Here is a 56,540-nt window from a genome sequence, read left to right as displayed (position 1 = left end):
CGATTTCGACGATGCACTCTTCGACGAAGTCATGCACATCAACGCACGTTCCGTGCTGGCGTTCTGCCGCGAGGTCGTGCCGCTGATGCGCGCGCAGGGGCGCGGCGGCAGCATCATCAATGTGTCGTCGATCGCGGCGCGCAACGGCGGCGGCCCGGGCGCGTACCTGTACGCGGGCGCGAAGGGTTTCGTCAGCACCGCAACGCACGGCCTGGCCAAGGAGTTGGCGCCCGACAACATCCGCGTCAACGCCGTGGCGCCCGGCGTGATCCAGACGCCCTTCCACGACCGCTTCTCCACGCCGCAACTGCTCGAATCGTTCAAGGCTGCCATCCCGATGGCGCGCATCGGCGAGCCGGACGATTGCGTGGGCGCCTTCCTCTATCTCGCTTCGGCACAGCTCTCGGGTTATGTGACGGGACAGATCATCGAAGTGAACGGCGGGCAGTACATGCCCTGAGTTCCGACGGGCCGCGACCCAACGACAAGAAGCGCGGCATCCACCTTTCAACGGAGACAACCATGCAACGCCGCACGCTCATCCATACCGCGCTCGCCTCGCTCGCCGGCGGCCTCTCGGCCCTGCCCGCTTTCGCACAGGACCAATGGCCCACGGGCAAGGCCATCACCTACCTCGTCCCCTTTCCAGCCGGCGGCACCACCGACGTGCTGGGTCGGCTGATCGGCCAGAAGCTCGGCCCGGCGCTGAGCACCACGGTCGTCATCGACAACAAGGGCGGTGCCGGCGGCAGCGTCGGCTCCGAGATCGCCTCGCGCGCGGCACCCGATGGCTACACGATGCTGGGCGGCACGATCAGCTCGCACGCAATCAACGTCAGCCTTTATCCCAAGATCGGCTACGACCCACAGAAGTCCTTCGCGCCGGTCACGCTGATCGGGACCAATCCTGTCGTGCTCGTGGTCAATCAGGCAAGCCCCTACAAGACCCTCAAGGACGTGCTGGAGGCCAGCAAGGCCAAGTCGGGCGGCCTCTCTTCGGCCTCCGCCGGAACGGGCACGTCGCAGCACCTGGCGCTGGAACTGCTGGCCTACAAGTCGGGCGTCAAGTTCACCCACATTCCCTACAAAGGCAGCGGCCCGGCGATCCAGGACGTGATCGGCGGCCAGGTCGACATGATGTTCGACACCACCGTGGTGGCAGGTCCGCACATCCAGAGCGGCAAGCTGCGCGCGATCGCCGTCACGTCCAGCAAGCGGCTGGCATCGATGCCGGATGTGCCGACAGTCGCCGAATCGGGCGTTCCAGGCCTCAAGGATTTCGAGGTGGTGTCATGGCAGGCGATCTTCGTGCCGGCCGGCACGCCAGCGCCCATCGTCGACCGCCTGCACAAGGAAATCCGCACGATCCTGGCCCAGCCGGATATGCAGGAAAAGCTCAAGGGCTTCGGCATGGAGCCCGCCGACATGACCACTGCCCAGATCGCAGCCTTCCAGAAGGCCGAAGTCGACAAGTGGGCGCAGGTGATCAAGGCCGCCAACATCAAGGCGGAGTAGGCCTCGTCCTGCGGAATGCGCGGAAGGCGGTCGATAGAATCGCCCACCGCTTTTCTGGGAAGACCCCTTGTCCGATCGCTTGCCCGTCCTGCCGCAGTACCTGTTTCCCAAGCAGGCGCTGACCTCTTTTGCCGGCTGGGTTGCGGGCAAGGAACGCGGCGCTGTCACGACCTGGATCATCAAGCGCTTCGTCGCGAAGTACGACGTCAACATGGACGAGGCGCTGGACAGCGACATCGCGAGCTACCCGAGCTTCAACGAGTTCTTCACGCGCGCGCTGAAGCCCGGCGCGCGTCCGCTGGCACGGGCCGATCTGGTGTCGCCGGTCGACGGCGCGATCAGCCAGTTCGGTCCCGTCGAAGGCGACCAGATCTTCCAGGCCAAAAACCACCGCTACTCGACCACCGCGCTGGTCGGCGGCGACGCGACGCTCGCCGCGCAGTTCGAGCATGGCAGCTTCGCCACGCTTTACCTGAGCCCGAAGGATTACCACCGCATCCACATGCCCTGCAACGGTCGGCTGCTGCGGATGATCTACGTGCCGGGCGATCTCTTTTCCGTCAACCCGACCACCGCCCGAGGCGTGCCCGGACTCTTCGCGCGCAACGAGCGGGTGGTGTGCGTGTTCGAATCGGCGGCGGGTCCGTTCGTCCTGGTGCTCGTCGGCGCGACCATCGTCGGCAGCATGGCGACGGTGTGGCACGGCGTGGTGAATCCCCCGCGCGGCAGCGAAGTGCGCGAATGGCGCTACGACGACCAGCAGATCGTGCTCCGGAAAGGCGACGAGATGGGCCGCTTCCTGCTCGGGTCGACGGTCGTGATGCTCTTTCCCGCCCCGCAGCTGGACTTCAATCCCGCATGGGCACCGGCCCGCCCGATACGCCTCGGCGAAGCCATGGCCAACTTCCCGGCGCACTGAAGTGCGCGGCTGCAGCCCACGGCCGGCTTGCCTTCGCAGCTATAAAACTTGTAGCAGCAATTCTTCTGGGCTATAGTCGCCGGCCGTTTCGAGTGGTCATGAGCCAGTCACAAAAAACAAGCCGCGGCGTCCCGAGGAGATGAAGTCGATGAGTAGCAAGGAAAACGCAGCCATCAGCCAATTGCTTGCGCTGCTGGAAGCCCGCTACGCGCTGCGCGTCCTCTGGGCCCTGCGGGACGGACATGCCCAGACCTTTCGCCTGCTGCAGGACAGCGTCGGCAACATCACGCCCAACACGCTCAACACCCGCATCAAGGAGCTTCGCGAGGCGGGCCTCGTGAATCACGGTACCGACGGCTACAGCCTGACGCTCAGCGGGCAGGACCTGCTCAAGCGGCTTTCCGACCTGCAGGCCTTCGCCGGCAAATGGCAGCAGAGCCAGGTCAAGAAGACGCCGCCTCCGGTCGCGCCAAGCTGAAGCGGGGGCGCCTCGCGCCAGGGCCGGTCACGCGGCCTCGTTAAACTGCGCGGTTTCCTTCCCCATTCCCAAAGGAGCGCTCCATGCCCACCACTCCCTCCGGCCTGCAATACGAAGACACCACGGTCGGCGACGGCGCCGAGGCCAAGCCCGGCCATCACGTGCACGTGCACTACACCGGCTGGCTCTACAACGACGGGGTGCAAGGCGCCAAGTTCGATTCGAGCCACGACCGCAACGATCCCTTCGCCTTCTCGCTCGGCGCTGGCCAGGTCATCAAGGGTTGGGATGAAGGCGTTGCCGGCATGAAGATCGGCGGCAAGCGCACGCTGATCATCCCGGCGTCCCTCGGCTACGGCGCGCGCGGCGCTGGCGGCGTGATTCCCCCGAACGCCACCCTGAAGTTCGACGTCGAGCTCCTGGACGCGCACTGACGAGACCGGGATTCCCCGTCCCCCCGAAATGCGCCCTCACAGGCGCATTTTTTTGCTTGAAAACACCCAGGCAGGCCTCAAATGGCTGCCTATTGTCCGTTTTCACCTGTTTTCCGGCGTGGCGCCGGCTTTTTGAGCATGACTGACCCGAAAAACCTTCAAGAGAATCCACAGAACCTGCAGGGCGAGCCCAGCCCGGAAGAGTTGGAGGCCGCACAGGCCGCGAACGAAGCCGACGCGCTGGCCGCGGCCCAGGGCGAAATCGCCGCGCTGCAGGCCAAGAACGCCGAAATGGCCGACCAGATCCTCCGTGCGCAGGCCGACGTGCAGAACGCCCGCCGCCGCGCGGACGAGGAAGTCTCCAAGGGCCGCAAGTTCGCAATCGAAGGTTTCGCCGAGAGCCTGCTGCCGGTGCTGGACAGCCTGGAGGCCGGCCTGGCGATTCAGGATGCCACGTCGGAGCATCTGCGCGAAGGCACCGAAGCCACCTTGCGTCAACTCAAGAGTGCACTGGAGCGCAACAAGGTCATCGAAATCGCTCCGCCGGCCGGCAGCAAGTTCGATCCGCACCTGCACCAGGCGATCTCCGTGGTGCCGGTGCCCGGCCAGGAGCCCAACACCATCGCCAGCGTGCTGCAAAAGGGCTACACCATCGCCGACCGGATCCTGCGCCCTGCGCTCGTCACCGTCAGCAGCCCGAGCTGACAACCAACAAGAAACCCACAGGAAATCCCCGCTTCATCCCTTGAATCGAACCGGGTTATCCACAAGTTCACAACAACCTCATTTCAGATCCCAGGAGAAAAAACATGGCCAGAATCATCGGCATCGACCTCGGCACCACCAATTCGTGCGTGTCGATCATGGAAGGCAACACCACGCGTGTGATCGAGAACTCGGAAGGCGCCCGCACGACGCCTTCCATCGTGGCCTACCAGGAAGACGGCGAAGTGCTGGTCGGCGCCTCGGCCAAGCGCCAGGCGGTGACCAATCCCAAGAACACGATCTACGCGGTCAAGCGCCTGATCGGCCGCAAGTTCGAGGAAAAGGAAGTGCAGAAGGACATCGACTTGATGCCCTACACCATCACCAAGGCCGACAACGGCGACGCATGGGTCGAAGTGCGCGGCAAAAAGCTCGCTCCCCAGCAGATCAGCGCCGAAATCCTGCGCAAGATGAAGAAGACCGCCGAAGACTATCTCGGCGAAGCCGTGACCGAAGCGGTGATCACCGTGCCGGCTTACTTCAACGACAGCCAGCGCCAAGCCACGAAGGACGCCGGCCGAATCGCGGGCCTCGACGTCAAGCGCATCATCAACGAGCCCACCGCGGCTGCGCTTGCCTTCGGCCTCGACAAGCACGACAAGGCCGATCGCAAGATCGCCGTATATGACCTCGGCGGAGGCACCTTCGACATCTCGATCATTGAGATCGCGGACGTGGACGGCGAGAAGCAGTTCGAGGTGCTGTCGACCAACGGCGACACCTTCCTCGGCGGCGAAGACTTCGACCAGCGCATCATCGACTACATCATTTCCGAGTTCAAGAAGGACCAGGGCGTCGACCTGAGCAAAGACGTGCTCGCGCTGCAGCGCCTGAAGGAAGCGGCCGAAAAGGCCAAGATCGAGCTGTCGAACGGCGCCGCCACCGACATCAACCTGCCGTACATCACGGCCGACGCATCGGGCCCGAAGCACCTGAATATCAAGCTGTCGCGCGCCAAGCTCGAAAGCCTGGTGGACGAGTTGATCGAACGCACCATCGCGCCCTGCCGCACCGCCATCAAGGATGCCGGTGTCAGCGTGACCGACATCAGCGACGTGATCCTGGTCGGCGGCATGACCCGCATGCCCAAGGTGCAGGACAAGGTCAAGGAGTTCTTCGGCAAGGAACCGCGCAAGGACGTCAACCCCGATGAAGCCGTGGCCGTCGGCGCCGCCATTCAAGGCCAGGTGCTCTCCGGCGATCGCAAGGACGTGCTGCTGCTCGACGTGACCCCGCTGTCGCTCGGCATCGAGACGATGGGTGGCGTGATGACCAAGATGATCACGAAGAACACCACGATCCCGACCAAGTTCGCGCAGACCTTCTCGACCGCCGAAGACAACCAGCCGGCCGTGACGATCAAGGTGTTCCAGGGCGAACGCGAGATCGCCTCGGGCAACAAGCTGCTCGGCGAGTTCAACCTCGAAGGCATCCCGCCGGCTTCGCGCGGCACGCCGCAGATCGAGGTGAGCTTCGACATCGACGCCAACGGCATCCTGCACGTCGGCGCCAAGGACAAGGGCACCGGCAAGGAAAACAAGATCACCATCAAGGCGAACTCGGGCCTGTCGGAAGACGAGATCCAGAAGATGGTGAAGGACGCCGAACTCAACGCGGCCGAGGACAAGAAGAAGGTCGAACTGGCCCAGGCCCGCAACCAGGGCGAAGCCATGGTCCACAGCGTGAAGAAGTCGCTCGGCGAACACGGCGCCAGCCTGGATGCCGGCGAGAAGGAAAAGATCGAAGCCGCGATCAAGGACGTCGAGGAAGCCCTGAAGGGTGAAGACAAGTCCGCGATCGAGGAAAAGACCAACACGCTGATGAGCGCCAGCCAGAAGCTCGGCGAGAAGATGTACGCCGACGCGCAAGCCGCCGCCGGTGCGGCGGGCGGCGCGGCAGGCGCTGGCCCGGAAGCTGCAAGTGCTCCGGCGGACGACAACGTGGTCGACGCCGAAGTGAAGGAAGTCAAGAAGGGCTGATCCTCACGCCCTGATACGAGGCTGGACCCGCTGCAAGGTGGTCCAGCCTTTTCCGCTTCCTGACCCGGCATTCTGACGACGACTCCGCCCGACCCGACCATGGCCACCAAACACGACTACTACGAAACCCTCGGCGTTCCCAAGAACGCAAGCGAGGAGGAAATCAAGAAGGCTTATCGCAAGCTTGCGATGAAGCACCATCCTGACCGCAACCATGGGGACTCCAAGGACGCCGAGACCAAATTCAAGGAGGTCAAGGAAGCCTACGAAATGCTGTCGGACCCGCAGAAGCGCGCCGCCTACGACCAATACGGCCACGCGGGCGTCGACCCCAACATGCGCGGCGGCCCGGGCGCGGAGGGCTTTGGCGGCTTCGCGGAAGCCTTCGGTGACATCTTCGGCGACGTGTTCGGCCAGCGCGGCGGCCGCCAGGGCGGCGGACGCCAGGTGTTCCGCGGCAGCGACCTGAGCTACGCGATGGAGGTCACCCTCGAGGAAGCCGCCGAGGGCAAGGATGCGCAGATCCGCATCCCGAGCTGGGACGACTGCGGCACCTGCAAAGGCACGGGCGCCAAACCCGGCACCAAGCCCATCACCTGCACCACCTGCCACGGCCAAGGCGCCGTGCAAATGCGCCAGGGCTTCTTCAGCGTGCAGCAGACCTGCCCGACCTGCCATGGAACAGGCAAGATCATTCCGGAACCGTGCGCGACCTGCCACGGCCAGGGAAAGATCAAGAACAACAAGACGCTTGAAGTGAAGATCCCCGCCGGCATCGACGACGGCATGCGCATCCGCAGCACGGGCAACGGCGAGCCCGGCACCAACGGTGGCCCGCCCGGCGATCTCTATATAGAGATCCGCTTGAAGAAGCACGACTTGTTCGAGCGCGACGGCGACGACCTGCACTGCGTGGTGCCGGTCAGCATCACGACCGCCGCGCTGGGCGGCGAGATCAAGGTGCCGACGCTCAAGGGCGCGGCGGCGATCGACATTCCCGACGGCACCCAGAGCGGCAAGCAGTTCCGGCTGCGCGGCAAGGGGATCAAGGGCGTTCGCTCGACCTACCCCGGAGACCTGTACTGCCATGTGCGCGTGGAAACGCCGGTCAAGTTGACAGAGCACCAGCGCAAGCTGCTGAAGGAACTCGACGAATCGCTCAAGAAGGGCGGAGAGAAGCACAGCCCCACCGACAAGGGCTGGTTCGACAAGGCCAAAGAGTTTTTCAGCTAGACAGGGCTCGCCCCCAGGCTACGCGCACTTCGTGTCGCTTCGCCTACCCCCTGCCGGGGGCAACACCGGCGGCCCGGCGGAGCCGGTTCCGCGGTGTTTCACGAATGGGCCTGGCTTCGCCGGCCCTTGGGTCTCAATGACGAAACCACAGGGTTCGCCGCCCACGTGTGTCTCGTCCTTGCCTCGAGGTAATGGTCGCCGTGACCGTGCGTCACGAGGATCAAGTCGACCTTGCCCAGCGCCGAGCGTCGAATCAGCCAGGAAGGCGTCCGCCCGATGGCATGGACGCGGTGAATTCGAAGCCGCCCTGCTCGCGAAGGCAGCGTGATCGAGGACCCGCGATCAGTTCCACAAAGCGCCGGGCAAGGTCCGGTTGGCGGGTCGCGGCGCTGACCGCGGCTGCATAGACCGTGGCCAGTTCAAACGCCTCGGGCAACGCCCCCACCAGCGCCACACCCGGCGTGTACCTGATCTCGGTGACCTGCGTGCAACCGATCGCGCCGGGATGGCGGTCGGCGGCGAGTTCGCGCATGGCGGTAGCGCCGTTCGGAAAGGTGCGCAGGCGCGAAGAGACTGCCTCGGCGATCCCGAGCTCCACCAGCACGGCGGAGCAGTGGATGCCGGCGGTCGAGCGCTGCATGTCCGGGAGATAGATCGAGCTCGCTGCGAGCAGTGCGGCCTTCAAGTCGTCGGGCGAGGCCATGGCGGGCACCGCATCGCCGGCGCGGACCGCGATGCCGGTGCGCACGCGGCCGAGCGCGGCTTCCGAGCCCGGCGCCAGCCGTCCGTCGGCCTGCAACGAGGAGATCATGGCCTCGGTGACGATCATCACGTCGCAGGGCTCTCCCGCGAGCAGTGCCTCCTTCATCGCGCCAACGGCGCCGAAGCGTCCTTCGACCTTGGCACCTGTCAACTCCAGGAACACACCCTGCAAAGCCTTGACCAGGCCCTGAGCGGCGCCGGCGCAAAGAATGTTCATTGGTCCGCCTTGGCGCCGGAGATCTTCACGATGCGCGACCACTTGTCGATGTCTTCGTTCATGTAGCGCGTGAAATCGGCCACGTTCATGGTCAGCGGCGTCGCGCCCTGCGCTTTCCAGGCGCGGACCACCTCGGGGTTGGACACGATCTTGACGACTTCGGCGTTCAGCCGATCGACGATCGCGGCGGGCGTGCCCTTGGGTGCCATCAAACCGAGCCAGATCGTGGCTTCGTACTTGGGTACGCCGGCTTCGTTGACGGTCGGCACGTCCGGCATCACGGCGGAACGCGACAGGCCAGTGGTCGCCACGGCCTTGACCTTGCCGCTGCGGACGTGCTCCGTCATGGTCGGCACGGCGTCGAACATCATGTCCACTTGACCACCCAGGACGTCGGTGCGTGCACCGGCGCTGCCCCGATAGGGAATGTGCAGGATCGAGACGCCTGCCATCGCCTTGAAGAGTTCGCCGGCCATGTGGTACGGCGTCCCGGGACCGGAGGATGCATAGGACAGCGCGCCGGGCTTCGACTTGGCGAGCGCGATTAGTTGCCCCAGGTTGTCGACTGGCAGCCCGCTTCGCGTGACGAGCACCAGGTCCGAGTAGTTGATGGCGGCGACCGGCACGAAGTCGCGCATCAGCTGGAACGGCTTGTTGGGGATCAGTGACTCATTGACCGTGTGCGCATTTGACATCAGCAGCAGCGTGTAGCCGTCGGGCGGGCTCTTTGCCACGGCGTCGGTGCCGATCACCGAGCCGGCACCGGGCCGGTTGTCGACCACGAATCCCTGGCCGAGCGCCTCCTGCAGGCGCGTGGCGATGAAGCGCGCATACACGTCGGCGGGTCCGCCAGCGGCGAAGGGCACGACGACGCGCACGGGCCGCGAGGGATAGTCCTGCGCGGCGACCCATGGCGCCACCGCCAGCAAGGCAGCGGCCCACCAGCGATGGTTCGGACGCAGACTTCGAGCCGACGGTGTCTTCACGGTTGTCTCCAGGCGGTGGGATGCGGGTCGCCGTCCGATATCGCAACGATTGGTATGAATTGGTATCCACATATGCCAATCGAGAACCAATATAGCGAGCGACGCCGCCAGGGTCAATGCGGGGCCGGGTTTGTCCGCAAGGGGCCAGTGCCGGGTCAGTACCCAAGCAGATTGCGCCGCACGTGTGTCAGGTGGCCAATGCATAGTTCATTGGCGCGGGCGCCGTCGCGGTCCTTCAAGGCGGCAACGAGTTCGCGATGTTCGCGCTGGTAGTCCAGACGGCGCTCGGGTGTGGCGCTCCTGCGCTTGAGCATGCCCCACTCGCTTTGCGCCCGCGCTTCGTTCATCCGCTGGAAGACGGCCGAGATGAAGGCGTTGTGCGCGGCATCGGCGATGGCCTCGTGCAGTTTGCCATCCCACAACTCGAACTCCTCGATGGTGTCCGCCGCCTCGCCCCTTTCGCAGCAGTTCTCCATTCGGTCGAAGTCGGCATGGGTGGCATTGCCGACCACCATCGCGATGATCGCGGGCTCCAGCACGAGACGCGCACTCATCAGTTCCGCAGGGCTGGTCGCGAGCGGCGCGCCCCCACGGGTGATGTTCGCCAACGCCTGCACCACTTCTTCGCTGACGTAGGTGCCACTGCCCACCGTCTGCGTGATGAGCCCCCTTCCCTTCAGGTCCGCGAGGACGCGGCGAACGGCCGACCGGCTGAGTCCGAACTGCCCGCTCAACTCGCGCTCGGTCGGCAGGCGGTGGCCCGCTCGCCATGCGCGCGATTGGAGGTTCTCGAGAATGGCTTCCCGGAGGGTCAGGGCACTTTGCACGATCGCAAGAACGGATGGGTTGAGTGGGGTGCACCGATCGTATCAATCCGATCCCGGCGCAACTTCTATTGTGCACTTGGTATCGGATTGGTAGCATTTGGTCGACATTCAGGAGATCATTTTGCGCATCGCTACATATCAGTACCAAGGCCGCCGGCACGTGGGCCTTGTTTCGCCGGATGGCGCGACGGTCAGGGCGTTCCGGTTCGACCCACCCCGAACTCGCCGCGGCGCACTCTCGCTCGTCGAGGAACGCGCCTCCGGCGCCACGCAACTCCCGCCGACCGGCGAGCCCGTCCCGCTGAGCGACGTCAGGCTGGAAGCGCCGCTGCCCATGCCGCGCCGCAACATCTTCTGCGTGGGCCGCAACTACCACGCACACGCGAAAGAACTCTCGGCTTCGGTTTTCAAGAACAACGCAGCCAAGGTCGATACCTGGCCCATCGTGTTCACCAAGGTGCCCGAGTGCGTGATCGGGCCGAACGATGAGGTCCGGCTGCCGGGCGAGTCCATCTCGGCGCAGATCGACTACGAGGCCGAGCTGGCCGTGGTCATCGGCAAGGGCGGCCGCAACATCTCGCGCGAGGATGCGCTGTCGCACGTGTTCGGCTACACCATCGTCAACGACGTGACGGCGCGCGACGTGCAGATGCGCCACCAGCAGTGGGACCTGGGCAAGTCCTTCGACACCTTCTGCCCGATGGGTCCATGGATCGTGACCGCCGACGAGATGGACGGGACGCGCACCCGGGTGCGTTGCTGGGTCAACGGCGAACTGCGGCAGGACGGACAGACCACCGACTTCATCTTCGACATTCCGACGCTGATCGAAACCTGCTCGCGCGGCATCACGCTCCATCCGGGCGACGTGATCGCGACCGGCACGCCGGCCGGCGTCGGCATGGGGCTGACGCCGCCGAAGTACCTGAAGGCGGGCGACGTGGTCCGCATCGAGATCGACGGGCTCGGCACCCTGGAAAACCGGTTCGTCTGACCCACCCCACGAAACACAACGGAGACAAACACATGCATCAACCCCGACGCGCGCTGCTGCGCGCCGCGCTCCTGGCGGCCGCGTGCTGCGCCGCCACTGCGGCACTTGCCCAGGGGGGCTGGCCCGAGAAGCCGATCACGATGATCGTGCCCTTCCCTCCCGGTGGCGTTGCCGACACGGTGGCACGGCCGGTGGCCGAATCCTTGTCGCGCGAACTGAAACAGACCGTGATCGTGGAAAACAAGGCCGGCGCCGGCGGCGCGGTCGGCATTGGCTTCGTGGCCCGCGCGCCGGCGGACGGCTACACGGTGCTGCTGAGCCTGTCATCGATCTCGATCCTTCCCGAGGCCGATGCGATCCTCGAACGCAAGCCCGCCTATCAGATGAACCAGTTCAAGCCGATCGCCCGCTTCACCGCGGATCCGACCGTGCTGGTCGTGCGCGCTGATGCGCCCTGGAAGACCTTGTCGCAGTTCATCGCCGATGCGCGGGTCAAGCCCGGCACTTACAACTACGGAAGTTCCGGCAACTACGGCACCATGCACGTGCCGATGGAGATGCTGAAGAACTCCGCCGGATTCCGGATGACGCACATCCCTTACACCGGCGCAGGACCCGCCATCGTCGCGTTGCTCGCGGGGCAGGTCGATGCGGTGGCAAGCGGGCCGTCGACCGTGGTGCAGCAGATCAAGGCCGGCAAGCTTCGCGCGCTGGCGCATTGGGGCGACAAGCCGCTGGCCGCGCTGCCGGACGTGCCGAGCCTTGAACAAGCCGGCTACAAGGTGAAGTTCGCACAGTGGTCGGGCCTCTTCGTGCCCGCCGGTACGCCGGACGAGATCGTGCGCAAGCTGCGCGCCGCCTCTGCGAAGGTCGCCGCAGACCCTGCCGTGGTGCAGGTGATCGAGCGCGCCGGCAGCCCCCTGGCCTACCTCGACGCACCCGAGTTCCAGACGTACTGGCATGCCGACGCGAACACGATGACCGACGCGGTCCGCAAGATCGGCAAGGTCGAGTAGCGATGCCAGACAGGCGCGAAAACCAATGCGCAAAAACGCGGCCGCGACGGCCGCTTTTTTTTGCGCGTCCGCCGGCTTGGAAATAGTTCACGAAGATTGTCGCGCTTTGTGCGTTTGTCCGTACGCCGACGGCCAAGCATGGGCGTTGGATCGGAAATAGACCTTGATGTCATATGGAAAGAACGGACACGTGCAGATGACGAAATCCGACAGCTTCGCCCACCACGCGCACAGCAAGATTCCCGTCGACCAGTCCGGCGCGCACGCCAGGACTTCGTGATTGTTTCGACGACAGGCTCGGCCTTTCCTATGAACTTTTTCACCTTCTTGTTGTTCTTAACGGAAAAGCAAGAAAAGCAATTTGCTGGAGGCGTTCTTTGTTCTATGCTTTAACCAAGTTCCTGCTTGAGGAGTCGATCCAAAGCGTGCACACATCACCTGGCACCATTCCTGCGAACGATGCAACGTGTGCAGCACGGAGACTCCGGGCAGCGCCCCGCTGACTCGATGGAGGTGTCTATGGATGTCATCAGCAACTTCGCCGCTCGTTACGAGCGTACGCGCGAAGAGGTCCTGTCCCTGCAGGAATACCTTGAGATCTGCAAACGGGAGCCCATGGCGTACGCCACCGCGGCTGAACGTATGCTCGAAGCCATCGGTGAACCCGAACTGGTGGATACGCGCAACGACTCCAGGCTGTCGCGCATCTTCGCCAACAAGGTCATCAAGATCTACCCGGCCTTCCGCGAGTTCTACGGCATGGAGGATGCCATCGAGCAGGTGGTGTCGTACTTCCGGCACGGCGCGCAAGGGCTGGAAGAGAAGAAGCAGATCCTCTATCTGCTCGGCCCGGTGGGCGGCGGCAAGAGCTCGATCGCCGAGCGCCTGAAGCAGTTGATGGAGCACGTTCCCTTCTATTCGATCAAGGGTTCGCCGGTCAACGAAACGCCGCTCGGTCTCTTCGACGCGACGGAAGACGGCGAGATCCTCGAGAAGGAATACGGCATCCCTCGCCGTTACCTGCAGCGCATTCTCTCGCCCTGGGCCGTGAAGCGCCTCGAAGAGTTCGGCGGCGACATCCGCAAGTTCCAGGTCGTGAAACGCTACCCCTCGGTACTGCGCCAGATCGCCGTTGCCAAGACCGAGCCGGGCGACGAAAACAACCAGGACATCTCCTCGCTGGTCGGCAAGATCGACATCCGCAAGCTCGAGGACTACGCTCAGGACGATCCCGATGCGTACGCCTACTCTGGAGGCCTCTGCCTGGCCAACCAGGGACTGCTGGAGTTCGTCGAAATGTTCAAGGCACCCATCAAGGTGCTGCATCCGCTGCTGACGGCCACCCAGGAAGGCAACTTCAAGGGCACCGAAGGTTTTGGCGCCATCCCCTTCGACGGCATCGTGCTCGCGCACAGCAACGAGAGCGAATGGAAAGCCTTCCGCAACAACAAGAACAACGAAGCCTTCCTTGACCGCATCTACATCGTTAAGGTGCCGTACTGCCTGCGCGTGTCCGAGGAGATCAAGATCTACGAGAAGCTCGTGCGTAACTCGTCGCTCGCGGCTGCGCCGTGCGCGCCTGGCACGCTGCGCATGATGGCGCAGTTCTCGGTGCTCACACGTCTCAAGGAGCCCGAGAACTCCAGCATCTTCAGCAAGATGCAAGTCTACGACGGCGACAACCTGAAGGACACCGACCCCAAGGCCAAGTCCATCCAGGAGTACCGCGATTACGCGGGCGTCGACGAGGGCATGAGCGGCACCTCGACGCGCTTCGCGTTCAAGATCATCTCCAAGGTCTTCAACTTCGACAGCAGCGAGGTGGCTGCCAATCCCGTGCACCTCATGTATGTGCTCGAACAGCAGATCGAACGCGAGCAGTTCGCGCCGGAAACGGAGCAGAAGTACCTGTCCTACATCAAGGAGCTGATGGCGCCGCGTTATGCGGAGTTCATCGGCAAGGAGATCCAGACGGCGTACCTCGAAAGCTACTCGGAGTACGGACAGAACATCTTCGATCGTTACGTCACCTACGCCGACTACTGGATCCAGGACCAGGAGTACCGCGACCAGGACACCGGCGAAGTCTTCGACCGCGGATCGCTCAACGCCGAGCTCGAGAAGATCGAGAAGCCCGCGGGCATCAGCAACCCCAAGGACTTCCGCAACGAGATCGTGAACTTCGTGCTGCGCGCACGCGCCGGTAACGCGGGCAAGAACCCCCTGTGGACCAGCTACGAAAAGCTGCGCACGGTGATCGAGAAGAAGATGTTCTCCAACACCGAGGAGTTGCTGCCCGTCATCAGCTTCAATGCCAAGAGCAGCGCCGACGAGCTCAAGAAGCACGAGGACTTCGTCAATCGCATGGTGCAGAAGGGCTACACCGCCAAACAGGTGCGTCTGCTGTGCGAGTGGTATTTACGCGTTCGCAAGAGCTCATGATGAGCTGAAGGAGTTCCGGCCGTGGCCATGCTGCAGCAGATCATCGACCGCCGGTTGTCGGGCAAGAACAAGTCCATTGGCAACCGCGAGCGTTTCCTGCGGCGCTACCGCGAGCAGATCGGTGAAGCCGTGCGCCGTGCCGTCAGCGGTCGCGGCATCCGCGATCTCGAACAGGGCGAGGACATCACGCTGCCCAAGCGCGATGTGTCCGAGCCGGTATTCGGCCATGGCCAGGGCGGCGACCGCGAGTACGTGCATCCGGGCAACAAGGAGTACGTCAAGGGCGACCGCATCGAGCGGCCGCAAGGCGGCGGCGGATCGGGCAGCGGCTCGCAGGCTGGAGACGGCGAAGGCGGTGAGGACGACTTCGTCTTCCGCCTGACCAAGGAAGAGTTCATGCGGGTCTTCTTCGAGGACCTCGCCCTGCCCCACCTGATCCGCACCCAGCTGGCCGAGGTGCCGGAATGGAAGAGCCACCGCGCCGGCTTCGTCAGCGATGGCAATCCGAGCAACCTGCACGTGGTGCGCTCGATGCGAGGCGCACTGGCGCGGCGCATCGCGCTGGGCGGTGACTCGCGGCGCGAGATTCGCGAACTCGAGGCGCACTTGCTGCATCTGCAGCGCAGTCCACGCGCGTCCGACGCGCTGGTGCAACGCGAGATCCGCGAAACCGAAGCCAAGCTCGAAGAGCTGCGCGCCAAGGCCCGGCGCGTGCCCTACCTCGACCCGATCGACCTGCGCTATCGCAACCGCGTGAAGGTGCCGGTGCCTTCCGCCAAGGCGGTGATGTTCTGCCTGATGGACGTCTCGGGTTCCATGGACGAAGCGCGCAAGGACATGTCCAAGCGCTTCTTCATGCTTCTGTACATGTTCCTGACGCGGCACTACGAGAAGATCGACCTCGTCTTCATCCGCCACCACACGCAGGCCGCCGAAGTCACCGAGGAAGAATTCTTCCATGCCACCGAGACCGGCGGCACCGTGGTCTCCAGCGCCTTGACCTTGATGAACGACATCATCCGCGCGCGCTACCCCAGCGGCGAATGGAACATCTACGGCGCACAGGCCAGCGACGGTGACAACTGGCACCAGGACAGCGGCCGCTGCCGCGAACTCCTGAGCGAGCACCTGCTGCCGGTGGTGCGCTACTACGCCTATGTACAGGTAGCCGAGGCCGAGCAGAACATGTGGGAGGAATACACCCAGCTGGTCGGCTCGCACAAAAACTTCGCGATGCGCAAGGTGGCCGACGTGCAGGACATCTACCCCGTATTTCGAGATCTGTTCAAGAAAGAGAGAGGACCGGCGTGAACGCGAAGACCCGTACTCCGTTGCCCAGCCCGTCGGACTGGACCTTCGAGCTGATCGAGCAATACCACAGCGAAATCGCCCGCGTGGCAAGCGGCTACAAGCTTGACACGTACGCCAACCAGCTCGAGATCATCACGGCCGAGCAGATGATGGACGCCTATGCGTCGGTCGGCATGCCGGTCATCTACCGTCACTGGTCCTACGGCAAGCAGTTCATATCCACTGAAAAGAACTACCGCCGCGGCCATATGGGCTTGGCCTACGAGATTGTCATCAATTCCGATCCGTGCATCGCCTACCTCATGGAAGAGAACACTATGGCGATGCAGGCCCTGGTGATCGCCCATGCGGCCTACGGCCACAACAGCTTCTTCAAGGGCAACTACCTCTTCAAGATGTGGACGGACGCCTCGTCCATCATCGACTACCTGGTCTACGCGCGGAAATACATCGCCGAGTGCGAAGAACGCCACGGCGTATCCGCCGTCGAGGACCTGTTGGACTCGTGCCATGCGCTGATGAACCACGGCGTCGATCGCTATCGCCGCCCTCAAAGGCTGTCGCTCAGCCAGGAACAGGCGCGCCGCGAGGAGCGCGAGCATCACCTCCAGCAGCAGGTCAATGACCTGTGGCGCACCCTTCCCCGCCGCAGTGGCCGCAGCGCCGAGGAGGAAGAGGCCTCCAAGCGCTTCCCCGCGGAGCCGCAGGAGAACTTGCTGTACTTCATCGAGAAAAATGCACCATTGTTGGACCCGTGGCAACGCGAAGTGGTGCGTATCGTGCGCAAAATCGGGCAGTACTTCTATCCGCAGCGCCAGACGCAGGTAATGAACGAGGGTTGGGCCACCTTCTGGCACTACACCCTGCTCAACACGCTCTACGACGAAGGCCTCCTGGCGGACGGCTTCATGATGGAGTGGCTGCAGTCGCACACCAACGTGGTCTTCCAGCCACCCATCGGCCACCGCGCGTACAGCGGCATCAATCCCTATGCCCTGGGATTCGCGATGTACACCGACCTCCGGCGCATTTGCGAGAAGCCGACCGAGGAAGACAAGCGCTGGTTCCCCGATCTGGCGGGCACCCCTTGGCTGACCTCGTTTGACTATGCAATGCGCAATTTCAAGGACGAGAGTTTCATCGGCCAATTCCTCTCGCCCAAGCTGATGCGCGATTTCCGCTTTTTTGCTGTGCGCGACCAGGAAAGCGAGCCCGAACTCGAGGTGTCGGCCATTCACGACGATAGCGGCTACCGCCAACTGCGCGAATCGCTGTCTCGCCAGTACGACCTCAACCACCGCGAGCCCAACATCCAGGTGTGGAGCGTCAACCTGCGCGGCGATCGCTCGCTCACGCTGCGCCACACGCAGCACAACAACCGCCCGCTGCACGACGATTCACAGGAAGTGCTCAAGCATGTGGCGCGGCTGTGGGGCTTCGATGTCCATCTGGAGAGCGTCGACAGCCAGGGCCGCGTGAATCATCGCAAGGTTCCGGGGCCGCAGGCTGCATAGCAGCCTGGGCGATCAGCGTGGCAGTTCGAGCGTGGCGCGCGCTTTCAGCGCCTGCTCGCGGGCGTGGCAACCCTCGACGTGATCGTTGACCAGCCCCATGGCCTGCATGAAGGCATAGACGGTCGTCGGGCCGACAAAGCTCCAGCCACGCTTCTTCAAGTCCTTGGACATCGCCGCCGATTCGGCTGAAGTCGTCATCGCTCGCAAGGCCTCGTGCGTGATGCGCTTCGGACGAGAGGCGGCTTCGGGTTCGAATCGCCACGCATAGGCAGCCAGCGAGCCGAACTCCCCGCGCAGTTCAAGCACGCGCTGCGCGTTGTTGATGGTCGACTCGATCTTGCCGCGATGCCGCACGATACCGGTATCAGCGAGCAGCCGGGCCACATCATCGGCGCCGAAGCGCGACACCCGCTCGGCCTCGAACTGCGCAAATCCGCGGCGGAAGGCCTCCCGCTTGTTGAGGATGGTCAGCCAGCTCAGGCCGGCCTGGAAGCCTTCAAGGCACAGCTTCTCGAAAAGGCGCCGGTCGTCCGTGACCGGAAAGCCCCATTCGCTGTCGTGGTAGTCCCTATAGATCTGCGTCGATTCGCACCATCGACAGCGCAACGCGCCGTCCGCGCCTTCGAACAAGCCTGCCCGTTCGCTCATCATGCGGTGGCCTGGCGGTACTTCTGCCATGCATCGGAGGTCGGGGTGGTTCCGGCGCCGGGCTCTTGCGGCAGCACGAAATGGCCGTCCACCACTTCAGCAGGATCGGTGAAGCAGGCCTTGATCCAGGGGATGTACTCCAGCACCTCGCAGGCTGGGTGTGCATAGCTCAGATGTACATGGACCTGGCTCATATCGCCCGCATGCGGCGCAACGGGCAGCCGGAACGCATGTGCAGCCTCGCACACCTGGAGAACTTCAGTGATGCCGCCCATGCGCGTCACGTCGGGCTGCACCCAATGGATCGCCTGCTGCGCGAAGAACTCCGAAAACGCGTCGGCCGTGTAGAGCTGTTCGCCGAGCGCGACCGGAATTTGCGTGGCGCGCGCCAGTTGCGCATGGCCCTTGACGTCGTCGTACCACAGCGGCTCTTCGAACCAGAACACATCGGACGCCTCTGCGCTGCGGCAGAAGCGCAGGCAATCCGCCAGGCTCCACTTGCCGTTGCCGTCGACCGCCAGCGTGACTTCCGGCCCGATCGCCTGTCGCACCGCCTCGAGCCGGCGCAGGTCACGGTCCACGGTCGAACCGACCTTGATCTTGATGCCGGTGAAGCCGTCCTCCACCGCACGCCGTGCGCCTTCGACCAGCTTGTCGTCCGCGATGCTGAGCCAGCCGATGTCGGTGTTGTAGGCCCGGACCTTCTGTCGAACCTGGCCACCGAGGAGCTTCCAGAGCGGCACGCCGGCGGCCTTGGCCTTCAGGTCCCACAGCGCGATGTCGATCGCCGCGAGCGACAGCGTGGTGATGCCGGCGCGGCCGATCCATTGCAGCGCGGGGTTGCGCGCGAGCTTGAGCCACAGCCGGTGCACGTCGTTCGCGTCCTCCCCGACCAGCAGCGGCGCATGGCAGGTCTCGATGCAGCGCGTGATGAGCTGGTCGCCGGGCAGATGCGCGTGCGTGCCGGTGAAGCCGTAGCCCTTCAGGCCGTCTTCGGTTTCGATCTGCGCGCCGACCACGCCCCAATGCGTGATGCTGTGCGTGCTGTCGGCGATCTGGCTGCCGGTGACCGGCACGTGCAGGATGAAGGGCTGGACGGACTTGATCTTCACTTCGGCTCGCTCACGCGCACCAGCGCCTCGATCGCGAGCGGATAGCCCTTCACGCCGAAGCCGACGATGATCCCGCGCGCGGCGGGCGAAATGTACGAGTGATGCCGGAACTCCTCGCGCGCATGCACGTTGGAAATGTGCAGCTCGATCAGTGGCACATTCGCGCCCTTGATCGCATCGTGCAACGCGATCGACGTGTGCGTGTAGGCGCCGGGATTCATGACCACGCCGAGCATGCGACTCGCCGCCACCTCGCGGCCCGCCTCATGAATCCAGTCGATCAGTTGGCCTTCGTGGTTGGACTGCCGGCACTCGATTTCGACGCCAAGCCTGGCGCCCGTTTCGGCGCACATGCGCTCGACGTCGGCCAGTGTTTCGTAGCCGTACTGCGCGGGCTCGCGCGTGCCGAGCAGGTTGAGATTCGGGCCGTTGAGGACAAGGATTTTCTTCATGACGTGACGCTCCTGTGCCGGGCATCTTATAGTGCCCGGTTCCCGAATCGAACCCCCCAAGGACCCATGAAAACCAAAGCCGCCGTCGCCTGGAAATCCGCCGCGCCCCTGACCATCGAGACCGTCGACCTCGAAGGCCCCCGGTTCGGCGAGGTGCTGGTCGAGATCAAGGCGACCGGCATCTGCCACACCGACTACTACACACTGTCGGGCGCCGATCCCGAGGGCATCTTCCCGGCGATCCTCGGCCATGAAGGCGCAGGCATCGTGGTCGACGTCGGCCCCGGCGTGACCACGCTCAAGAAGGGCGACCACGTCATCCCGCTCTACACACCCGAATGCCGTCAGTGCAAGTTCTGCCTCTCGCGCAAGACCAACCTGTGCCAGCTGATCCGCGGCACCCAGGGCAAGGGCCTGATGCCCGACGGCAGCAGCCGCTTCAGCCTGGACGGCAAGCCCATCTTCCACTACATGGGCACGAGCACCTTCAGCAACTACACGGTCGCGCCCGAGATCTCGCTGGCCAAGATCCGCGAGGACGCGCCCTTCGACAAGGTCTGCTACATCGGCTGCGGCGTGACCACCGGCATCGGTGCGGTGATCTTCACGGCCAAGGTGGAAGCCGGCGCGAACGTGGTCGTGTTCGGCCTCGGGGGTATCGGCCTGAACGTGATCCAGGGCGCGAAGATGGTGGGCGCAGACAAGATCATCGGTGTCGACCTGAACCCCGCGCGCGAGGCGATGGCCCGCAAGTTCGGCATGACGCACTTCATCAACCCGAAGGACACGCCCAACGTGGTGGACGCCATCGTCCAGCTCACCGATGGCGGCGCGGACTACAGCTTCGAGTGCATCGGCAACACGCAGGTGATGCGCCAGGCGCTGGAATGCACGCACAAGGGCTGGGGCCGCAGCATCATCATCGGCGTGGCCGAGGCGGGTGCGGAGATCAGCACGCGCCCCTTCCAGCTCGTGACCGGCCGCAAGTGGGAAGGCTCGGCCTTCGGCGGCGCGCGCGGACGCACCGACGTGCCCAAGATCGTCGACTGGTACATGGAAAACAAGATCAACATCGACGACCTGATCACCCACACCATGCCGCTGGAAGACATCAACAAGGGCTTCGACCTCATGAAGCGCGGCGAGTCGATCCGCGGCGTGGTCCTGTACTAGCACTGCCATGACCCGTATGGACGCACTGCGCACCATCCGAGCCGGCGTGCTGGACGTCTCGTACTTCGAGGCTGGTCCGCCAGATGGGCCGCCGGTGCTGCTCATGCATGGCTTCCCCTACGACGTCCACAGCTACGTCGAAGTCGCCCCCATGCTGGCCGATGCGGGATGCCGGGTGATCGTGCCGTACCTGCGAGGCTACGGCGCCACGCGCTTTCTGAGCGCCGCGACGCCGCGCTCCGGCGAACAGGCCGCGCTGGGCGCAGACCTGCTCGCGCTGCTGGATGCGCTAGCGATCCCGCGCGCGGTGCTGGCCGGCTACGACTGGGGCGGTCGCGCCGCATGCGTGGTAGCGGCGCTCTGGCCCGAGCGCTGCGCGGGGCTGGTGTCCTTCAACAGCTACAACATCCAGAACATCGCCAGGGCGATGGAGCCGGAGGTCGCGGAGAACGAACACCGGCTCTGGTACCAGTACTACTTCCACAGCGAGCGCGGACGTGCCGGGCTCGCGGCCGATCGCCGCGGCATCGCCCGTCTGCTCTGGCGACTCTGGTCGCCGACCTGGAAGTTCGACGATGCGACCTTCGAGCGCAGTGCAGCAGCCTTCGACCATCCGGATTTCGTCGAGATCGTGATCCACTCGTACCGTCACCGCTTCGGTCTCGTGCCGGGCGACCCGGCCTATGCCGCCATCGAGGCTCGGCTGGCCGCGCAACCGTCCATCACCGTGCCGACCATCACCTTCGATGGCGCCGACGATGGCGTTCGGCCGGTGGCCGATGCCTCCGCGCATGCGCACCGCTTCACCGGACCCCGTTCGCACCGCGTCGTGCCCGGCGTCGGCCACAACATGCCGCAGGAGGTACCGGGCGTGTTCGCCGATGCGGTACTCGAACTCGTACCCGCACTCAAGACATGACAGACAACCTGAAGACTCTTTCGGAACACCGCTGCTTCGGCGGCGTGCAGCGATTCCACGAACACGCCTCGCGAGAGATCGGCCTGCCGATGCGCTTCTCGGTGTACCTGCCGCCGCAAGCGGAGCATGGACCCGTGCCCGCCGTGATGTACCTCGCAGGTCTGACATGCAACGAGGAGACCTTCATGGTGAAGGCCGGCGCGCAGCGCGTCGCGGCCGATCTGGGTCTTGCATTGATCGCGCCGGACACCAGCCCCCGCGGGCAGTCGGTCGAGGGCATCGAGGGCGCGACGTCGAGCTGGGACTTCGGCATCGGCGCCGGCTTCTATCTGGACGCGACCGCCGAACCCTGGGCCGAGCACTGGCGCATGGAGAGCTGGCTGATCCATGAGCTGCTCCCGCTCGCCACGCAAGCCTTTCCGATCGATGCGAAGCGCATCGGCATTTTCGGCCACTCGATGGGCGGCCATGGGGCGCTGACGCTCGCACTGCGGCATCCGGGGCGGTTCAAGTCGCTGTCGGCCTTCGCGCCGATCTGCGCACCTTCTCAGTGCCCGTGGGGCGAGAAGGCGTTCAGCGGCTACCTCGGCAATGACCGCAGCGCGTGGCTGGCGCACGACGCCTCGGCGCTGATGCAATCGCAAGTGGTCGCGCCCTATCCGGAAGGCATCCTGGTCGACCAGGGCCTGGCCGACAAATTCCTGGCCGAGCAATTGCATCCGCACTTGTTCGAGGCTGCATGCTTCGCAGCCGGCCAAGCGCTGACCATGCGGCGGCACGAGGGCTACGACCACGGCTATTACTTCATCCAGAGCTTCATCGCTGATCACCTCGCCCATCACGGCAAGCTCCTGCGAGCCGGTTCGGCCACCGCCGCCTCATGAATAGAGACCTTCCTCCGCTGCCCGGACGCGAGCAAATCGCGCTGCTCGAACCATTCGAAGGCCTCGGACTGCAGGACATCCGGGTGGTCACCACGCTTCGGGAAGCCCAAGACGCGACGAAGGCGCTGCTCGCGAGCGGCGTGGTGGGCTTCGACACCGAATCGAAACCGACCTTCGCGAAGTTCGAGGTGTCCGGTGGCCCGCATGTGATCCAGTTCGCGACGCTCCACGAGGCTTGGCTGTTCCAGTTGCATCGCACGGAGTTCCACGGCGAGCTGGGTGCCTTGCTCGCGTCGACCGAACTTACGAAAGTGGGATTCGGCCTGTCGAGCGATCTGGGCCTGATCCGCCAGCGCTTCGGCGTCGAGCCCCAAGCCGTATTCGATATCGACAGTGAATTCCGCCACCGCGGTTATCGCAAGTCCGTGGGCGTGAAGACCGCCGTGGCACTGGTGTTCAACCGCCGATTCATCAAGTCGCGCAAGGCCACGACGTCGAACTGGGCCAACCGGCAGCTCACCGACGCGCAGCTGCGCTACGCAGCCAACGACTCGTACGCGGCGATCCGGGTGTTCGACGCGCTCGGGCTCCGCGTCGGCGCCTAGCTCAGCGGGGCGGGTCCAGCGAGCCAGGCGCGCGTCTGCGCGACGAGTTCCGCCCTCGGCGCCGTCGCATCGACTTCCAGCACACCCGACTCACCCACGGGTGACTCCAGCGTCGCGAATTGGTTGGCGACCAGGCTGGCCGGGAACATGTGGGCACCGGCCCGCGACGCGACCCGCCGCTCGGACTCTTCGCGCGTCAACGCCAGGAACACGAAGCGCAGCCCTGGCACGGCGGCGCGGAGCCGGTCGCGGTAATCGCGCTTGAGCGCCGAGCAAGTGAGCACCGCGCCCTCCGGATGGCTGGCCAGCTCCCGGCCCAAGGTGGCGAGCCAGCCAGCACGGTCAGCATCGGTCAGAGCAATGCCGGCGCGCATCTTGCTCACGCTTTCCCGCGAGTGGAAGTCGTCACCTTCGATCAGCGGCAGCGCCAGTTCGCGCGCCAGTTCTGCACCCAGGCTGGACTTGCCGCAGCCCGAAACGCCCATCACCACCAGCCAGTGAAAGCTGTCGCCGCCGGGAACGTAAAGCTGCTGCATAGGCTCCATTGTGTTGCCATCTCTCCTTATGATGGCGGCCTCGTTGTCGATAAGTAACAAGTCGTTTCCATGGTTCAGCTGGCTCTGCGTCGCCCGTACACCTTCATCGTGATGGCGATGCTCATCGTGCTGGCCACGCCTTTCGTGTTGCTTCGAATGGCGACCGACATCTTTCCGGAAATCAATATTCCGGTCATCAGCATCATCTGGAACTACGGCGGACTGCCGGCCCAGGAGATGGGCCAGCGCATCGCCGGTCAAACCGAGCGCAGCCTGACCACGACGGTCAGCGACATCGAGCACATCGAGTCGCAGTCGCTGGCGGGCGTGACCGTCATCAAGGTCTTCTTTCAGCCGACGGCGAACATCGAGACGGCCATCGCTCAGGTGGTGGCCTCGATGCAAACGCAGGTCCGCCAGTTGCCGCCGGGCATCACGCCGCCGCTGGTCATCAAGTATTCGGCATCGAGCATTCCGGTCATCCAGCTCGCGCTGTCGAGTCCCACGCGCCCGGAGAATGCGCTGTTCGACGCGGCGATCAATCAGCTGCGGCCGCAACTCATCACCGTGCCCGGCGTGGCGGTGCCCTTCCCCTACGGCGGCAAGAACCGGCTCATCTCGGTCGACCTCGACACCCAGGCCATGCAGGCGCGCGGCCTGTCGCCCACCGACGTGGTCAACGCGGTCAATGCGCAGAACCTGATCCTGCCGTCGGGCACGGCCAAGTTCGGCGCCACCGAATACAGCGTGCGCATGAACGGCTCGCCCGAAGCCATCGCCGGTCTCAACGACTTGCCGGTTCGCACTTCCGCCGGCGCGACCACCTACCTGCGCGACGTGGCGAACGTGCGCGACGGGTTTTCGCCGCAGACCAACGTGGTGCGGCAGGACGGCGTGCGCGGCGTCCTGTTGTCGGTGCTGAAGAACGGTGGCGCATCGACGCTGGACATCGTCTCCAACCTGCGCGCACTGCTGCCCGTCGCGGCGCAGGGCATGCCGGCGGACATCAAGATCACGCCGCTCTTCGACCAGTCGGTCTTCGTCAAGGCCGCCGTGCAGGGCGTGGTGGCCGAAGCCATCATCGCCGCGGCGCTCACGGCGGCGATGGTGCTGCTCTTCCTGGGCAACTGGCGCAGCACGCTGATCATCGCGCTGACGATTCCGCTGTCGATCCTGGCGTCCATCCTCGTGCTCTATGCGCTGGGCCAGACGCTCAACCTCATGACGCTGGGCGGCCTTGCGCTCTCGGTCGGCATCCTGGTCGACCAGGCGATCGTGACGATCGAGAACATCGAGCGCCATCTGCACATGGGCACCGAGCTCAACGAGGCCATCCTGGTCGGCGCCGGCGAGATCGGCCCCGCGGCTTTCGTGTCGACGCTGTGCATCTGCATCGTGTTCGTGCCGATGTTCTTCCTGTCGGGCGTGGCGCGCTTCCTCTTCGTGCCGCTGGCGGAAGCGGTGGTGTTCGCGATGCTCGCCTCATACATCCTTTCGCGCACGCTGGTGCCGACGCTGGTGATGCTGCTGATGGGGGGCGTGCACGCCAAGGCCGCAGCCGAAACCAGGCCGAGCCTGCTGCAGCGCGTGTACCGCAGCTTCGACCGCCGCTTCGAGCGCGTACGGCGCGCCTACACGCTCGTGCTGTCGGCCCTGCTGGCGAAGCGCGGCCAGTTCATCGCGCTCTTCCTGGGTTTCTGCGTTCTGTCGTGCCTGCTGTATCCGGTGCTCGGGCGTGACTTCTTCCCCGGCGTGGACGCGGGGCAGATCCGCCTCCACATGCGCGCCCCCACCGGTACCCGCATCGAGGAAACGGCGCGACTGGCCGACGAAGTCGAAGCGGCCATCCGGCAGCTGATTCCCAAGGACCAGCTCGAGACCATCCTCGACAACCTCGGCGTGCCCAACAGCGGCATCAACCTCTCCTACAGCAATGCCGGCACCATCGGCACGCTGGACGGCGAAATCCTCCTCTCGCTGCGCGACGGGCACAGGCCGACCGAAGAGTTCGTGTCGCTGCTGCGTGCGGAGTTGCCCAAGCGTTTTCCGGGCACGGAGTTCTTCTTCCAGCCGGCGGACATCGTCACGCAGATTCTCAATTTCGGCCTGCCCGCCGCGATCGACGTGCAGTTCAGCGGCAACGACGTCAACGCCAACGCTGCCCTCGCGGCGGAACTGGTCAAGGCCATCCGGCAGATTCCCGGCGCGGTCGATGCGCACGTGCACCAACGGCTTGACGGCCCCGGCCTGAACCTGCAGATGGACCGCACGCGGCTGCAGCAGTTCGGGCTGACGGCGGCGAACGTCGGGCAGAACGTGCTGATCGCGCTGTCCGGCAGTTCGCAGACGGCGCCGGCCTTCTGGCTCAACCCGCAGAACGGCGTGGTCTACAACATCGCGGTGCAGTCGCCGCAGTACAACGTGGACTCGCTTGATTCGCTGCTCAACATCCCGGTCGGCGCAGGCGGCGGAGCCGCGGGTTCCGGCAACGCGCCGCAGTTGCTGGGCAACCTGGTCGACGCCCAGCCCGGCAGGCAGCCGGCGGTGGTCTCTCGCTACAACATCAGCCCGGTGGTCGATGTGTACGTCAGTGTCCAGGGGACCGACCTCGCGAGCGTGGCGTCCAAGGTGCAGGCGCTGGTCGACGAGATGAGGCCCAAGCTCTCGCGCGGCAGCCAGGTCACCGTCCGCGGCCAAGTGCAGACCATGCAGTCGTCCTTCATCGGACTTGGCGTCGGGCTGGCGATGGCGATCGTGCTGGTCTATTTGTTGATCGTGGTCACCTTCCAGTCGTGGATCGATGCTGCCATCATCATCACCGCGCTGCCGGCGGCATTGGCCGGCATCGCGTGGATGCTATTCATCACCGGCACGACGCTCAGCGTGCCGGCATTGACGGGGGCGATCATGACCATGGGCGTCGCGACGGCGAACAGCATCCTGCTTGTGGCCTTCGCGCGCGAGCGGCTTTCGGCAGGCACGCCGCCATTGTCGGCCGCGCTCGAAGCCGGCGCCACGCGCATCCGGCCGGTGCTGATGACGGCGCTGGCGATGATCATCGGCATGATCCCGATGGCGCTGGGGCTCGGCGAAGGTGCCGAGCAGAACGCGCCGCTCGGCCGCGCCGTGATCGGCGGCCTGCTGTTCGCGACGGTGTCGACGCTGTTCTTCGTGCCGGCCGTCTTCGCTGAAATCCACAGCCGCCGTGCGCACCGCCAGGCGGCGCGCAACGCCGCCTCATCTGCACCACCCTCGCTCGGGGCCGAGCCCCAGGAGACCTGAAAACATGTCGGAGCAACGCCACGCGGCATTGGCCATCCACCCGATCGCCGTCGATGAGGACGGCGATCACCACGAGCTGCCGAAGCGCCGGCAGATCGTGCGCCGCACCCGGATCGTGGTGCTCATCGTGCTCGCTCTGCTGGCCGTCGGCGCCGCGCGCACCGTGTTCGTCCGCATGAGCAATGCGCGCGCACTGGAGGCCGGCACCGCCGAGCGCGCCGCGCAGTACGTCAAGACCGCCCTGCCCCAGACGGCTGCCGCCGGCCAGACGCTGGCGCTGCCAGGCACGCTGCAGGGCTTCGTGCAGTCGCCGATTTCGGCGCGCGCCAGCGGCTACCTGCGGCGCTGGACCAAGGACATTGGCAGCCGCGTCGAAAAGGGCGAACTCCTGGCCGAAATCGAGACGCCGGAAATCGACCAGCAGCTCTCCCAGGCCATCGCGGCGCGACAGCAGGCAGCCTCCGGTCTGGAACTGGCGAAGAGCACGGTCGCGCGCTGGGAAAACCTGCGCAAGAAGGATGTGGTCTCGCAGCAGGACCTGGACGAACGCCGCAGCGCGCTCGCGCAATCCACCGCGAACCTGGCCGCCGCCGATGCCAACATGCAGCGGCTGCGGCAGACCGAGGGATTCAAGCGCGTGCTGGCGCCCTTCGCCGGCGTGATCACGCGGCGCAACGTCGACGTGGGCGACCTGATCGATGCCGGCGGCGGTGGCGGCGGGCGGGCCCTGTTCATGCTCGCGCAGACCGATCCGCTGCGGGTGTACATCAACGTCCCGCAGGCCTATGCCCAACTCATCAAGGCGGGGCAGCCGGTCGTGGTCACCCAGGCAGAACTGCGCGGCCAGAGTTTTAAGGGCGAAGTGGCGCGCACCTCGGGCGCGATCGACACGACCACGCGGATGATGCAGGTCGAGGTGTCGCTGCCCAACAAGGACGGCACCCTGCTCCCCGGCGCTTACGTCCAGGTTTCGCTGCCGCTCGCGGCCAGCCAGTCGCTCACCATTCCGGCCAACGCGCTGATCTTCCGGGCCGAAGGTACGCGCGTGGCAGTGGTCGATGCGCAGGGGCGCGTCCACCTGCGCACCGTGCAGCTCGGCCGCAACTATGGAGAAACGGTCGAAGTGCTCGATGGCCTCGGCGCCACTGACCGGCTGGTGCTGAATCCGTCCGATTCGCTGGCCGAGGGCGATGTCGTCGTGGTTGCCAAGGAACCGGCGTGAGCTTGCCGCGGATCTCGATTCTGGCGGTCGCGCTGCTGGCGGGCTGCGTTGCAGGGCCAGACTACCGGAAGCCGCCCGTCGACGTGCCGGTGACCTGGCGGCTCGAAGAGCCGTGGCGCCAGGGAACGCCCAGCGACGCCGAGGACAAGGGCCCGTGGTGGCAGCGTTTCGGCGATGCGCAGCTCGATGCGCTGCAGCAGAAGGCACTGGCCAACAACCCGACGCTGGACCTCGCCGCCGCGCGGCTGGCGCAGGCGCGTGCATCCCTCGCTGGCAGCGAGGCCGCCCGCTATCCGCAAGTCGGGCTCGGCGCGCGCGCGGCGCGTTTCCAGATCTCCGAGAACCGTCCGCTCACCAACTACAACGCCCCGAATTTCTCGACGGTGCAGAACGACTTCGCCCTGTCGCTCACGGCGAGCTACGAGCTCGACCTCGCAGGGCGCGTACAGCGATCCGTCGAAGGCGCAACAGCGTCGGCTGCCCAGTCGACTGCCGACCTCGAGAACACGCGCCTGCTGCTCACGACCGACCTGGCGTCGAGCTACTTCAACCTGCGGTCGACCGACGTGGAACTGGACGTGCTGGCGCGCTCCATCGCGCTGCAGCGCCGAGCGCTGGAGTTCGTGACCGACCGCCACGAATTGGGCGCCGTGTCCGGCCTGGACGTGGCGCAGCAGCAAGCACTGCTCGACAACACCCTGACACAAGTGGACGTGCTGAAGAAGCAGCGCTCCCAGTACGAACACGCGATCGCCACGCTGAGCGGAACGCCCGCGCCCGTGTTCTCGATCGCGCCCGATCTCAAGCCGCTCGAGCCGCCAGCGATTCCCATCGGCGTACCGTCCGATGCGTTGGAGCGTCGGCCCGACGTCGCGTCCGCCGAGCGCGCGATGGCGGCTGCCAATGCGCAGATCGGCGTCGCCACCGCAGCCTTCTATCCGAGCGTGATGCTGTTGCCGACCGGCGGCCTCGACAGCCGCACGATCTCGACCTTGCTCGACGCCAACAGCCTTCTGTGGTCGATCGGCGTTTCTGCCACGCAGACGATCTTCGATGGCGGCCGCATTCGCGCCAACGTCGATTTCACGCGTGCCGGCTATGACGCCGCCGTGGCCAACTACCGCCGGGTCGTCCTGACTGCAATGCAGGAGGCCGAGGACGGCATTACCGGCCTGGCCTCGCTGGACCGCGCATCGACGCAGGCACTCGCGGCCGTCGCGAGTTCGCGCCGCGTGCTGGAAATGGCGGCCAGCCGCTACGAGGGCGGCGCGTCGATCTATCTCGATGTGATCACCGCCCAGCAGGCCCTGCTCAACACCGAACGCCAAGCCGCGCAGATCAACGGCCAGCGCATGCTGACCTCGGTCTTTCTGGTGAAGGCGCTCGGCGGCGACTGGTGCGGCGTCGAGCCCCGCGGCGCGACCGAAGCTAGAACAGGCTGCCCTGCCCCGCTGCGCCAGGTGGTCGGAACGCGCTGAGATCGAACGTGGTGCGATCCCGGCCAAAGCCGATGCGCTGCGTCGCCTTCTCAAAGCGCTGACGGATCAGGTCGGCCCACAACCCGCTGCCCTTCATGCGGGTCGCGAAGTCGGCGTCGTAATCCTTGCCCCCGCGCATCTCGCGGATGCGCGCCATGATGCGGCCCGCACGCTGCGGGTAATGCAGCTCGAGCCATTGCTTGAAGAGCGGCGCGACTTCCCAAGGCAGACGGATTACCGTGTAGAACGCGCTGCGCGCGCCTGCCTCCCAGGCCGCTTCGAGCACCTGCTCCATGTCCTCGTTGACGAAGGGAATCTGCGGACCCACGCTCACGCCCACGGGCACACCCGCTTCGGCCAGCGTGCGCACGGTGCGCAGCCGGCGGTGCGGCGCGGCCGCGCGCGGTTCGAGCTTGCGCGCGAGTTCGCCGTCCAGCGTGGTGATGGTGACGTACACGGCCGCCAGGTGCTCGGCCGCCATCGGCGCGATCAGGTCGAGGTCGTGCTCCACCGCGCTGGACTTGGTAACGAGGCCGAAGGGGTGGCGCGTTTCCTTCAGCAGTTCGATCACCGATCGCGTGAGCCGCAGTTCGCGCTCGATCGGCTGATAGCAATCCGTTGCGGTGCCGATCACGATGGGGCTGGGCACGTAGCTCTTGCGGCCCAGTTCGGCGCGCAGCACCTCGGCGATGTTGCGCTTGGCGATCAGCTTGGTTTCGAAATCGAGCCCCGGCGACAGATTGAGGTAGCTGTGGGTCGGACGGGCGAAGCAGTAGATGCATCCGTGCTCGCACCCTCGATAGGGATTGAGCGAACTGTCGAAGGGCACGTCGGGCGAATCGTTGTGGGTGAGCACCGACCTGACGTTTTCGAAGCGCACCTCTGTGGCGAGCGGCGGCAAGCCCTCGGCGTCGGCCGCGCCTTCCTCGAGCGTGCCCCAGCCGTCGTCGAAGGCGTTGCGCGTGTCGCGCTCGAAGCGATGTGGCAGGCGCGTGGCCGCGCCCCGGCCCTTCAGGGCATGCAGCGGGATAAAAACATCGGCCATGATCGTCACCCAAAATACTGTATGAAACAACAGTATTCCATCTTTCCGTCGCCGATGCAGCAAGCGCTTGTTACCGATGAGCGGACGGAGGCGTAAGCTTCATCCTCCCCGGAGTTCACCATGCCTCGCCGCCCCGAAAACCTCTACCCGCAGTACCACGCTCATATCTATTTCGGTCCGGACACCGTCGCCCAGGCGCGACAGGTGGCCGAGGAAGCCGGGCGAAATCTGCTGGTGGTGGTCGGTCGGGTGCATGAAAAGCTGGTCGGCCCGCATCCACACTGGAGCTGCCAGATCGCCTTCGATGCCGCGGAATTCGACGAAGTCATCGGCTGGCTGGACACCCATCGCAACGGGCTCGACATCTTCGTGCACGGCCTGACCGGTGACGACTACCTCGACCACACGGCGCACGCGATGTGGCTGGGCAACGAGGCGACGCTCGACCTGCGCATGTTCCGCAAGCCAGCGGCCTGAAACGGGACGCCTGCCGGCAGGCGTTCAGAACTCGGCGTCGAGTTCGTCGATTTCGTCCGGCTCCTGCTTGGCGGCCTTGATCCACTCCTGCATCGCAGGCAGTTCGATGATTCGCTTGCAATAGGCGGTGCAGACCCGATCGAGCGCCACGTCGTAGGTCATGAAGCGCGTGACGACGGGCGCGTACATCGCGTCCGCCATGCACGGCTGCTCACCAAACAGGAAGGGTCCGCCGTATGCGCCCAGGCATTCGCGCCAGATCGCGACCACCCGGTCGATGTCGGACTGGGCACGCGACCAGATCTTGAAGGCGGGGAATTTCGCCTTGACGTTCATCGGCAGCGAGCCGCGCATCGAGCTGAAACCCGAATGCATCTCGCCGCAGATCGCCCGGCAGTGGGCGCGGGCCTTGGCGTCGGCAGGCAGCAGCCCGGCCTTGGGCTTGATTTCGTTGAGGTACTCGCCGATCGCGAGCGTGTCCCAGACCTTGATGCTGCCGTGCTGCAGCGAGGGCACCAGCATCGATGCCGAAAGCAGCAGCATCTCGGCCTTCATCGCCGGATCGTCGGGCGGGATGATCTTTTCGGTGAACTCCAGGCCCGCGAGCCGGCACATCAGCCATCCGCGGAGCGACCATGCGCCGTAGTTCTTGCTGCTGATGGTGAGTACGGGTTTGGCCATGCTGACGCTCCTCGGCTGCCGGATCGGCCTGAAGGCTGTGCAAGGCCTGTGCCAGAACGGTGCGCCCCGCCGACCGCGCCGCCGGGCTTGGCCCGCAACTTGCCTACAGCCCATGCATGCTGTACCGGGCCTACCAAACCAACGCCGACCTGCTTTCGCCATCTCGGCTTGCGGCCCAATACCTCGGCACTGCGCTCTGGCAGTCGAAGGCCGACCGCAGCCTGACCCGCCGGATCGCCGCGGCCATGGAGGTCTACTCGCGCATGCGGCTCACGCACGCGCGTCCGCCCTACGACATCGAGAGCGTGATGGTCGACGGCGAGGAAGTCGCGGTGCACGAGGAACCCGCGCTGGTCGCGCCCTTCGGCACGCTGCTGCACTTTCGCAAGGACACCAGCGCGGTGCATCCCCCGGTGCTGCTGGCCGCACCACTGTCGGGCCATTTCGCGACGCTGCTGCGCGAAACGGTGCGCACCCTGCTGCGCGACCATGACGTCTACATCACCGACTGGCACAACGCGCGCGACGTGCCGCTCTGGCATGGCGGATTCGGCCTCGACGACTACACGCTGCAGATCATCAGCTTTCTGGAGGCGATCGGCCCCGGCGCGCACATGGTCGCGGTGTGCCAGCCCTGCGTCGCGGCGCTGGCGGCGACCGCGCTGATGTCGGAAGACGACAACCCGTCCACGCCCCACAGCCTGACGCTGATGGCCGGTCCGGTCGATTGCCGCATCAACCCCACTGCGGTGAACAAGCTTGCCAACGAGCGCTCAATCGGCTGGTTCGAGCGCAACCTGATCAGCCGCGTGCCATGGCCGCATGCCGGCATGATGCGGCGCGTCTATCCCGGCTTCCTGCAACTCTCAGCGTTCATGAGCATGAACCCGGACCGCCACAAGCAGCAGTTCGCCAAGCTCTTTCAGCATCTGGTCGATGGCGAGCTCGACCAGGCCACCACCATCCGCAACTTTTACGACGAGTATCTGGCGGTGAACGACCTGCCGGCCGAGTTCTATCTGGAGACGGTGGAACGGGTGTTCCAGACCTACGACCTACCGCGCGGCGAACTCACGGTGGGCGACCGCAAGGTCGACCCCTCGGCCATCCGCAAGACTGCCTTGCTGACTGTGGAAGGCGAGCGTGACGACATCTGTGCCGTCGGGCAGACCGTGGCTGCGCAGGACCTGTGCACCAGCGTGCGCCCCTACCTCAAGACCCACCACCTGCAAGCGGGTGTCGGCCACTACGGTGTGTTCAGCGGCAGCAAGTGGAATACGCAGATCTATCCACGTGTGCGCGAGACGATCCACACAGCGGCCGAACTCCATTGAGTTGGCGAAGCGAGACGAAGTGCGCGCAGCCTGGGGGCGAGCCTAGGAAGATTCGTCTTCCGCGGGCCAGTCGCGGATGTACGCCTTCAACATCTTGTTCTCGAAGTTCTGGCTGTCGACCACTGCCTTCGCGACGTCGTAGAAGCTGATCACGCCCATCAGCATGCGCTTGTCCATCACCGGCATGTAGCGTGCGTGGCGGTCCAGCATGATGCGGCGGATTTCGTCGAGGTCGGTTTCGAGGGTGCAGGTCACGGGATGGTCGTCCATCGCCTTGCGCACCAGCGTGCCACCGACCTGGCCGCCGTTGGCGACGATGGCAACGATCACCTCGCGGAACGTGAGCATGCCGACGAGATCGCCATGTTCCATCACAACCAGCGAACCGATGTCCTTGTCGGCCATGGTGTTGACCGCGTCAGCCAGGGGTTGATCGGGCGTGGAAGTGAAGAGCGTGTTGCCCTTGACGCGCAGGATGTCGCTGACTTTCATCGTGTTGCTCCTCTCTTACTCGGCGGCGTGCCAATTTGAATATAGCCCACAATGGCCGCCCATCCACTCGCCCACGTCGACGTCGCAGTATTTGCACGCGTAACGGGGCATTGCAGCAACGTCATTGAAAGGCGCTCATGTCCGGCTATTCCGACCCCGGCTTCGACACGCTGGCACTGCATGCCGGCGCGGCACCCGACCCCGCCACCGGCGCGCGGGCGGTGCCGATCCACCTGACCACTTCCTTCGTCTTCGAATCGAGCGACCACGCGGCGGCGCTCTTCAATCTCGAGCGGGCGGGCCACGTCTATTCGCGCATCAGCAACCCGACGAATGCCGTGCTCGAGCAGCGCGTGGCGGCACTCGAAGGCGGCATCGGCGCGATCGCGACCGCGAGCGGCCAGGCGGCGCTGCATCTGTCGATCGCGACGCTGATGGGCGCGGGCTCGCATATCGTCGCGAGCACCGCCCTCTACGGCGGCTCACAGAACCTTTTGCATTACACGATGCGCCGCTTCGGCATCGACACCACCTTCGTGAAGCCGGGCGACCTCGACGGCTGGCGCGCGGCGATCCGGCCGGAGACCAAGCTGCTGTTCGGCGAGACGGTGGGCAACCCGGGCCTCGATGTGCTGGACATTCCCGCCGTCAGCGAGATCGCGCACGCCGCCAAAGTGCCGCTGCTGGTCGATTCGACGCTGACCTCGCCCTACCTGATCAAGCCCTTCGACTGGGGCGCGGACCTGGTCTATCACTCGGCCACCAAGTTCCTGTCGGGCCATGGCACGGTGATCGGCGGCGTGGTGGTCGACGGCGGCAGCTTCGACTGGGAACGTTCGGGCAAGTTTGCCGAGCTCACGCAGGCGTACGACGGCTTCCACAACATGGTCTTCAGCGAGGAGAGCACGGTCGGCGCCTTCCTGTTGCGCGCGCGGCGCGAAGGGCTGCGCGACTTCGGCGCCTCGATGAGCCCGCATACCGCGTGGCTGATCCTGCAGGGCATCGAGACGCTGCCGCTGCGCATGGAGCGCCACATCGACAACACGCAGAAGGTGGTCGAGTTCCTCGCCTCTCATCCCTTCGTGGCGCACGTGGGGCATCCGCTGCTGGAGACGCATCCGAGCCATGCGCTGGCGAACAAGCTGCTGCGGCATGGCGCGAAGGGCGCAGGTGCAGTCTTCAGTTTCGATCTCAAGGGCAACCGTGAGCAAGGCAAGAAGTTCATCGAGACGCTCAAGCTGTTCAGCCATTTGGCGAACGTGGGCGACTGCCGCAGCCTCGTGATTCACCCGGCGAGCACCACGCATTTCCGCATGACGGACGACGCGTTGGCCGGCGCGGGCATTACGCAAGGCACCATCCGGTTGTCGATCGGGCTCGAAGACCCGGCCGACCTGATCGACGACCTGAAGCGCGCCCTCAAGGCCGCAGAAAAGGCAGGTGCCTGATGGACTTCATCGTCAACGGCCACCGCGCTTACTGCTACACCGGAGGCAAATCGATCGACATCGCCAAGCCGACCGTGGTCTTCATCCATGGCGTACTCAATGACCACAGCGTGTGGATCCTCCAGAGCCGCTGGTTCGCGAACCACGGCTGGAACGTGCTGGCGGTGGATCTGCCGGGCCATTGCAAGAGCGAAGGCCCACCGCCCGCGTCGGTCGAGGAAGCGGCGGCGTTCATCGTCGCGCTGCTCGATGCGGCCGGCATCGCCAAGGCCGCGCTGGTGGGCCACAGCTTTGGCTCGCTGATTGCGCTCGAGACCACGACGCGATCGCCGGAGCGTGTCACGCATCTGGCGCTCGTGGGCACGGCGTACCCCATGACCGTGTCGCCGGCCCTGCTCGACGGCGCGCTCAACGATCCGCAACGCGCGATCACCATGGTCAACAACTTCTCGCACTCGCTGCTGGCGCCGCCGCCCTCCTCGCTGGGCCCGGGCACGTGGCTCTATGGCGGTTCGCGTGCCCTCATGCGCCGCGTGCTGGCGAGCAATCCGAACGCCAACGTGTTCCACATCGGCTTCAAGGCTTGCAACGACTATGCGAACGGCGAACAGGCGATGGCATCGGTGCAGTGCCCGACGCTGTTCCTCCTAGGCGAATCCGACCAGATGACGCCGCCGCGCGCCGCCCGCACGCTGGCCTCGAAGGCGCGCGACGCCAAGGTCGTGACCGTCAAGGCCGGCCATGCGCTGATGACTGAAGCGCCCGACGACGTGCTGTTCGCGCTGGGCGCGTTCCTGACGAGTTGAGGGCGCGCGCCGGCTTCAACGCAGCGCGTTGATGTCGGGCACCTCGACCAGCGGCGCGGGGGCGCCGCGCTTGGCAGCCACGAGCATCGCGCGGCCCACCTGCACGCTGGTCGTCACGCGGTTGGGCGCCCATCGGCGCAGCAGGCCGAATACCGGCTTCGCGATCACGTAGGCTGCCTGGTAGAGAGCCGTCTTGGAGCGCACGCCGTGCATCGGCTCGATGAAGCCGGGCCGGAACATGTACGCGGCCCTGAAGGGCAGACGCATCAGCGCGTTTTCCGTCGCGCCCTTGACGCGCGCCCACATCGTGGGGCCGCGCTCGGTGCTGTCCGTTCCGGCACCCGACACGTAGATGAAGGTCATCTGCGGGTTGAGACGGGCCAGCGGCTGCGCCGCCGCCAGCGTCAGGTCGTAGGTGATGCGACGGTAGTCTGCCTCGCTCATGCCGACGGAGGAGACGCCCAGGCAGAAGAAACAGGCATCGAAACCCGAGAGCTTGTCTTCGACGGCCGAGAAGTCGCTCATGTCCGGGACGACGAGTTCGCTGAGCTTCGGATGCTGCTGGCCGGTCGGCTTGCGGCCGACGCAGAGCACCCGCGTCACGTCGCCATCGACCAGGCATTCGCGCAACACTCCCTGCCCCACCATGCCCGTCGCGCCAAAGAGCATGATTTTCATGAGGGCTCCAGAGGGGTCAGGCGACCGTGAAGGTTTCGGGATCGCGCGCCAGGGCGTCGAGCAGCGTGGTCACTTCGGGCGCCGAAGCCTGCTCCGGCTGCAGTGCGGCCAGCAGGCGTGCGAGCGTTTCCGCGTGCGGCAGCAAGGGACCGAGAAAACGCGTGCCGGCCGTGCTGCCGACCAGCATCGTCGGAAAGGTCTCGACGTCGAAATCGTCGGCGATGTCCGCGTGGTCCTCCACGTCGACCCAGGCGAAGCGGAATTCGGGATGCGCACGAGCCACTTGTTCGAACAGCGGCCGGTACTCGCGGCAGGCGCCGCACCACTCGGCACACAGGCAAACGACCCACAGCGGGTCGCCGGTCGGTTGGGGGTCTGCGGCAGCGGAGAAGTCGGTCAAGGCCAAGATGGGGAAAGTTGAGAAAGGAATGAAACGTGCCGCGCCATTATCGATTCGGCAGCAGATCCTGCAGAAGGAGCGCATCCAAAGGGCCTTTGCGCCACAAGCTCTCGAGCGGCGGCACCTGCGGCATGAGCAGTTCCTTCAGCAGCGGTTCGAGCGCCGTCGTGGCCGGGTCGGCGAGAAGGACGTAGCGCGGGTCTTCGTTGTCCGGCTCCTCGGCGAGCGGGGCGATCCAGTCGATGGCGACGAGGGTTTCGAGCACCGGCGCGAGCTGCAGCGCATCGATCCGCATCCGGGCCACCAGTTCCGCCGCGCCCAGGCCCTTGCCGGCCCCGCTCTTCGCGCGATGCAGGTGCTGCAGGACCTCGACCGCGAGCTGCAGCGGCCAGCCCGGCATGCCGCCCCGCCGCGCCACGCCCATCAGCAAGCTGGGCAGGTAGGCGGCAATCACCGCGCCGAACAGCACGATGACCCACGCCACATAGATCCAGATCAGAAGAATCGGCACTGTCGCGAAGGCACCGTACAGCACTGAATACGTCGGCACGAGGCTGAGGTAGTAGCCCAGCACCCGCTTGGAAATCTCGATCGCCGCCGCGACGAAAAACCCGCCGGCCCACGCATGCGACCACTTGACGTGGGTATTGGGCACGTAGTGATACAGCGCAGCCATGCCGCCCGCCAGCAACACGAACTCGAAGGTATCGAACAGGAGCTTGACGACGCTGACGCCGACCACATCGCGCGAAGCCGAGAAGAAGGAAGCGGTGGTGCTCAGGCTCAGGGCCAGCACCAGCGGGCCCAGCGTGATCGCGGCCCAATAGATCAGCACCCTTTGCGCGAGAGGCCGCGGGCTGCGCACGCGCCAGATGTTGTTGAGCGTCTTGTCCATGGTGAGGATCAAGGCGACCGCCGTCACCAACAGCACCACGAGCCCGGCCACCCCCAGGCCGCTGGCCTTGCTCGCGAACTGGTTGAGGTAACCCAGCACCTGCCGCGCGATGTTGTCCGGGATCAGACTCTCGATCAGCCAACGCTGCAGCCGGCCCTGCATCTTGGAAAAGATCGGGAACACCGTGAACAGCGCCGCCGCCACGGTGAAGAAAGGCACCATCGCGATGGTGGTGGTGAAGGTCAGGCTGCTCGCGGTGAGGCCGAGACGGTCTTCGCGGAAACGCTCGCCCAGCACTGCGGCGGTGTTGCCCCAGGGAAAGTGCGAAAGGTCCCTCCACAGCTGCCGGCGATTCATGGCCGGTATCATGCCGGATGATTGGCTCACCCCCAGGCTGCGCGCGCTGCGTGTCGCTTCGCCTAGCCCTGCGAGGGCGCGATACCTGCAGCCTGGCGAAGCCAGTTCTGCGGTATCCCTGGAAGGCGCGATGTACGTGCCGCGGTGTGCACTGACGGCGAACGACTTTTTCTCTTGACTACATCCGCTCTTCCTCCCGCGTCTGTATCCGCCTCGCGCTGGCTGGCTGTGGGCAGCCTCGTCGGGCTGATCCTGCTTGGACTCGCCTGGGAGTTGTGGCTGGCGCCGCTGCGGCCCGGCGGTTCGTGGCTGGCGCTCAAGGTGCTGCCGCTCGTGGTGCCGCTGGCGGGCTTGCTCAAGAACCGGATGTACACCTACCGCTGGGTCAGCCTGATGATCTGGCTCTATTTCACCGAAGGCGTGGTGCGCGCCTGGAGCGACAAGAACCACGTCAGCCAGGTGCTGGCGCTGGTGCAGGTCGTGTTGTGCCTTGCGCTTTTCATTGCCTGCGCATGGCATGTCCGGCTGCGCCTGCGGCACGCCGCGCCGGCAAAAAGTCTTGAAGGAGCGACGCAATGAGCGTCCTGGTCGAAAAATTGCGCGCCATTGTGGGCGTACCGAACGTCCTGATCGAGGGCGACCTCACCGCATGGGAGCAAGACTGGCGCAAGCGCTCGCGCGGCAAGGCGCTGGCCGTCGTGCGGCCGGCCGACGCGCGGCAGGTTGCGGACGTGGTCAAGGCGTGCGCCGCCGCCGGAACGTCCATCGTTCCGCAGGGCGGCAACACCGGCCTCGCAGTCGGCTCAATCCCGGACGACACCGGCACCCAGGTGCTGCTGAGCCTGCAACGCATGAATGCAATCCGCAGCATCGACGCAGCGAACCTCACCATGACCGTCGAAGCCGGCTGCGTGCTGCAGACCTTGCAGGAAGCGGCCAGGAATGCCGGCTTCCTCTTTCCGCTCAGCCTCGCCGCCGAAGGCAGCTGCACCATTGGCGGCAATCTCGCGACCAACGCCGGCGGCACGCAGGTCGTGCGCTACGGCAACACGCGAGACCTGTGCCTCGGCCTCGAAGTCGTCACGCCGCAGGGCGACATCTGGGAAGGCACCAGCGGCCTGCGCAAGGACAATACCGGCTACGACTTGCGCGACCTGATGATTGGCAGCGAAGGCACACTCGGCATCATCACCGCCGCGACCATGAAGCTCTACCCGCTGCCGGCCGCGCAGCTCACCGCATGGGCGGCAGTGCCTTCGCTGCAACACGCGGTCACGCTGCTCGGCCTGGCGCACAAGCGACTGGGCGCGGGCCTGACGGGCTTCGAGGTCATGGGCAAGTTCGCCTTGAGCCTGGTGGCCAAGCACTTCCCCGCGATGCGAGTTCCGTTCATCGAGGACGAGGCGGTGCCCTATTGCGTGCTGCTGGAGAACTCCGACAACGAGTCGGAGGACCACGCCCGCGCCCGCTTCGAGGCGCTGCTCGAAACCGCCTTCGAGGCGGGTTGCGTGAGCGACGCCGTGGTCGCCGAAAACCTCACGCAGGCGCATCAGCTCTGGCATGTCCGCGAGAGCATTCCGCTGGCGCAGGCCGAAGAAGGGCTGAACATCAAGCACGACATCTCGATCGCGGTGTCGCGCATCCCCGATTTCGTGGCCGATACCGACGCACTCCTCGAGCGCGAGATCCCCGGCGTCCGGCTCGTGAACTTCGGCCATCTGGGCGACGGCAACTTGCACTACAACGTGCAGGCGCCGGCCGGTGGCGACAACTCGGCCTTCCTGCGCGACCATGAAGATCGCATCAACACGCTGGTGTACGACGCGGTCGAGAAGTTCGACGGATCGTTCTCCGCCGAGCACGGCGTCGGGTCGCTGAAGGTCGACAAACTCGAAAAGCACAAGTCGCCCGTGGCCCTTGGCATGATGCGCGCCATCAAGCGCGGGCTCGACCCGCAGAACATCCTGAATCCGGGTCGCGTGATCCGGACGGAGACTTTTCAATGAACCGCCCCACCCGTTCCCAATACGAAGATTTCATGCGACACGTCGACACGACGGGCGTGCAAAAAGGCGACCGCACCGGCACCGGCACGAAAAGCGTTTTCGGCTACCAGATGCGCTTCGACCTCACCGAAGGCTTTCCGCTCATCACCACAAAGAAGGTGCACCTCCGCTCCATCATCCAGGAACTGCTCTGGTTCCTGACCGGGTCGAGCAACAACAACTGGCTGAAGGAACGCGGCGTCACGATCTGGGACGAGTGGGCACGCGAAGACGGCGATCTCGGACCGGTGTACGGCGTGCAGTGGCGCAGTTGGCCGACGCCGGATGGCGGCCACATCGACCAGATCCAGCAGGTGATCGACACGCTCAAGACCAACCCCGATTCGCGCCGCATCATCGTGAGCGCATGGAACGTGGCCGAGCTGTCGAAGATGGCCCTGATGCCCTGCCACGCGTTCTTCCAGTTCTACGTGGCGCCGCCGCAAGCGGCCGGCGAACGCGGCAAGCTCAGCTGCCAGCTCTACCAGCGCAGCGCGGACATCTTCCTGGGCGTGCCATTCAACATCGCGAGCTACGCGCTGCTCACGCACATGATCGCCCAGCAATGTGATCTCGACGTGGGCGACTTCATCTGGACCGGCGGCGATTGCCACATCTACAGCAATCACGCGGAACAGGTGGCGCTCCAACTCAGTCGTGAGCCCCGGCCGTACCCGACGCTGGTCATCAAGCGCAAGCCTGCATCGATTTTCGACTACGAATACGAGGACTTCGAGGTGATCGGCTACGACCCTCATCCCGGCATCAAGGCGCCCGTCGCTGTCTGACCATGGGCACCCGCATCAACCTGATTCTCGCGCGCGCAGCCAACGGCGTGATCGGCCTCAACGGCGTGATGCCCTGGCATCTGCCCGAGGACCTGGCGCATTTCAAGAAGCAGACGGCGGGTGCGCCGGTGATCATGGGACGCAAGACCTGGGATTCACTACCTCCAAGATTCCGGCCCCTGCCCGGGCGGCGCAACATCGTCATCACGCGCCAGGCTGACTGGCGGAGCGACGGTGCGGAGCATGTGCCGAGCCTGCAGGCTGCCCTGTCGCTCTGCGAGAGCGACAACGCGCCCGAGGCCTGGGTGATCGGCGGCGCGCAGATCTATGCGGAGGCCGAACCTCTGGCCCAGCGCGTCGTCGTGACCGAGATCGAGCGCGACTACGAAGGCGACACCTGGGCGCCCCGATTTGGCCCCGGCTGGCACGAGATTGAGCGCGAGTCTCACACTGCCGCCAACGGTCTTCCGTTCAGCTTCGTCACGCTCGAACGGCGCTGACTACTGCTGAGAACTTCGTTACAGAGACGTCACGCTCTGGAGCCTGCAACCCATGAAAATCGCCACCTGGAACGTCAACTCCCTCACCGCACGGCTGCAGCATGTGCTCGACTGGCTCATCGCCAACCCTGTCGACGTGCTGTGCCTGCAGGAACTCAAGATGAGCGACGACAAGTTTCCGCTCGAAGTGCTGAAGTCGGCCGGCTATGACGCCGCCGTGTTCGGCCAGAAGACCTACAACGGCGTTGCGATCCTGAGTCTGGCACCGGTGCGCGACGTCGTGAAGAACATCGGCGGCTTCACCGACGAGCACTCCCGCGTCATCAGCGCGACCATCGACACGCCGGCCGGCGAGCTGCGCGTGGTCAACGGCTACTTCGTCAACGGCCAGGCGCCGGGAACCGAGAAATTCGAATACAAGTTGCGCTGGCTGAGCGCATTGCGCGACTGGCTGCGCAAGGAGCTTGTCGCCCATCCGAACCTGGTTCTGCTCGGTGACTTCAACGTCGCGCCGCAAGACCGCGACAGCTTCGATCCCGTCGGACTCGCAGAGACGATTCACCACACCACCGCGGAGCGCGAGCACTTCATGGACTTGCTGAAGCTGGGCATGACGGACAGCTTCCGTCTCTTCGATCAGCCCGAGAAGAGCTACTCGTGGTGGGACTACCGCATGCTGGGCTATCAGAAGAATCGCGGATTACGCATCGACCACATCCTGGTGAGCCAACCGCTGGTCCCGCGCGTCAAGGGCTGCGTGATCGATCGTGTGCCGCGCAAATGGGAAAAGCCAAGCGATCACGCCCCTGTGATACTGGATCTGGCACCATGAAACACACTCCCATCCTGGCGGTTCTTGTCGTCTCCCTCGGCCTTGCAGGCTGCGAGGCACTGAAAAAGGATGGGACGAGCGAGGCGCCTGCCCAGGCCGCGAAGGATGACGGCCCCTCCGCAAAGGTACCGCCCGAGAGGCTCATCACCTCACAGACCCCCGCAGTGAAGGCCTATCGCAAGGTCGGCGCGACCTACATCTACAAGACCTATCCCAAGCGCATCTACAAGGGCAAGATTCCGCCGTTGGTGTATGCAGTGGTCGTGACCGAGACCGACGTCGACAGCACGGGCAAGGTCACGGGGGTGTACTTCAGTCGCACGCCGAGCCATGCGCCGGAGGTGGCCCCGATGATCGAGAAGCTGATCAAGGATGCATCACCCCTGCCGAACCCCGGCAAGGTGGGCAGCCACACCTACGTCGACACGTGGCTCTGGGACAAGAGCGGGCAATTCCAGCTCGACACGCTGACGCTGGGTCAGCGCAACCGCTGACCCAGCGTCAGTCATCGGATCATTCCAGGCCCAGTTCCTGGATCTTGCGCGTGATGGTGTTGCGCCCGATGCCGAGTTTCTGCGCGGCCTCGATGCGGCGGCCTCGCGTATTCGCCAGCGCCGTGAGGATCAGGCGTGATTCGAAGCGGCGCGATAGCGCATCCCATACGTCGGTACGACCGGCCGCCAGCATGCTCTGCGCTTCGAGTTCGAGCCCGCTTTCCCACGCTGCCGCGGCAGTGCCGGCGACCGGCGGGGGCAGCGTTGCAGGTGCCACGGCCGCTGTGGCGCCAACTGCCACGGGGTCGCGCTCGATCGTGGAAGCCGGCGCCGATACAACGGCCGCTGCAGCCGCGGGCGCTTCGACGTGTGCGCCGGCCGCCACTTCGGGCGGCAGGTCCTTGGCCTCTATAAGCTGCGCCGGCGCCATCACCGTCAGCCAATGGCAGATGTTCTCGAGCTGCCGCACGTTGCCTGGAAAACCGAAGGTCGCCAACTGCGCGAGCGCCGCATCCGAAATGCGCTTGGGCTCCACGCCCAGCTGCTTGGCGCTCTGCTGCAGAAAGTGGCGCGTGAGCGCAGGCACGTCCTCGCCGCGCTCGCGCAATGCCGGCAGCCGCAGCCGGATCACATTGAGCCGGTGAAAGAGGTCTTCGCGGAAGCCGCCGAGCTTGACGCGCTGCTCCAAGTCCTGGTGCGTCGCCGCGATCACGCGCACATTCGCCTTGACGGAGTTGTGGCCGCCCACGCGATAGAAATGCCCGTCGCTCAGCACGCGCAGCAGGCGCGTCTGGAGATCGAAAGGCATGTCGCCGATCTCGTCCAGAAACAGGGTGCCTCCCTCGGCCTGTTCAAAACGGCCGCGCCGCATCGTCTGCGCGCCGGTGAAGGCGCCGCGCTCGTGGCCGAACAGCTCGCTTTCGAGAAGGTCCTTGGGAATGGCCGCGGTGTTGATCGCGACGAAGGGCCCGTTCGCGCGCGGCGAATGCTTGTGCAGCGCACGCGCCACAAGCTCCTTGCCGGAACCCGACTCGCCGGTGATCAGCACGGTCACATTGCTTTGCGACAGTCGCCCGATCGCACGGAACACGTCCTGCATCGCAGGAGCCTGTCCGAGCATTTCGGGCGCGGCCGCCATGCGTTCCTCGGCGACCTCCTCACGCTGGCTTTCGTCGACGGCGCGACGAATCAACTCGACCGCGCGCGGCAGGTCGAAAGGCTTCGGCAGGTACTCGAAGGCGCCGCCCTGGAAGGCAGAGACGGCACTGTCGAGGTCGGAGAACGCGGTCATGATGATGACCGGAAGTCCGGGGTGCTTGGCCTTGATCTTGTCGAGCAGGTCGAGGCCCGAGCCGCCGGGCATGCGGATGTCGCTCACCAGGACCTGGGGGCCCTGCAGTTCGTCGTCGGCGGCTGCTTCGAGTGCGGCGAGAACTTCGCGCGTGTTGGTGAAGCTACGGGTTGGCAGGTCTTCGCGCAGTAGCGCTTTTTCCAGCACAAAGCGGATCGATTGGTCATCATCCACTATCCAGATCGGCTTCATGCAGCTCCTTGTTGCGTGGCTGCTAGGGCAGCGGTATCAGTATCTTGAAATCGGTCCGGCCCGGGACGCTGTCGCACTCGATCACGCCGTGATGTTGTTGCACAAAAGTTTGCGCAAGCGTCAATCCCAAGCCAGTCCCGCCTTCCCTGCCCGACACCAGCGGGTAAAAAATGCGGTCCTTGATCGCGTCCGGCACGCCCGGTCCATTGTCGATGACATGCAATTCCAGTGCCAGTCGATACCACTGCTTATTGAAGATAACCTGACGCGCGATGCGGGTCTTGAAGGTGATCTGCGCGTCACCCGCCGCGCGCCGTTCCGCCAGCGCCTGCGCGGCGTTGTGGACGATGTTGAGCGTGGCCTGGATGAGCTGCTCCCGGTCGCCGCGAAACTCCGGGATGGACACGTCGAAGTCGCGCTCGATGTGCAGGTCGCGGGGAAACTCGGCCAGGATCACTGAGCGCACGCGTTCGCAGACCTCGTGGATGTTGACGTCGCCCACCACGTGCGGCCGCCGATGCGGCGCCAGCAGTCGATCCACCAGCGTCTGCAGCCGGTCGGCCTCGTGGATGATGACTTGCGTGTACTCGATGAGGTCGCGTGACTCGACCTCCATCTGCAGCAACTGCGCCGCGCCGCGAATGCCGCCGAGCGGGTTCTTGATTTCGTGCGCGAGGTTGCGGATCAGTTCCTTGTTGGCCTGCGCCTGGTCGAGCAGGCGCTCTTCGCGGTCTTGCCGCACCTGCTGTTCGAGTGGCGACATCTCGATGATCAACTCGCCTGCCTTGTCGCTCTGCGCGAGCGTCACCTGCACCGGCATCAGCTCGTGGTTGACGCGCCGCAACAGGGCCTCGTAGCGCAGGGTGGCAAAGTCATTGCTGCGCGCACCATCGATGGCGGTGCGCAACACCTGCGGCTCATGAAAGCAGGCGCCGAATTGCGAGCCCTCGAGCGTGCGGCGCGAGGTCCCGAGCGCGTCTTCGAGCCCGGAATTCGCGAACAACACCGAACCGTCGGTGCGTACCACGGCAATCAGCGTCGAGAGCAGGTCGAAGGCCTGAAAGCGTTTGCCCGGTCCGGCGGATTTACCAAAAGCCACGCGAAGGAATTCCTTCCCGGAACGCCGTCGAACCGGCTTTGCCGGGCCGCAGGCGTTGCCCCCGGCAGGGGGTTGGCGCAGCGACACGAAGTGCGCGCAGTCTGGGGGAGAGCGTCATTTCAGCCGGCCGATTTCGCGCTGGATGCCGGCGATGTCGCTCTCGTTGCGCGCGAGCTCGGCTTTCATGTCGGCTACGCGATCGAGGTACTTCTGGTAATTGCGACCTTCGCTGCCCTGCTTTTCGGGCTCGCCGTTGTTGTATTCCTTGAGCAGCTGGGCTTGCCGATCCTGCGCCTTCCTGAGTTCGGATTCGAGCACCGAGCGGGCCTCGCCGTCCCGCGCGCGCTGGTCGGCACCGTCGACGCGCGGGCTGCCCGCCGGGCTACTCGCGCTTGCCGGGGCACGAACCGCGCTGCTCGGTGCGGCCGAAGCAATCGGCCGGTTGCCCTGCACGACGGTGACATTGCCGCCCTCCATCAGCTTGCAACCGCGCTGTTGCGCCTGGGTCGCGTTGTTCGTGTATTCGTTGCCGCAACGCCAGACGCGCTCCTGCGCCTGGGCTTGCACGTGAACACCGGCCGCGGCGAACGCGGTCAGCAGGAAAACGGAAAGAGTCTTCATGGTCATGGTTGGAGTGCGCAGCAATGCGGCATTTTCGTGCAATTCGATACGAGTGCCATGCTGGTGTTCCCACCCAAAGAAAAAGGACGGCAATTGCCGTCCTTTTTAACGCTGGCCTGGGGCAGGCTCAGAGCGAGTAGTACATGTCGAACTCGACCGGATGGGTCGCCATGCGGAAGCGCGTGACTTCCTGCATCTTGAGGTCGATGTACGCGTCGATGTACGAATCGGTGAAGACGCCGCCCTTCGTCAGGAACGCACGGTCCTTGTCGAGGTAATCCAGCGCCTGATCAAGGCTGTGGCACACGGTCGGGATCATCGCGTCTTCTTCCGGCGGCAGATGGTAGAGATCCTTGCTCGCGGCTTCGCCTGGATGGATCTTGTTTTCCACGCCGTCGAGGCCGGCCATCAGCAGCGCTGCGAAACCGAGGTACGGGTTCATCAGCGGATCGGGGAAGCGGGCTTCGACGCGACGGCCCTTCGGGTTCGCCACGAACGGAATGCGGATCGATGCCGAGCGGTTCTTGGCCGAGTAGGCCAGCTTCACCGGGGCTTCGAAACCGGGGACCAGGCGCTTGTAGCTGTTGGTGCCGGGGTTCGTGATGGCGTTCAGCGCGCGAGCGTGCTTGATGATGCCGCCGATGTAGTGCAGTGCGAAGTCGCTCAGGCCGGCATAACCGTCGCCGGCGAAGAGGTTCTTGCCGTCCTTCCATACCGACTGGTGCACGTGCATGCCGGAGCCGTTGTCACCAACGATCGGCTTGGGCATGAAGGTGGCGGTCTTGCCGTAGGCATGGGCCACGTTGTGGATGACGTATTTCTGCAGTTGGACCCAGTCGGCGCGCTGGATCAGCGTGCTGAACTTGGTGCCGAGTTCCATCTGGCCGGCGTTGGCCACTTCATGGTGATGCACTTCGACCGGGATGCCGAGCGACTCGAGCACAAGGCACATTTCGGATCGCATGTCCTGGAAACTGTCGACCGGCGGCACCGGGAAGTAGCCACCCTTGACCGCAGGCCGGTGGCCCGTGTTCCCGTGCTCGAATTCCTTGCCCGTATTCCAGGCTGCTTCTTCGGATTCGATCTTCACGGAGCAGCCGGACATGTCGTTCTGCCAACGTACGCCGTCGAACACGAAGAACTCGGGCTCCGGTCCGAAGAAGGCGGTGTCGCCCAGGCCCGATGCCTTCATGTAGGCCTCGGCGCGCTTGGCGAGCGAACGCGGGTCGCGCTCATAGGGCTTGCCATCCGAAGGATCAACCACGTCACAGGTCAGGATGAGCGTCGTTTCTTCGAAGAAGGGGTCGATGTTGGCCGTGTTCGGGTCGGGCATGAGTTGCATGTCCGATGCTTCGATGCCCTTCCAACCGGCGATCGACGAGCCATCGAACGCGTGGCCCGAAGTGAACTTGTCCTCATCGAACGCGGAAACCGGCACGGTGACGTGCTGTTCCTTGCCGCGAGTGTCGGTGAAGCGAAAGTCGACGAACTTGACCTCGTTTTCCTTGACGAGTTTGAGTACATCGGCGACGGTCTTTGCCATCAGGTTCTCCTGGTTTGGATAGTGGTTGGAAGTACGGGTATTCCGGAATGCAGTTTCTGTGCCATTGTCACTGCAGCCGAGGGGGGTGTGGCGCCGCCGCCAGACCCCAAAAACAGGCGAGTTGTAACCAAATTGGTGCGGACGAATTCAACGCACCATTTCGGGGCCGAGACGCGCTTCAAAGGCGTGCAGACCCGCCAGCAATTGCGAGTAGGCGGGTCCGATTCTGTCGGCGTCGCCCTTGACGCCGAGTTCGATGTGCCGTCCATGCTCGGCATGGTCGACGCTCGGGAGGCTGAACACCTTGATGCCGGGATGCGCTTGCTCGATGGCCTCCATCAGTGGCGTCAACGTGGCCTCCATGGCACCGTAGACGATCACGGATCTTTCGGCGACTCGGCCGCGGGCGAAGAGATCGGCATAGCGCTCGTCGAGCACCGATTCGATCATCGGCCAGGCCATCACCGGGAAGCCGGGCACGAAGTGCACGTCGCCCACGCTGAAGCCGGGGATCTTGTTGTAGGGGTTGCGGATAATCTTTGCGCCCAGCGGAAAGACGCCCATGTTGAGGCGGTGAATGTTGTCCGGCCGGTCGGGCTCGTAGACCGTCCCCTGCTCGCGCGCGGTGTCCTGCATTCGCTCGCGGATCAGCGCCTCGGCCTCGGGGTGCAGGCCGAGCGGGACGCCAAGGGCGGCGGCCGCGCACTGGCGCGTATGGTCATCGGGCGTGGCGCCGATGCCGCCGGTCGAGAACACGACGTCGCCGGAAGCGAAAGCACGCGCCAGCGCCGCCGTGATGCGCGCCGGCACATCTCCAACGTACTCGGCCCATCCCAGCTCCAGGCCGCGCTCGGCGAGCAGTTGAATGACCTTGGGCATGTGCTTGTCGATGCGCTTGCCGGAAAGGATTTCGTCGCCGACGACGATCAGACCGAATGAACGACTCATGGGGCACCCCATTGGCTTGCGGCAGCGTTGGCATCGGCCAACTCGACCGCAGGTGGTGAAACAGCCGCGGCGGCGCGCTGCATTCGCAGTTGCGCCAGTGCGTCGAGGCAATAGTGAGCGAACCACAGCGCGGAGAACGCGAACACCAGCGTGTAGATCCAGATCGCGATGGGCACGAGCACAAAGAAGGCGGCCGCAAAAAGCAAACCCGACGCCCAGACGATGGCCGGCGCCGCGCCGAGATAGCCGCACAGCACGCCGACACCGAGTAGCGGCAATCGGTGCTTCCGCAACAGTTCGTTGCGCTCCTCCGGGCTCGCATGCTCCGCGAGCGCGTCGAAGCTCATCACGCGATAGGTCAGCCAACCCCAGATGAGCGGCGGAAGGATGAGCACCAGCGGGGGGATGAGCCAGAGCGGCATCGACACCACGAGGGCCAGCATTGCCAGCACGGTCAGTCCGAGCGAGCGGGCCATGCTTCCGATGAAGGATGCACCCTTCTTTTGTTCCAGCGCCGGAAATCGCCGCTCAGCCACCAGGCGGGTCAGCGCCGGCGCCATGAACCCGGCGACGACCAGGAGCGACACCACCACGATGAGCGGCGTGGCCGCGAACACCACCAACAGCGGCGCGAGCATGGCGGTGACATCGCCCGAAAACAGGCGGCCGATCCAGCCCCAGAAGCTGGCCAGCAGGGGCCAGGCGTCCAGCGCCTCGCGAGTCCATGCGACGGATGCGTCCCAGAAGAAATAGCCGAACACCGCCGCGAGCACCACCATGAGCCCCAGCGGCAGAAAGGACAGCACGATCACGCGCGGGTGCATGCAGTAGGCGACCGAACGCCAGAAAGAATCGAGGAGAAGACGCATTGGTGCCGAGGATAACGCCAGCGTACGAGGCGCCCGTCAGCCTTGGCCGACGAGGCGCCGGAGCCCCAGCCATTGCTGCGACCAGAAGCCGCGTCCGTAGTCCTTGACGCGGCCACGGTCGTCGGGCTCGACCTGGTCGCGAATGCCCGTCGGGTCGTAGCGGTCCTCGAAGTTCACCGTCCTGAACAACATGTCCCACCAAGGCAGCAGCACGCCGAAGTTGTGGCCCCCGAGCGTCTTCGGACCACGCGATTCATGCCCGATCCCGATGCTGTGGTGCAGGCGATGGAAGCGCGGGCTGATCCAGAGCCGCTCACCGATCGCGCCGAAACTCAGCCGCAGGTTGGCGTGCTGCAGGCTCTCGCTGAGTTGCATGAAAGCGACGATGGCGATGAACTGACCCGGTGCGACGCCGATCAGCTGCGCGACGATCACGATGATCGTGTCGTGAATCACGTCGTCGAGCAGGTGGTTGCGGTTGTCGCTCCACATCGTCATCTGGCGCTGCGAGTGATGGAGCGAATGCAGGGCCCACCACCATTCGAAGCGGTGCTGCCCGCGATGAATCAGGTATTCGACCAGGTCCAGCACGACGAGGTAGATCACGAGCGTGACCCAGGGCACGTCGGTGACGCCGGGCCAGAGCTGATCGAGATGGAAGGTGCCCCAGCCCGCGGACCGCACTGTGCCCAGTGCGTCGTCAAAGAAGGGGTCGAGCGCGAAGAACATCGCGAGCCGGAAGAGGCCCAGCCGATGGATCAGCGTGTAGATCACGTCGATGCGGATGGCGCGCCGGTCGACCACCGGCTCGGCCGGTCGCCAGCGCTGCAGCGGGCCGATCACGGCGATCAGCACAGCGATCTGGATCAGGCCGACCAGCAGCCAGCCCGTCGCGTCGAACGCGTCCTCGACCCAGCCGCCCAAGCCGACGGCGTAGACCACCGGCTGAATCGCCGTCTCGAACAGCCACTGCTGCAGGTTCGCAAACAAATCGGTGAGCCAATCCATTGGCGTGCGATCCCGGCCCTTGCGGAAAGGTTCAGGGATGAGCCGCGATCCAGGCGCGGTAAGCCGGATGCTGGCGCAGCGTTTCGAAGCAGAAGCCCTTGGCCTTGAGCCCGACGATCAGCGGTTCGAGAGCGGCGGGTGCCCATGGCTCCTTGCGCGACCAGATGCCCAGGTGCGCAAGCAGGATGTCTCCCGGCTCGATCTTGTCGAGCGCCTGCTGCAACAGCTTTTCGTTGCTGAACTTCTCGCTCGGCAACTCGTCACCCAGGAAGCCCGCTGGCGCCCAACCGACGTGCTCATAGCCGCAGGCCTTGGCAGCCGCCAGCAGTTTTGGCGAAGTCTTGCCGCCGGGCGCGCGGAACAGAGGTATCGGCTTCTTGCCGGTGATGTCCTGCAGGCGTTCGGAAGACTTGGCCACGTTGGCGCAGTATTGCTTGGCGTCCCAGGTGAATTCCCGGCCCGCAAAGGCGCCCGCCGTCGGCTTGATGCGAAAGCGCGGCTCGACTCCCGGTAGATCGCCGCGCCAGTAGGCATGGTCGTAGGTGTGAGATGCGAATTCGTGCCCTTCCGCGGCCCGCGCCTTCCACCATGGCGCCCAGTGGTTGTCGAGGCTGTCGCCGTCGGTCTGGGTACGCTCCGCAGCGCCGAAGAAGGTGACGCGGACGTCCTGTCGCTTCAGCACCTCGGCAACCAGGGGCGCAACGCCCATATGACCGGTATCGAAGGTCAAGTACACCGGCTTGCTGCAGGTGCCCTGGGCGACTGCGCCGGTGGACACGACCGAAGCCGCCACCAGGAGCATCGCAGCCCCGGACTCAAATCTTGGCATGGTCGAGGGTCCAGACGCCATGCGGCGAACGGCCGACGTTGACCTGTCGCACGACCTTGCGGCTGGCAAGGTCGACCACGCTGAGCTTCTTCGCCCAGCGCGAGGTGACGAAGAGCGTCTTGCCGTCCGCCGAGACATCCATGCAATCGGGTCCCCCCGGCACCGGATAGGTGTCGGTGACCTTGAGCGTCTGGATATCGATGCGACTGATCGTATTGGCCACGCGATTGCTGACGAACACGCTGCGGTCGTCGCCCGCGGAACGGAATGCATGGGCCCCCTTGCCGGTCGGGAGTTGGCCGACCAGCTTGGGCTGGGCACCCGCCACGTCGAACACCTGCACGCCATCGCTGCCCGTCAGGCCGACCAGCAGCGTCTTGCCGTCGTGGATGCCGAAGATGTCGGCCGGCATCGGGCCAGTGGCCACGCGCCAGCGGATCGTCTGCGTGGAAAGGTCCACGGCGATCAACTCATCGCTGTCCTGCATGGTGACGTAGGCGGTCGTGCTCTTGCCGTCGATCCAGATGTGGCTGGGCGTCTTGCCGGTGGGAATGCGCTTGACGAGCTTGGGCTCCTTGCCGTCCCATCGGTAGATGTCGACGTGGTTCAGGCGGTTGGCCGCCGTGACGAACCACTTCATGTCCGGCGAAAAGCGCAGGTGGTAGGGATCGAGGATGCCGTAAACCACGCGCTGGACTTCGGCCGTGCGGGGGTTCAGGAAGGTCAGCGAATCACCGGCGGAGTTGGCGACGATCAACGAACTCTGATCGGGCGTGAGGTAGAGGTGATGCGGCTCCTTGCCGGTCGGGATGCGCTGCTTCTCGGCCCAGTTGCCAGGATCGATCACGCTCACTGTCGCGTCGAGCGAATTGAGCACGAAGATGGGTGGTGGTTCGGCGGCCTGCGACGGAAGCACCGCGCAGACAAACAAAAAGGCCGCAAGACGGCCCGTCAGGAATGGAATGGAGCGCAAGGGACGTTTTCCGGCAGAAGAACATGGATTCTAGCGAGCGGCTCCCACCGCGGGCTGACCGCCGCGCGGGTGCCGCAAGGCTTCGACCTCCTCCGGTCGCAGCCAGCGCCACTGGCCGGGCGCCAGGTCGTCAGGTAAGGTGAGCACGCCGATGCGCGATCGGTGCAAGGCCTCGACCCGGTTGCCGACGGCGGCCAGCATGCGTTTGACCTGATGGTATTTGCCCTCGGTGAGCGTGAGGCTCAGATGGAGCGGCCCGGCAAGCTCGCACGCGGCCGCGCGCACCGGCTTCGGATCGTCGTCCAGGACGACGCCGGCGAGCAGGCGTGCCACCTGCTCGTCGTCGACGGGATGCTTGGTCGTGACCTCGTAGACCTTAGGCACATGGTGCTTGGGCGAGCCCATCCGATGGATGAACTGGCCGTCGTCGGTCAGGAGCAGCAAGCCCGTGGTGTCCTGGTCGAGCCGCCCGATCGCCTGCACGCCTTGCACTGCGCCCTTGTTCGGCCGCAGCCGCAACGGCGACGGTAGCAAGGTGTAGATGCTGGGGTAGGTCGACGGCTTCTGGGAGCACTCCGTGCCGGCCGGCTTGTGCAGCATCAGGTAGGCTTTCTCGTGGTATTCCCACTCGGCGCCCTGCACGGTGAAGCGAAGACCTTCGGTTTCGACGTCGCGCCCCGGATCGTCGACCGGGGAACCCGCGATCGTCACGAAGCCTTGCTGCACCAGCCCCGCGCACACGCGGCGTGTGCCGAAACCCTGCGTGTAGAGAATTTCCTCGATGCGCATCAGTAGCCGAGCGCCAGGCCGGTGTTGCGACGCGGATCGTTGGCGCCATAGAAGCGGTTGGCGCCCACCGGCTTGCCACCGAGTGACGGCGCGCCGACGATGATCGCCGCCGCATGGTTGGCCGGCTGCGGCACACCCAGGTTGTGGCCCATGTCCGAGAGGATCTTGCGCGTGTCCGGCGAGAGCGCGAAGGTCTCGACGTTGGTCACGTCGGGCAGCCATTGCTGGTGGAAGCGCGGTGCGTCGACCGCCTCCTGCACGTTCATCCCGTAGTCGACCACGTTCAGGATGGTGTGGAGCACGACCGTGATGATCCGGCTGCCGCCCGGCGTACCGACGACGAAGACCGGCTTGCCATCCTTGGTCATGATGGTCGGGCTCATCGAACTCAGCGGGCGCTTGCCCGGCGCGATCGCATTGGCTTCGCCCTGCACAAGGCCGTACATGTTGGGCACGCCGACCTTCGAAGTGAAGTCGTCCATCTCGTTGTTGAGCAGCACGCCTGTTTTCGCGGCCGTCACCTTGGCGCCGAACCAGTCGTTGAGGGTGTAGGTCACCGAAACTGCATTGCCCCACTGGTCGACGATGGAATAGTGTGTGGTGTTGCTGCCCTCGTGCGGAGCGACGCCGGGCTTGATGTCCTTGGAGACGCCCGCTTTTGCGGGGTCGATCACGCCACGGATCTTTGCGGCATAGCCTTTGTCGAGCAGCCGGTCGAGTGGGTTCTTCACGAAGTCGGGGTCGCCCAGGTAGCTGTTGCGATCGACGTACGCATGGCGCATCGCCTCGATCTGGTAGTGCACGGCTTGCGCCGAGCGGAAGCCGAGGTCCTTGAGCGGATAGCCCTCGAGGATGTTCAGCATTTCGCAGATGACCACCCCGCCAGAGCTCGGCGGCGGCGCCGAGATCACGTGGTAGCCCCGGTAATCGCATTCGACGGGCGGGAGTTCGCGCGTCTGGTACTGGTCGAGGTCAGCCTGCGTGATGAGCCCTTTCCCCGCCTGGCTCGATGCCACGATCGCAGCGCCTATGGGCCCCTTGTAGAAGCCTTCGGTGCCGTTGCGGCTGATGGCCCTGAGAGTCTTCGCCAGGTCCTTCTGGACCAGCTTCTGGCCGACCGCAAAGGGTTCGCCCTTGTTCAGGAAGATCGCACCGGAGACGGCGTCCTTCTTGAAGTCAGCGGTGGCGGTTGTCAGCATGTCGATATCGCCCTGCTCCAGGACGAATCCGCGCTCAGCCAGCTTGATCGAAGGCGCGATCAAGGCTGCGCGCTTCATGGTGCCGTACTTCTCGCGCGCCAGCTCGAGCCCGGACACGGTGCCCGGTACGCCGACGGCAAGGTGACCGTTGGTGCTCAGGCCCTTGATGACGTTGCCGTCTTTGTCGAGGTACATGTTGGCAGTCGCCGCCAGCGGCGCTTTCTCACGGAAATCAAGAAAGGTCTTGCGCCCGTCGGCCAATTGCACGGTCATGAATCCACCGCCGCCGAGGTTGCCGGCCGCGGGGTAGACCACCGCCAACGCGTAGCCGACGGCGACCGCAGAGTCGATCGCGTTGCCGCCGCGCCTGAGCACGTCAACGCCGACCTGGGTGGCGAGATGCTGCGCGCTGACCACCATGCCGTTTTCGGCTGCGACCGGCGCAAGCGACGCCGCGTGAAGTTGCGCGGCTCCGGCCAGAGCCAGCGCAACCGAGGTGCGAAGCGCCACCGTCCATTCCAGTTTTTTCATGTCTCATGTCCCATGTATGCCGCAGCGACGTCGGGGACTATAGCTCGCGCATGCAGGGCGAAAGAGCACGGCTCTGTCGTGCGACACAGCTCGTGCGACGCAACCCACAGCGGGTCGATCGCGGCCGCTCAGCGACAGCACTCGGAGTGCGGAATGCGTAGTGGGCAGAGGTTCTGGAAGTGAGCCCGGCGCCAAAGTCTTCCGTTGGCGCCGGTCGTCGAGTGTGGTGGAGCTGGGGGGATTTGAACCCCCGTCCGCAAGCCTTCTTCGCGCAGATCTACATGTTTAGCGGTCTGATTTGGGTCTCGCCACCGGTGTCGCGCAGTCGCACGCTACACCGGCCGCCAGTACCCTATTTTCTCGTCCCGACCCAAGGTACCCGGATCGGAGCCAGCCCATGTAGATTATCTTTGCAGCCGGGAGGCGTCAGATTGCTCTAGCGCCCCCTTGCCCAGCCCATCGGCCTGCTGTTGCAAAGCTCACCGGCAATTAAGCGGCGAGTGCGAAACGTTCGTCGTTTGCAGTTAGTTTGTTTGAATCTGTTTTACGAGCGCATTCAGCTCGACATGCCCCGCTGCGATTCCGAACCCGCGTCGAAACCAGTGCAGCCCCAAGCGACCCATTTTAGGCCTGTTTGAGCAACTGCAAGAGTTCGAGGGGCGAAGAAATGGCGGCGTCGGCGTCCCAGCGCGCCACTTCCGCCTGTTCGCCCATGTAGCCGTAAGTTGCGGCGACCGTTCGCATCCCGGCGGCCCGACCGGCCAGGATATCCCGCTCGTCGTCCCCGACGTAAAAGCAGGAAGTCGGCGGCACGCCGAGCTGACGCGCCGCTTCGAGCAAGGGCTCCGGATGGGGCTTGGCGTAAGGCGTCGTATCGCCGCTGACGATGGCTTTGGCGGTGGCGAACAGAGGCATCGAACGCGTGAGCGGGCCGGTGAATCGCACGGACTTGTTGGTGACGACGCCCCAGCGCAGGCCCCGCGCGCGGAGCGCCTCGATGAGTTCAGCCACGCCGTCGAAGACCTGGGTATTGCGAAGCATCCTGGCCTCGTAGTTGAGGAAGAACTCTTCGCGCAATGGTGCAAATTCGGGCGAATCGGGCTTGATGCCGAACGCCACACCCAGCATGCCGCGAGCGCCGGCACCGGCCATCGGCCGATAGCGCTCCAACGGAATGGAAGCGAGACCCCGTTCCGTGCGCATCTGGTCGGCCGCGGCACCAAGATCCGGGGCGCTGTCGATCAAGGTGCCGTCCAGGTCGAAAAGGACGGCTTGGGTATCGCTGCGCCCCGTCACTGACGCACCGCCGGCTTCTGGGTGGCAAACATGTAATTGACGGTGGTGTCATCGCTCAGCCAGTAGCGCCGCGTCACGGGGTTGTGCTCCATGCCGCGCGTATGGCGCAAGTCGAGGTTCGCGGCTCGGCAATGGGCGGCAAGCTCGCTGGGGCGGATCAGCTTCTGGTATTCGTGCGTGCCGCGCGGCAGCATCCCCAGCACGTACTCCGCCCCCACGATCGCGAAGAGGAAGGACTTGAGATTTCGATGAATGGTCGAGAAGAACACCCATCCGCCAGGCCTGACGAGGTCGGCACAGGCCTTCACGACCGACGC

Annotated in this window: 56 protein-coding genes and 1 other RNA gene (2 of these 57 running past the window's edge); 30 read left to right on the top strand and 27 right to left on the bottom strand. The window is 65.0% G+C overall.

From position 1 onward, the window contains the following. From QTI24_RS09060 to dnaJ, 8 genes are all read left to right on the top strand, one after another. Positions 1-460, top strand: the 3' portion of a protein-coding gene (locus QTI24_RS09060; protein WP_286599859.1) for an SDR family NAD(P)-dependent oxidoreductase. Its footprint begins 305 nt before the window's first position; only the last 460 of its 765 coding nucleotides appear in the window; its start codon lies beyond the left edge, outside the window; it ends in the stop codon at positions 458-460. Between the two features lie 62 nt (positions 461-522). Continuing rightward, positions 523-1,515 carry a Bug family tripartite tricarboxylate transporter substrate binding protein gene (locus QTI24_RS09055; protein ID WP_286599857.1) on the top strand — a complete coding sequence of 331 codons (993 nt, stop codon included), beginning with the start codon at positions 523-525 and terminating at the stop codon, positions 1,513-1,515. A 67-nt stretch (positions 1,516-1,582) separates the two neighbouring features. Further along, on the top strand, positions 1,583-2,434 hold the full coding sequence (gene asd, locus QTI24_RS09050) for an archaetidylserine decarboxylase (protein WP_286599856.1): 852 nt from the start codon (positions 1,583-1,585) through the stop codon (positions 2,432-2,434). 148 nt (positions 2,435-2,582) lie between these two features. Then, positions 2,583-2,912 (top strand): winged helix-turn-helix transcriptional regulator, encoded by a 330-nt coding sequence (locus tag QTI24_RS09045; RefSeq protein WP_286599855.1) that lies wholly within the window; start codon positions 2,583-2,585, stop codon positions 2,910-2,912. Positions 2,913-2,995: 83 nt separating this feature from the next. Then, entirely contained in the window at positions 2,996-3,346 is a 351-nt protein-coding gene (locus QTI24_RS09040) for an FKBP-type peptidyl-prolyl cis-trans isomerase (protein ID WP_286599854.1), read from the top strand. 138 nt (positions 3,347-3,484) lie between these two features. Beyond that, complete coding sequence (grpE, locus tag QTI24_RS09035; RefSeq protein WP_286599853.1) at positions 3,485-4,051, top strand: nucleotide exchange factor GrpE; 567 nt, start codon at positions 3,485-3,487, stop codon at positions 4,049-4,051. An 80-nt stretch (positions 4,052-4,131) separates the two neighbouring features. Continuing rightward, positions 4,132-6,090, top strand: coding sequence for a molecular chaperone DnaK (gene dnaK / locus QTI24_RS09030; protein ID WP_286600084.1), 1,959 nt, complete (start codon positions 4,132-4,134; stop codon positions 6,088-6,090). Between the two features lie 99 nt (positions 6,091-6,189). After that, positions 6,190-7,323, top strand: a complete 1,134-nt coding sequence (gene dnaJ / locus QTI24_RS09025; RefSeq protein WP_286599851.1) for a molecular chaperone DnaJ — start codon at positions 6,190-6,192, stop codon at positions 7,321-7,323. Positions 7,324-7,576: 253 nt separating this feature from the next. Here the strand turns inward: dnaJ and QTI24_RS09020 are convergent, their stop codons facing one another. The 3 genes from QTI24_RS09020 to QTI24_RS09010 form a co-directional block, all read right to left on the bottom strand. Next, positions 7,577-8,302, bottom strand: a complete 726-nt coding sequence (locus QTI24_RS09020; RefSeq protein ID WP_286599850.1) for a molybdate ABC transporter substrate-binding protein — start codon at positions 8,300-8,302, stop codon at positions 7,577-7,579. Then, positions 8,299-9,288 carry a tripartite tricarboxylate transporter substrate binding protein gene (locus QTI24_RS09015; protein WP_286599849.1) on the bottom strand — a complete coding sequence of 330 codons (990 nt, stop codon included), beginning with the start codon at positions 9,286-9,288 and terminating at the stop codon, positions 8,299-8,301. The genes QTI24_RS09020 and QTI24_RS09015 overlap by 4 nt, the downstream gene beginning before the upstream one ends. A 155-nt stretch (positions 9,289-9,443) precedes the next feature. Further along, positions 9,444-10,115, bottom strand: coding sequence for a FadR/GntR family transcriptional regulator (locus QTI24_RS09010; protein WP_286599848.1), 672 nt, complete (start codon positions 10,113-10,115; stop codon positions 9,444-9,446). Between the two features lie 121 nt (positions 10,116-10,236). On the opposite strand from QTI24_RS09010, the gene QTI24_RS09005 reads away from it, so the two are divergent. The 5 genes from QTI24_RS09005 (at position 10,237) to QTI24_RS08985 (ending at position 17,392) form a co-directional block, all read left to right on the top strand. Beyond that, complete coding sequence (locus QTI24_RS09005; protein ID WP_286599846.1) at positions 10,237-11,109, top strand: fumarylacetoacetate hydrolase family protein; 873 nt, start codon at positions 10,237-10,239, stop codon at positions 11,107-11,109. A gap of 32 nt (positions 11,110-11,141) precedes the next feature. Then, entirely contained in the window at positions 11,142-12,125 is a 984-nt protein-coding gene (locus tag QTI24_RS09000) for a tripartite tricarboxylate transporter substrate binding protein (RefSeq protein ID WP_286599845.1), read from the top strand. Positions 12,126-12,644: 519 nt separating this feature from the next. Beyond that, positions 12,645-14,567 carry a PrkA family serine protein kinase gene (locus QTI24_RS08995; protein ID WP_286599844.1) on the top strand — a complete coding sequence of 641 codons (1,923 nt, stop codon included), beginning with the start codon at positions 12,645-12,647 and terminating at the stop codon, positions 14,565-14,567. Between the two features lie 27 nt (positions 14,568-14,594). After that, positions 14,595-15,878 carry a YeaH/YhbH family protein gene (locus tag QTI24_RS08990; RefSeq protein ID WP_503011238.1) on the top strand — a complete coding sequence of 428 codons (1,284 nt, stop codon included), beginning with the start codon at positions 14,595-14,597 and terminating at the stop codon, positions 15,876-15,878. Then, positions 15,764-17,392, top strand: coding sequence for a SpoVR family protein (locus tag QTI24_RS08985; RefSeq protein ID WP_503011237.1), 1,629 nt, complete (start codon positions 15,764-15,766; stop codon positions 17,390-17,392). The genes QTI24_RS08990 and QTI24_RS08985 overlap by 115 nt, the downstream gene beginning before the upstream one ends. A gap of 12 nt (positions 17,393-17,404) precedes the next feature. Here QTI24_RS08985 and QTI24_RS08980 read toward each other — a convergent pair whose 3' ends face one another. From QTI24_RS08980 to aroQ, 3 genes are read right to left on the bottom strand one after another with little or no spacing between them, the layout of a single operon-like run. Beyond that, positions 17,405-18,040 carry a DNA-3-methyladenine glycosylase I gene (locus tag QTI24_RS08980; protein WP_286599840.1) on the bottom strand — a complete coding sequence of 212 codons (636 nt, stop codon included), beginning with the start codon at positions 18,038-18,040 and terminating at the stop codon, positions 17,405-17,407. Continuing rightward, complete coding sequence (locus tag QTI24_RS08975) at positions 18,040-19,152, bottom strand: mandelate racemase/muconate lactonizing enzyme family protein (RefSeq protein ID WP_286599838.1); 1,113 nt, start codon at positions 19,150-19,152, stop codon at positions 18,040-18,042. Before QTI24_RS08975 ends, QTI24_RS08980 begins: the two co-directional genes overlap by 1 nt. Beyond that, a complete protein-coding gene (gene aroQ, locus QTI24_RS08970; protein WP_286599837.1) occupies positions 19,149-19,604 on the bottom strand; it encodes a type II 3-dehydroquinate dehydratase in 456 nt (151 codons plus the stop codon). The genes QTI24_RS08975 and aroQ overlap by 4 nt, the downstream gene beginning before the upstream one ends. Before the next feature lie 66 nt (positions 19,605-19,670). On the opposite strand from aroQ, the gene QTI24_RS08965 reads away from it, so the two are divergent. The 4 genes from QTI24_RS08965 to QTI24_RS08950 are packed head-to-tail and all read left to right on the top strand — an operon-like array spanning position 19,671 to position 23,185. Further along, positions 19,671-20,777 carry an S-(hydroxymethyl)glutathione dehydrogenase/class III alcohol dehydrogenase gene (locus tag QTI24_RS08965; protein ID WP_286599836.1) on the top strand — a complete coding sequence of 369 codons (1,107 nt, stop codon included), beginning with the start codon at positions 19,671-19,673 and terminating at the stop codon, positions 20,775-20,777. A 7-nt stretch (positions 20,778-20,784) separates the two neighbouring features. Then, positions 20,785-21,696 (top strand): alpha/beta fold hydrolase, encoded by a 912-nt coding sequence (locus QTI24_RS08960; protein ID WP_286599835.1) that lies wholly within the window; start codon positions 20,785-20,787, stop codon positions 21,694-21,696. After that, the gene (fghA, locus tag QTI24_RS08955) at positions 21,693-22,580 is read left to right on the top strand and encodes an S-formylglutathione hydrolase (protein ID WP_286599833.1); all 888 of its coding nucleotides are present in this window, start codon (positions 21,693-21,695) and stop codon (positions 22,578-22,580) included. Before QTI24_RS08960 ends, fghA begins: the two co-directional genes overlap by 4 nt. Next, a complete protein-coding gene (locus QTI24_RS08950) occupies positions 22,577-23,185 on the top strand; it encodes a 3'-5' exonuclease (protein ID WP_286599831.1) in 609 nt (202 codons plus the stop codon). Before fghA ends, QTI24_RS08950 begins: the two co-directional genes overlap by 4 nt. Here the strand turns inward: QTI24_RS08950 and QTI24_RS08945 are convergent. After that, positions 23,182-23,670 carry a gluconokinase gene (locus QTI24_RS08945; protein WP_286600083.1) on the bottom strand — a complete coding sequence of 163 codons (489 nt, stop codon included), beginning with the start codon at positions 23,668-23,670 and terminating at the stop codon, positions 23,182-23,184. The genes QTI24_RS08950 and QTI24_RS08945 overlap by 4 nt on opposite strands. A gap of 120 nt (positions 23,671-23,790) precedes the next feature. Here QTI24_RS08945 and QTI24_RS08940 point away from each other — a divergent pair, with 120 nt between their 5' ends. From QTI24_RS08940 to QTI24_RS08930, 3 genes are read left to right on the top strand one after another with little or no spacing between them, the layout of a single operon-like run. Beyond that, the gene (locus QTI24_RS08940; RefSeq protein WP_286599829.1) at positions 23,791-27,003 is read left to right on the top strand and encodes an efflux RND transporter permease subunit; all 3,213 of its coding nucleotides are present in this window, start codon (positions 23,791-23,793) and stop codon (positions 27,001-27,003) included. Positions 27,004-27,007: 4 nt separating this feature from the next. Beyond that, the gene (locus QTI24_RS08935; protein WP_286599827.1) at positions 27,008-28,225 is read left to right on the top strand and encodes an efflux RND transporter periplasmic adaptor subunit; all 1,218 of its coding nucleotides are present in this window, start codon (positions 27,008-27,010) and stop codon (positions 28,223-28,225) included. Then, positions 28,222-29,703, top strand: coding sequence for an efflux transporter outer membrane subunit (locus QTI24_RS08930; RefSeq protein ID WP_286599825.1), 1,482 nt, complete (start codon positions 28,222-28,224; stop codon positions 29,701-29,703). The genes QTI24_RS08935 and QTI24_RS08930 overlap by 4 nt, the downstream gene beginning before the upstream one ends. Here the strand turns inward: QTI24_RS08930 and QTI24_RS08925 are convergent. Next, on the bottom strand, positions 29,654-30,748 hold the full coding sequence (locus QTI24_RS08925; protein WP_286599823.1) for a PA0069 family radical SAM protein: 1,095 nt from the start codon (positions 30,746-30,748) through the stop codon (positions 29,654-29,656). The two genes, QTI24_RS08930 and QTI24_RS08925, sit on opposite strands and share 50 nt — an antisense overlap. Positions 30,749-30,868: 120 nt before the next feature. Between QTI24_RS08925 and QTI24_RS08920 the strand changes: the two genes are divergently transcribed. After that, entirely contained in the window at positions 30,869-31,225 is a 357-nt protein-coding gene (locus tag QTI24_RS08920; protein ID WP_286599821.1) for a DOPA 4,5-dioxygenase family protein, read from the top strand. A 24-nt stretch (positions 31,226-31,249) separates the two neighbouring features. Here QTI24_RS08920 and QTI24_RS08915 read toward each other — a convergent pair whose 3' ends face one another. Beyond that, positions 31,250-31,906, bottom strand: coding sequence for a glutathione S-transferase family protein (locus QTI24_RS08915; protein WP_286599819.1), 657 nt, complete (start codon positions 31,904-31,906; stop codon positions 31,250-31,252). 116 nt (positions 31,907-32,022) lie between these two features. Here QTI24_RS08915 and QTI24_RS08910 point away from each other — a divergent pair, with 116 nt between their 5' ends. Further along, complete coding sequence (locus tag QTI24_RS08910; protein WP_286599816.1) at positions 32,023-33,240, top strand: polyhydroxyalkanoate depolymerase; 1,218 nt, start codon at positions 32,023-32,025, stop codon at positions 33,238-33,240. Between the two features lie 42 nt (positions 33,241-33,282). On the opposite strand, the gene QTI24_RS08905 is transcribed toward QTI24_RS08910, so the two are convergent. Then, entirely contained in the window at positions 33,283-33,732 is a 450-nt protein-coding gene (locus tag QTI24_RS08905) for a CBS domain-containing protein (protein WP_286599814.1), read from the bottom strand. A 137-nt stretch (positions 33,733-33,869) separates the two neighbouring features. Between QTI24_RS08905 and QTI24_RS08900 the strand changes: the two genes are divergently transcribed. Next, complete coding sequence (locus tag QTI24_RS08900; protein WP_286599813.1) at positions 33,870-35,180, top strand: O-acetylhomoserine aminocarboxypropyltransferase; 1,311 nt, start codon at positions 33,870-33,872, stop codon at positions 35,178-35,180. Continuing rightward, positions 35,180-35,986 carry an alpha/beta fold hydrolase gene (locus tag QTI24_RS08895; RefSeq protein WP_286599811.1) on the top strand — a complete coding sequence of 269 codons (807 nt, stop codon included), beginning with the start codon at positions 35,180-35,182 and terminating at the stop codon, positions 35,984-35,986. The genes QTI24_RS08900 and QTI24_RS08895 overlap by 1 nt, the downstream gene beginning before the upstream one ends. Positions 35,987-36,001: 15 nt before the next feature. Here QTI24_RS08895 and QTI24_RS08890 read toward each other — a convergent pair whose 3' ends face one another. From QTI24_RS08890 to QTI24_RS08880, 3 genes are read right to left on the bottom strand one after another with little or no spacing between them, the layout of a single operon-like run. After that, entirely contained in the window at positions 36,002-36,664 is a 663-nt protein-coding gene (locus QTI24_RS08890; protein ID WP_286599809.1) for an NAD(P)H-binding protein, read from the bottom strand. Between the two features lie 16 nt (positions 36,665-36,680). Continuing rightward, positions 36,681-37,064: a thioredoxin family protein gene (locus tag QTI24_RS08885; protein ID WP_286599808.1), complete on the bottom strand. Its 384-nt coding sequence runs from the start codon at positions 37,062-37,064 to the stop codon at positions 36,681-36,683. Between the two features lie 46 nt (positions 37,065-37,110). Further along, complete coding sequence (locus QTI24_RS08880; RefSeq protein WP_286600082.1) at positions 37,111-38,328, bottom strand: YihY family inner membrane protein; 1,218 nt, start codon at positions 38,326-38,328, stop codon at positions 37,111-37,113. A gap of 162 nt (positions 38,329-38,490) precedes the next feature. On the opposite strand from QTI24_RS08880, the gene QTI24_RS08875 reads away from it, so the two are divergent. Genes QTI24_RS08875 through QTI24_RS08850 form a run of 6 tightly spaced genes read left to right on the top strand, consistent with a single transcriptional unit; the run spans position 38,491 to position 42,975 of the window. Further along, complete coding sequence (locus QTI24_RS08875; RefSeq protein ID WP_286599807.1) at positions 38,491-38,895, top strand: DUF2069 domain-containing protein; 405 nt, start codon at positions 38,491-38,493, stop codon at positions 38,893-38,895. After that, positions 38,892-40,322 carry an FAD-binding oxidoreductase gene (locus tag QTI24_RS08870; protein WP_286599806.1) on the top strand — a complete coding sequence of 477 codons (1,431 nt, stop codon included), beginning with the start codon at positions 38,892-38,894 and terminating at the stop codon, positions 40,320-40,322. The genes QTI24_RS08875 and QTI24_RS08870 overlap by 4 nt, the downstream gene beginning before the upstream one ends. Then, positions 40,319-41,149: a thymidylate synthase gene (locus QTI24_RS08865; RefSeq protein WP_286599805.1), complete on the top strand. Its 831-nt coding sequence runs from the start codon at positions 40,319-40,321 to the stop codon at positions 41,147-41,149. The genes QTI24_RS08870 and QTI24_RS08865 overlap by 4 nt, the downstream gene beginning before the upstream one ends. Before the next feature lie 2 nt (positions 41,150-41,151). Further along, positions 41,152-41,649: a dihydrofolate reductase gene (locus QTI24_RS08860; protein WP_286599803.1), complete on the top strand. Its 498-nt coding sequence runs from the start codon at positions 41,152-41,154 to the stop codon at positions 41,647-41,649. 52 nt (positions 41,650-41,701) lie between these two features. Further along, a complete protein-coding gene (gene xth / locus QTI24_RS08855) occupies positions 41,702-42,481 on the top strand; it encodes an exodeoxyribonuclease III (RefSeq protein ID WP_286599802.1) in 780 nt (259 codons plus the stop codon). After that, positions 42,478-42,975, top strand: a complete 498-nt coding sequence (locus QTI24_RS08850) for a hypothetical protein (RefSeq protein WP_286599801.1) — start codon at positions 42,478-42,480, stop codon at positions 42,973-42,975. Before xth ends, QTI24_RS08850 begins: the two co-directional genes overlap by 4 nt. A 19-nt stretch (positions 42,976-42,994) precedes the next feature. Here QTI24_RS08850 and ntrC read toward each other — a convergent pair whose 3' ends face one another. The 14 genes from ntrC to ubiG all read right to left on the bottom strand — a co-directional run. After that, a complete protein-coding gene (ntrC, locus tag QTI24_RS08845) occupies positions 42,995-44,518 on the bottom strand; it encodes a nitrogen regulation protein NR(I) (RefSeq protein WP_286599800.1) in 1,524 nt (507 codons plus the stop codon). Positions 44,519-44,540: 22 nt separating this feature from the next. Further along, positions 44,541-45,617, bottom strand: coding sequence for a nitrogen regulation protein NR(II) (gene glnL, locus QTI24_RS08840; RefSeq protein WP_286567541.1), 1,077 nt, complete (start codon positions 45,615-45,617; stop codon positions 44,541-44,543). Positions 45,618-45,731: 114 nt separating this feature from the next. After that, on the bottom strand, positions 45,732-46,238 hold the full coding sequence (locus QTI24_RS08835) for a hypothetical protein (RefSeq protein ID WP_286599798.1): 507 nt from the start codon (positions 46,236-46,238) through the stop codon (positions 45,732-45,734). Between the two features lie 127 nt (positions 46,239-46,365). Further along, positions 46,366-47,781, bottom strand: coding sequence for a type I glutamate--ammonia ligase (glnA, locus tag QTI24_RS08830; RefSeq protein ID WP_286599796.1), 1,416 nt, complete (start codon positions 47,779-47,781; stop codon positions 46,366-46,368). A 147-nt stretch (positions 47,782-47,928) separates the two neighbouring features. Continuing rightward, positions 47,929-48,729, bottom strand: a complete 801-nt coding sequence (locus QTI24_RS08825) for a competence/damage-inducible protein A (RefSeq protein WP_286599795.1) — start codon at positions 48,727-48,729, stop codon at positions 47,929-47,931. After that, entirely contained in the window at positions 48,726-49,598 is an 873-nt protein-coding gene (locus QTI24_RS08820) for an EI24 domain-containing protein (RefSeq protein WP_286599793.1), read from the bottom strand. The genes QTI24_RS08825 and QTI24_RS08820 overlap by 4 nt, the downstream gene beginning before the upstream one ends. 36 nt (positions 49,599-49,634) lie before the next feature. Next, positions 49,635-50,606: a sterol desaturase family protein gene (locus QTI24_RS08815; RefSeq protein WP_286599791.1), complete on the bottom strand. Its 972-nt coding sequence runs from the start codon at positions 50,604-50,606 to the stop codon at positions 49,635-49,637. Between the two features lie 31 nt (positions 50,607-50,637). After that, complete coding sequence (locus QTI24_RS08810; RefSeq protein ID WP_503011227.1) at positions 50,638-51,456, bottom strand: polysaccharide deacetylase family protein; 819 nt, start codon at positions 51,454-51,456, stop codon at positions 50,638-50,640. After that, a complete protein-coding gene (locus QTI24_RS08805) occupies positions 51,422-52,399 on the bottom strand; it encodes a YncE family protein (RefSeq protein WP_503011236.1) in 978 nt (325 codons plus the stop codon). The genes QTI24_RS08810 and QTI24_RS08805 overlap by 35 nt, the downstream gene beginning before the upstream one ends. 39 nt (positions 52,400-52,438) lie before the next feature. Beyond that, the gene (locus QTI24_RS08800) at positions 52,439-53,197 is read right to left on the bottom strand and encodes a pseudouridine synthase (protein WP_286599790.1); all 759 of its coding nucleotides are present in this window, start codon (positions 53,195-53,197) and stop codon (positions 52,439-52,441) included. Next, complete coding sequence (gene ggt, locus QTI24_RS08795) at positions 53,197-54,927, bottom strand: gamma-glutamyltransferase (protein WP_286599788.1); 1,731 nt, start codon at positions 54,925-54,927, stop codon at positions 53,197-53,199. The genes QTI24_RS08800 and ggt overlap by 1 nt, the downstream gene beginning before the upstream one ends. Positions 54,928-55,151: 224 nt before the next feature. Next, positions 55,152-55,539: a transfer-messenger RNA gene (gene ssrA, locus QTI24_RS08790) on the bottom strand. 12 nt (positions 55,540-55,551) lie between these two features. After that, entirely contained in the window at positions 55,552-56,223 is a 672-nt protein-coding gene (gene gph, locus QTI24_RS08785; protein WP_286599787.1) for a phosphoglycolate phosphatase, read from the bottom strand. Continuing rightward, a protein-coding gene (gene ubiG, locus QTI24_RS08780) for a bifunctional 2-polyprenyl-6-hydroxyphenol methylase/3-demethylubiquinol 3-O-methyltransferase UbiG (RefSeq protein ID WP_286600079.1) crosses the window boundary here: on the bottom strand, positions 56,220-56,540 show its final stretch. Its footprint extends 399 nt past the window's final position; 321 of the gene's 720 nt are visible here — the last part of the coding sequence; its start codon lies off the right edge, out of view — the gene reads right to left on this strand; the stop codon is at positions 56,220-56,222. The genes gph and ubiG overlap by 4 nt, the downstream gene beginning before the upstream one ends.

This window comes from Variovorax sp. J22P240 (assembly GCF_030316855.1).
Classification (GTDB): Bacteria; Pseudomonadota; Gammaproteobacteria; order Burkholderiales; family Burkholderiaceae_C; genus Variovorax.
This window is presented reverse-complemented; position numbering and strand designations above follow the sequence as displayed.

Bases quoted from the DNA above. Each gene is read 5' to 3' on its own strand.
- QTI24_RS09055 (WP_286599857.1), top strand. From the start codon at position 523: ATGCAACGCCGCACGCTCATCCATACCGCGCTCGCCTCGCTCGCCGGC.
- QTI24_RS09045 (WP_286599855.1), top strand. From the start codon at position 2,583: ATGAGTAGCAAGGAAAACGCAGCCATCAGCCAATTGCTTGCGCTGCTG.
- QTI24_RS09040 (WP_286599854.1), top strand. From the start codon at position 2,996: ATGCCCACCACTCCCTCCGGCCTGCAATACGAAGACACCACGGTCGGC.
- grpE (WP_286599853.1), top strand. From the start codon at position 3,485: ATGACTGACCCGAAAAACCTTCAAGAGAATCCACAGAACCTGCAGGGC.
- dnaJ (WP_286599851.1), top strand. From the start codon at position 6,190: ATGGCCACCAAACACGACTACTACGAAACCCTCGGCGTTCCCAAGAAC.
- QTI24_RS09020 (WP_286599850.1), bottom strand. From the start codon at position 8,302: ATGAACATTCTTTGCGCCGGCGCCGCTCAGGGCCTGGTCAAGGCTTTG.
- QTI24_RS09000 (WP_286599845.1), top strand. From the start codon at position 11,142: ATGCATCAACCCCGACGCGCGCTGCTGCGCGCCGCGCTCCTGGCGGCC.
- QTI24_RS08995 (WP_286599844.1), top strand. From the start codon at position 12,645: ATGGATGTCATCAGCAACTTCGCCGCTCGTTACGAGCGTACGCGCGAA.
- QTI24_RS08990 (WP_503011238.1), top strand. From the start codon at position 14,595: ATGCTGCAGCAGATCATCGACCGCCGGTTGTCGGGCAAGAACAAGTCC.
- QTI24_RS08980 (WP_286599840.1), bottom strand. From the start codon at position 18,040: ATGAGCGAACGGGCAGGCTTGTTCGAAGGCGCGGACGGCGCGTTGCGC.
- aroQ (WP_286599837.1), bottom strand. From the start codon at position 19,604: ATGAAGAAAATCCTTGTCCTCAACGGCCCGAATCTCAACCTGCTCGGC.
- QTI24_RS08965 (WP_286599836.1), top strand. From the start codon at position 19,671: ATGAAAACCAAAGCCGCCGTCGCCTGGAAATCCGCCGCGCCCCTGACC.
- QTI24_RS08960 (WP_286599835.1), top strand. From the start codon at position 20,785: ATGACCCGTATGGACGCACTGCGCACCATCCGAGCCGGCGTGCTGGAC.
- fghA (WP_286599833.1), top strand. From the start codon at position 21,693: ATGACAGACAACCTGAAGACTCTTTCGGAACACCGCTGCTTCGGCGGC.
- QTI24_RS08950 (WP_286599831.1), top strand. From the start codon at position 22,577: ATGAATAGAGACCTTCCTCCGCTGCCCGGACGCGAGCAAATCGCGCTG.
- QTI24_RS08945 (WP_286600083.1), bottom strand. From the start codon at position 23,670: ATGGGCGTTTCGGGCTGCGGCAAGTCCAGCCTGGGTGCAGAACTGGCG.
- QTI24_RS08940 (WP_286599829.1), top strand. From the start codon at position 23,791: ATGGTTCAGCTGGCTCTGCGTCGCCCGTACACCTTCATCGTGATGGCG.
- QTI24_RS08935 (WP_286599827.1), top strand. From the start codon at position 27,008: ATGTCGGAGCAACGCCACGCGGCATTGGCCATCCACCCGATCGCCGTC.
- QTI24_RS08925 (WP_286599823.1), bottom strand. From the start codon at position 30,748: ATGGCCGATGTTTTTATCCCGCTGCATGCCCTGAAGGGCCGGGGCGCG.
- QTI24_RS08920 (WP_286599821.1), top strand. From the start codon at position 30,869: ATGCCTCGCCGCCCCGAAAACCTCTACCCGCAGTACCACGCTCATATC.
- QTI24_RS08915 (WP_286599819.1), bottom strand. From the start codon at position 31,906: ATGGCCAAACCCGTACTCACCATCAGCAGCAAGAACTACGGCGCATGG.
- QTI24_RS08910 (WP_286599816.1), top strand. From the start codon at position 32,023: ATGCTGTACCGGGCCTACCAAACCAACGCCGACCTGCTTTCGCCATCT.
- QTI24_RS08905 (WP_286599814.1), bottom strand. From the start codon at position 33,732: ATGAAAGTCAGCGACATCCTGCGCGTCAAGGGCAACACGCTCTTCACT.
- QTI24_RS08900 (WP_286599813.1), top strand. From the start codon at position 33,870: ATGTCCGGCTATTCCGACCCCGGCTTCGACACGCTGGCACTGCATGCC.
- QTI24_RS08895 (WP_286599811.1), top strand. From the start codon at position 35,180: ATGGACTTCATCGTCAACGGCCACCGCGCTTACTGCTACACCGGAGGC.
- QTI24_RS08890 (WP_286599809.1), bottom strand. From the start codon at position 36,664: ATGAAAATCATGCTCTTTGGCGCGACGGGCATGGTGGGGCAGGGAGTG.
- QTI24_RS08880 (WP_286600082.1), bottom strand. From the start codon at position 38,328: ATGATACCGGCCATGAATCGCCGGCAGCTGTGGAGGGACCTTTCGCAC.
- QTI24_RS08870 (WP_286599806.1), top strand. From the start codon at position 38,892: ATGAGCGTCCTGGTCGAAAAATTGCGCGCCATTGTGGGCGTACCGAAC.
- QTI24_RS08865 (WP_286599805.1), top strand. From the start codon at position 40,319: ATGAACCGCCCCACCCGTTCCCAATACGAAGATTTCATGCGACACGTC.
- QTI24_RS08860 (WP_286599803.1), top strand. From the start codon at position 41,152: ATGGGCACCCGCATCAACCTGATTCTCGCGCGCGCAGCCAACGGCGTG.
- xth (WP_286599802.1), top strand. From the start codon at position 41,702: ATGAAAATCGCCACCTGGAACGTCAACTCCCTCACCGCACGGCTGCAG.
- QTI24_RS08850 (WP_286599801.1), top strand. From the start codon at position 42,478: ATGAAACACACTCCCATCCTGGCGGTTCTTGTCGTCTCCCTCGGCCTT.
- ntrC (WP_286599800.1), bottom strand. From the start codon at position 44,518: ATGAAGCCGATCTGGATAGTGGATGATGACCAATCGATCCGCTTTGTG.
- QTI24_RS08835 (WP_286599798.1), bottom strand. From the start codon at position 46,238: ATGAAGACTCTTTCCGTTTTCCTGCTGACCGCGTTCGCCGCGGCCGGT.
- glnA (WP_286599796.1), bottom strand. From the start codon at position 47,781: ATGGCAAAGACCGTCGCCGATGTACTCAAACTCGTCAAGGAAAACGAG.
- QTI24_RS08825 (WP_286599795.1), bottom strand. From the start codon at position 48,729: ATGAGTCGTTCATTCGGTCTGATCGTCGTCGGCGACGAAATCCTTTCC.
- QTI24_RS08820 (WP_286599793.1), bottom strand. From the start codon at position 49,598: ATGCGTCTTCTCCTCGATTCTTTCTGGCGTTCGGTCGCCTACTGCATG.
- QTI24_RS08815 (WP_286599791.1), bottom strand. From the start codon at position 50,606: ATGGATTGGCTCACCGATTTGTTTGCGAACCTGCAGCAGTGGCTGTTC.
- QTI24_RS08810 (WP_503011227.1), bottom strand. From the start codon at position 51,456: ATGGCGTCTGGACCCTCGACCATGCCAAGATTTGAGTCCGGGGCTGCG.
- QTI24_RS08800 (WP_286599790.1), bottom strand. From the start codon at position 53,197: ATGCGCATCGAGGAAATTCTCTACACGCAGGGTTTCGGCACACGCCGC.
- ggt (WP_286599788.1), bottom strand. From the start codon at position 54,927: ATGAAAAAACTGGAATGGACGGTGGCGCTTCGCACCTCGGTTGCGCTG.